General features: G+C 62.2%; 52 protein-coding genes and 1 pseudogene (1 of these 53 cut by a window edge). 24 read left to right on the top strand and 29 right to left on the bottom strand.

Going from position 1 to position 57,502, the window contains the following annotated elements:
* The 8 genes from NKH02_RS25060 to lpxB form a co-directional block, all read left to right on the top strand.
* Window positions 1-412 carry the 3' portion of a phosphatidate cytidylyltransferase gene (locus tag NKH02_RS25060; RefSeq protein WP_352882348.1) on the top strand. The gene continues 404 nt to the left of window position 1, outside the view, so the window shows 412 of its 816 coding nt (coding positions 405-816); its start codon lies off the left edge, out of view; its stop codon occupies window positions 410-412.
* A gap of 103 nt (window positions 413-515) precedes the next feature.
* Window positions 516-1,658, top strand: a complete 1,143-nt coding sequence (rseP, locus tag NKH02_RS25055) for an RIP metalloprotease RseP (RefSeq protein ID WP_352882346.1) — start codon at window positions 516-518, stop codon at window positions 1,656-1,658.
* Window positions 1,659-1,875: 217 nt separating this feature from the next.
* Entirely contained in the window at window positions 1,876-4,251 is a 2,376-nt protein-coding gene (gene bamA / locus NKH02_RS25050) for an outer membrane protein assembly factor BamA (protein WP_352871143.1), read from the top strand.
* A gap of 74 nt (window positions 4,252-4,325) precedes the next feature.
* Window positions 4,326-5,384, top strand: coding sequence for a UDP-3-O-(3-hydroxymyristoyl)glucosamine N-acyltransferase (lpxD, locus tag NKH02_RS25045; RefSeq protein WP_352882344.1), 1,059 nt, complete (start codon window positions 4,326-4,328; stop codon window positions 5,382-5,384).
* A complete protein-coding gene (gene fabZ / locus NKH02_RS25040; protein ID WP_127327354.1) occupies window positions 5,377-5,844 on the top strand; it encodes a 3-hydroxyacyl-ACP dehydratase FabZ in 468 nt (155 codons plus the stop codon). The genes lpxD and fabZ overlap by 8 nt, the downstream gene beginning before the upstream one ends.
* A 13-nt stretch (window positions 5,845-5,857) precedes the next feature.
* A complete protein-coding gene (lpxA, locus tag NKH02_RS25035; RefSeq protein WP_352882343.1) occupies window positions 5,858-6,691 on the top strand; it encodes an acyl-ACP--UDP-N-acetylglucosamine O-acyltransferase in 834 nt (277 codons plus the stop codon).
* Window positions 6,663-7,580, top strand: coding sequence for an LpxI family protein (locus tag NKH02_RS25030; protein WP_352882341.1), 918 nt, complete (start codon window positions 6,663-6,665; stop codon window positions 7,578-7,580). The genes lpxA and NKH02_RS25030 overlap by 29 nt, the downstream gene beginning before the upstream one ends.
* A complete protein-coding gene (gene lpxB, locus NKH02_RS25025) occupies window positions 7,573-8,751 on the top strand; it encodes a lipid-A-disaccharide synthase (protein ID WP_352882340.1) in 1,179 nt (392 codons plus the stop codon). The genes NKH02_RS25030 and lpxB overlap by 8 nt, the downstream gene beginning before the upstream one ends.
* Before the next feature lie 75 nt (window positions 8,752-8,826).
* On the opposite strand, the gene gltA is transcribed toward lpxB, so the two are convergent.
* Together gltA and gltX are read right to left on the bottom strand one after the other, a co-directional pair.
* Entirely contained in the window at window positions 8,827-10,155 is a 1,329-nt protein-coding gene (gltA, locus tag NKH02_RS25020) for a citrate synthase (RefSeq protein ID WP_352871153.1), read from the bottom strand.
* Between the two features lie 184 nt (window positions 10,156-10,339).
* The gene (gene gltX, locus NKH02_RS25015) at window positions 10,340-11,764 is read right to left on the bottom strand and encodes a glutamate--tRNA ligase (RefSeq protein WP_352882338.1); all 1,425 of its coding nucleotides are present in this window, start codon (window positions 11,762-11,764) and stop codon (window positions 10,340-10,342) included.
* Between the two features lie 102 nt (window positions 11,765-11,866).
* On the opposite strand from gltX, the gene NKH02_RS25010 reads away from it, so the two are divergent.
* Window positions 11,867-14,335, top strand: coding sequence for a ComEC/Rec2 family competence protein (locus NKH02_RS25010; protein WP_352882336.1), 2,469 nt, complete (start codon window positions 11,867-11,869; stop codon window positions 14,333-14,335).
* Here NKH02_RS25010 and lexA read toward each other — a convergent pair.
* The 4 genes from lexA to NKH02_RS24990 all read right to left on the bottom strand — a co-directional run bounded on the left by lexA (window position 14,329) and on the right by NKH02_RS24990 (window position 19,315).
* A complete protein-coding gene (gene lexA / locus NKH02_RS25005; protein WP_352871159.1) occupies window positions 14,329-15,081 on the bottom strand; it encodes a transcriptional repressor LexA in 753 nt (250 codons plus the stop codon). The two genes, NKH02_RS25010 and lexA, sit on opposite strands and share 7 nt — an antisense overlap.
* Window positions 15,082-15,526: 445 nt before the next feature.
* Window positions 15,527-16,774 (bottom strand): kynureninase, encoded by a 1,248-nt coding sequence (gene kynU, locus NKH02_RS25000; protein WP_352882335.1) that lies wholly within the window; start codon window positions 16,772-16,774, stop codon window positions 15,527-15,529.
* 82 nt (window positions 16,775-16,856) lie between these two features.
* Window positions 16,857-17,693: a tryptophan 2,3-dioxygenase gene (gene kynA / locus NKH02_RS24995; RefSeq protein ID WP_013531744.1), complete on the bottom strand. Its 837-nt coding sequence runs from the start codon at window positions 17,691-17,693 to the stop codon at window positions 16,857-16,859.
* Window positions 17,690-19,315: an AMP-binding protein gene (locus tag NKH02_RS24990; protein ID WP_352882332.1), complete on the bottom strand. Its 1,626-nt coding sequence runs from the start codon at window positions 19,313-19,315 to the stop codon at window positions 17,690-17,692. Before NKH02_RS24990 ends, kynA begins: the two co-directional genes overlap by 4 nt.
* 316 nt (window positions 19,316-19,631) lie before the next feature.
* Between NKH02_RS24990 and NKH02_RS24985 the strand changes: the two genes are divergently transcribed.
* Window positions 19,632-20,462 (top strand): hormone-sensitive lipase, encoded by an 831-nt coding sequence (locus tag NKH02_RS24985; protein WP_352882330.1) that lies wholly within the window; start codon window positions 19,632-19,634, stop codon window positions 20,460-20,462.
* A gap of 49 nt (window positions 20,463-20,511) precedes the next feature.
* On the opposite strand, the gene NKH02_RS24980 is transcribed toward NKH02_RS24985, so the two are convergent.
* From NKH02_RS24980 to NKH02_RS24960, 5 genes are read right to left on the bottom strand one after another with little or no spacing between them, the layout of a single operon-like run.
* Window positions 20,512-21,717 (bottom strand): molybdopterin molybdotransferase MoeA, encoded by a 1,206-nt coding sequence (locus NKH02_RS24980; protein WP_352882328.1) that lies wholly within the window; start codon window positions 21,715-21,717, stop codon window positions 20,512-20,514.
* Complete coding sequence (gene moaC / locus NKH02_RS24975) at window positions 21,717-22,199, bottom strand: cyclic pyranopterin monophosphate synthase MoaC (protein ID WP_352871169.1); 483 nt, start codon at window positions 22,197-22,199, stop codon at window positions 21,717-21,719. Before moaC ends, NKH02_RS24980 begins: the two co-directional genes overlap by 1 nt.
* Window positions 22,200-22,201: 2 nt before the next feature.
* Window positions 22,202-23,014: an indole-3-glycerol phosphate synthase TrpC gene (gene trpC, locus NKH02_RS24970; protein WP_352882326.1), complete on the bottom strand. Its 813-nt coding sequence runs from the start codon at window positions 23,012-23,014 to the stop codon at window positions 22,202-22,204.
* A gap of 3 nt (window positions 23,015-23,017) precedes the next feature.
* Window positions 23,018-24,028: an anthranilate phosphoribosyltransferase gene (gene trpD, locus NKH02_RS24965; protein ID WP_352871173.1), complete on the bottom strand. Its 1,011-nt coding sequence runs from the start codon at window positions 24,026-24,028 to the stop codon at window positions 23,018-23,020.
* Complete coding sequence (locus NKH02_RS24960) at window positions 24,025-25,917, bottom strand: SurA N-terminal domain-containing protein (RefSeq protein ID WP_352882324.1); 1,893 nt, start codon at window positions 25,915-25,917, stop codon at window positions 24,025-24,027. The genes trpD and NKH02_RS24960 overlap by 4 nt, the downstream gene beginning before the upstream one ends.
* A 143-nt stretch (window positions 25,918-26,060) precedes the next feature.
* Between NKH02_RS24960 and tpiA the strand changes: the two genes are divergently transcribed.
* From tpiA to NKH02_RS24935, 5 genes are all read left to right on the top strand, one after another.
* Window positions 26,061-26,828: a triose-phosphate isomerase gene (gene tpiA, locus NKH02_RS24955; protein ID WP_352871177.1), complete on the top strand. Its 768-nt coding sequence runs from the start codon at window positions 26,061-26,063 to the stop codon at window positions 26,826-26,828.
* 170 nt (window positions 26,829-26,998) lie between these two features.
* Window positions 26,999-27,463 (top strand): preprotein translocase subunit SecG, encoded by a 465-nt coding sequence (gene secG / locus NKH02_RS24950; protein WP_352882322.1) that lies wholly within the window; start codon window positions 26,999-27,001, stop codon window positions 27,461-27,463.
* Window positions 27,464-27,674: 211 nt separating this feature from the next.
* On the top strand, window positions 27,675-28,793 hold the full coding sequence (locus NKH02_RS24945; RefSeq protein ID WP_352882320.1) for a L,D-transpeptidase: 1,119 nt from the start codon (window positions 27,675-27,677) through the stop codon (window positions 28,791-28,793).
* A gap of 136 nt (window positions 28,794-28,929) precedes the next feature.
* A complete protein-coding gene (gene pyrG, locus NKH02_RS24940; protein ID WP_352871181.1) occupies window positions 28,930-30,567 on the top strand; it encodes a CTP synthase in 1,638 nt (545 codons plus the stop codon).
* A gap of 21 nt (window positions 30,568-30,588) precedes the next feature.
* Window positions 30,589-31,128 carry a DUF1697 domain-containing protein gene (locus NKH02_RS24935; protein WP_352871183.1) on the top strand — a complete coding sequence of 180 codons (540 nt, stop codon included), beginning with the start codon at window positions 30,589-30,591 and terminating at the stop codon, window positions 31,126-31,128.
* 59 nt (window positions 31,129-31,187) lie between these two features.
* On the opposite strand, the gene NKH02_RS24930 is transcribed toward NKH02_RS24935, so the two are convergent.
* Window positions 31,188-32,645 (bottom strand): NCS1 family nucleobase:cation symporter-1, encoded by a 1,458-nt coding sequence (locus tag NKH02_RS24930; protein WP_352882317.1) that lies wholly within the window; start codon window positions 32,643-32,645, stop codon window positions 31,188-31,190.
* 334 nt (window positions 32,646-32,979) lie between these two features.
* Between NKH02_RS24930 and NKH02_RS24925 the strand changes: the two genes are divergently transcribed.
* The gene (locus NKH02_RS24925) at window positions 32,980-33,282 is read left to right on the top strand and encodes a DUF982 domain-containing protein (protein ID WP_352871185.1); all 303 of its coding nucleotides are present in this window, start codon (window positions 32,980-32,982) and stop codon (window positions 33,280-33,282) included.
* 114 nt (window positions 33,283-33,396) lie between these two features.
* Here the strand turns inward: NKH02_RS24925 and NKH02_RS24920 are convergent, their stop codons facing one another.
* The 7 genes from NKH02_RS24920 to NKH02_RS24890 form a co-directional block, all read right to left on the bottom strand.
* Entirely contained in the window at window positions 33,397-33,750 is a 354-nt protein-coding gene (locus NKH02_RS24920) for a YybH family protein (RefSeq protein WP_352882315.1), read from the bottom strand.
* A 69-nt stretch (window positions 33,751-33,819) separates the two neighbouring features.
* Window positions 33,820-34,563 (bottom strand): ribonuclease activity regulator RraA, encoded by a 744-nt coding sequence (locus tag NKH02_RS24915; RefSeq protein WP_352882312.1) that lies wholly within the window; start codon window positions 34,561-34,563, stop codon window positions 33,820-33,822.
* Between the two features lie 21 nt (window positions 34,564-34,584).
* Entirely contained in the window at window positions 34,585-35,748 is a 1,164-nt protein-coding gene (locus NKH02_RS24910) for a mandelate racemase/muconate lactonizing enzyme family protein (RefSeq protein WP_352882309.1), read from the bottom strand.
* 33 nt (window positions 35,749-35,781) lie between these two features.
* Window positions 35,782-36,879: an ABC transporter ATP-binding protein gene (locus NKH02_RS24905; protein WP_352882306.1), complete on the bottom strand. Its 1,098-nt coding sequence runs from the start codon at window positions 36,877-36,879 to the stop codon at window positions 35,782-35,784.
* Between the two features lie 10 nt (window positions 36,880-36,889).
* On the bottom strand, window positions 36,890-37,780 hold the full coding sequence (locus NKH02_RS24900) for a carbohydrate ABC transporter permease (RefSeq protein ID WP_352882304.1): 891 nt from the start codon (window positions 37,778-37,780) through the stop codon (window positions 36,890-36,892).
* Window positions 37,777-38,736: a carbohydrate ABC transporter permease gene (locus NKH02_RS24895; RefSeq protein WP_352882301.1), complete on the bottom strand. Its 960-nt coding sequence runs from the start codon at window positions 38,734-38,736 to the stop codon at window positions 37,777-37,779. Before NKH02_RS24895 ends, NKH02_RS24900 begins: the two co-directional genes overlap by 4 nt.
* A gap of 77 nt (window positions 38,737-38,813) precedes the next feature.
* Window positions 38,814-40,292, bottom strand: a complete 1,479-nt coding sequence (locus NKH02_RS24890) for an ABC transporter substrate-binding protein (RefSeq protein ID WP_352882299.1) — start codon at window positions 40,290-40,292, stop codon at window positions 38,814-38,816.
* Window positions 40,293-40,506: 214 nt separating this feature from the next.
* Between NKH02_RS24890 and NKH02_RS24885 the strand changes: the two genes are divergently transcribed.
* The 7 genes from NKH02_RS24885 to NKH02_RS24855 all read left to right on the top strand — a co-directional run bounded on the left by NKH02_RS24885 (window position 40,507) and on the right by NKH02_RS24855 (window position 48,200).
* Window positions 40,507-41,217 carry a GntR family transcriptional regulator gene (locus NKH02_RS24885; protein ID WP_352871200.1) on the top strand — a complete coding sequence of 237 codons (711 nt, stop codon included), beginning with the start codon at window positions 40,507-40,509 and terminating at the stop codon, window positions 41,215-41,217.
* Between the two features lie 52 nt (window positions 41,218-41,269).
* A complete protein-coding gene (locus NKH02_RS24880; protein ID WP_352882297.1) occupies window positions 41,270-42,436 on the top strand; it encodes a mandelate racemase/muconate lactonizing enzyme family protein in 1,167 nt (388 codons plus the stop codon).
* Between the two features lie 57 nt (window positions 42,437-42,493).
* A complete protein-coding gene (locus NKH02_RS24875; protein WP_352882296.1) occupies window positions 42,494-43,849 on the top strand; it encodes a mandelate racemase/muconate lactonizing enzyme family protein in 1,356 nt (451 codons plus the stop codon).
* Between the two features lie 57 nt (window positions 43,850-43,906).
* A complete protein-coding gene (locus tag NKH02_RS24870; RefSeq protein WP_352882294.1) occupies window positions 43,907-45,103 on the top strand; it encodes a mandelate racemase/muconate lactonizing enzyme family protein in 1,197 nt (398 codons plus the stop codon).
* 342 nt (window positions 45,104-45,445) lie between these two features.
* Window positions 45,446-46,186: a metallophosphoesterase family protein gene (locus NKH02_RS24865; RefSeq protein ID WP_352882293.1), complete on the top strand. Its 741-nt coding sequence runs from the start codon at window positions 45,446-45,448 to the stop codon at window positions 46,184-46,186.
* A 20-nt stretch (window positions 46,187-46,206) separates the two neighbouring features.
* Window positions 46,207-47,616, top strand: a complete 1,410-nt coding sequence (locus NKH02_RS24860; protein ID WP_352882290.1) for a protein kinase domain-containing protein — start codon at window positions 46,207-46,209, stop codon at window positions 47,614-47,616.
* A gap of 77 nt (window positions 47,617-47,693) precedes the next feature.
* Entirely contained in the window at window positions 47,694-48,200 is a 507-nt protein-coding gene (locus tag NKH02_RS24855; RefSeq protein WP_352882287.1) for a hydrolase, read from the top strand.
* Here NKH02_RS24855 and arcC read toward each other — a convergent pair.
* From arcC to trxC, 8 genes are all read right to left on the bottom strand, one after another.
* The gene (arcC, locus tag NKH02_RS24850) at window positions 48,197-49,138 is read right to left on the bottom strand and encodes a carbamate kinase (protein ID WP_352882285.1); all 942 of its coding nucleotides are present in this window, start codon (window positions 49,136-49,138) and stop codon (window positions 48,197-48,199) included. The two genes, NKH02_RS24855 and arcC, sit on opposite strands and share 4 nt — an antisense overlap.
* Before the next feature lies 1 nt (window position 49,139).
* Window positions 49,140-50,141 carry an ornithine carbamoyltransferase gene (gene argF / locus NKH02_RS24845; protein WP_352882282.1) on the bottom strand — a complete coding sequence of 334 codons (1,002 nt, stop codon included), beginning with the start codon at window positions 50,139-50,141 and terminating at the stop codon, window positions 49,140-49,142.
* A gap of 17 nt (window positions 50,142-50,158) precedes the next feature.
* The gene (locus tag NKH02_RS24840; protein WP_352882279.1) at window positions 50,159-51,373 is read right to left on the bottom strand and encodes an arginine deiminase; all 1,215 of its coding nucleotides are present in this window, start codon (window positions 51,371-51,373) and stop codon (window positions 50,159-50,161) included.
* A 13-nt stretch (window positions 51,374-51,386) separates the two neighbouring features.
* Window positions 51,387-52,853: an arginine-ornithine antiporter gene (gene arcD, locus NKH02_RS24835; RefSeq protein WP_352882276.1), complete on the bottom strand. Its 1,467-nt coding sequence runs from the start codon at window positions 52,851-52,853 to the stop codon at window positions 51,387-51,389.
* A 137-nt stretch (window positions 52,854-52,990) separates the two neighbouring features.
* Window positions 52,991-53,581 carry an NAD(P)H-dependent oxidoreductase gene (locus NKH02_RS24830; RefSeq protein WP_352882273.1) on the bottom strand — a complete coding sequence of 197 codons (591 nt, stop codon included), beginning with the start codon at window positions 53,579-53,581 and terminating at the stop codon, window positions 52,991-52,993.
* A 32-nt stretch (window positions 53,582-53,613) separates the two neighbouring features.
* The gene (locus tag NKH02_RS24825; protein ID WP_352871218.1) at window positions 53,614-54,000 is read right to left on the bottom strand and encodes a hypothetical protein; all 387 of its coding nucleotides are present in this window, start codon (window positions 53,998-54,000) and stop codon (window positions 53,614-53,616) included.
* 89 nt (window positions 54,001-54,089) lie between these two features.
* On the bottom strand, window positions 54,090-54,335 hold the full coding sequence (locus tag NKH02_RS24820) for a hypothetical protein (RefSeq protein ID WP_352871219.1): 246 nt from the start codon (window positions 54,333-54,335) through the stop codon (window positions 54,090-54,092).
* 48 nt (window positions 54,336-54,383) lie between these two features.
* Window positions 54,384-54,833: a thioredoxin TrxC gene (gene trxC / locus NKH02_RS24815; protein WP_352882270.1), complete on the bottom strand. Its 450-nt coding sequence runs from the start codon at window positions 54,831-54,833 to the stop codon at window positions 54,384-54,386.
* Window positions 54,834-54,959: 126 nt separating this feature from the next.
* Here trxC and NKH02_RS24810 point away from each other — a divergent pair.
* Window positions 54,960-55,043 (top strand): annotated as a pseudogene (locus NKH02_RS24810) (hypothetical protein); the annotation flags it as partial.
* 36 nt (window positions 55,044-55,079) lie between these two features.
* On the opposite strand, the gene NKH02_RS24805 reads toward NKH02_RS24810, so the two are convergent.
* Together NKH02_RS24805 and NKH02_RS24800 are read right to left on the bottom strand one after the other, a co-directional pair.
* Window positions 55,080-56,633 carry a bifunctional aminoglycoside phosphotransferase/ATP-binding protein gene (locus tag NKH02_RS24805; protein ID WP_352882268.1) on the bottom strand — a complete coding sequence of 518 codons (1,554 nt, stop codon included), beginning with the start codon at window positions 56,631-56,633 and terminating at the stop codon, window positions 55,080-55,082.
* A gap of 50 nt (window positions 56,634-56,683) precedes the next feature.
* Complete coding sequence (locus NKH02_RS24800) at window positions 56,684-57,082, bottom strand: c-type cytochrome (RefSeq protein WP_352882266.1); 399 nt, start codon at window positions 57,080-57,082, stop codon at window positions 56,684-56,686.
* Window positions 57,083-57,502: the final 420 nt, after the last annotated feature.

The raw sequence follows: 57,502 nt of genomic DNA, 5'->3' as shown, positions 1-57,502 counted from the left end.
GTTCGCGGTCGTCTGGGCCACCGATATCTTTGCCTATTTCGTTGGCCGTGCGGTTGGAGGCCCGAAGCTGGCGCCGGCGATCTCGCCTGGCAAGACGCGCAGCGGCGCGCTCGGTGGCGCTGTTGGCGGCGTCGTCGCGGGGCTGATCCTCGCCGCCGCTGCCGGTGTCGGCAATCTGCCATTGCTCAGCCTGGTGGCGCTGGTGCTTTCGATCGTCTCACAGGGCGGCGACCTGTTTGAATCCTGGGTCAAACGCCGCCACGGCCGCAAGGATTCGGGTGCGCTGATCCCGGGCCATGGCGGCGTCATGGATCGTGTCGACGGGCTTGTCGCGGCGGCTTTCGCCCTATACGTCATTGGCTGGATTTCGGCGACCGCCGATCATCCGGCGCAGGGTTTGTTTCCCGTTTAAGCGGTGTCATTTCAGGCCCAATGCGCGGCGCGCCTTGGATTCGCCCGGATTGGTGTCACAGTCACGGCGCAATCCGCGCCGTGGCAGAATTTGAGGGTTTGTCTTGAACGAGATTCTTCACGCGCTTCTCAGCACAGAAGGCTTTGTCCTCGGCACGCTGGTGCCGTTCCTCTTCGTGCTGACCGTGGTCGTATTCGTCCATGAAATGGGCCATTACCTTGTCGGGCGCTGGTGCGGCATCGGCGTCAAGGCCTTCTCGATCGGCTTCGGTCCCGAACTCTTCGGCTTCAACGACAGCCACGGCACGCGCTGGAAACTGTGCGCGATCCCGCTTGGCGGCTATGTCAAATTCGTCGGCGACATGAACGCTACCTCGAGCCAGCCCGCGTCGGAAGAACTCGGAACGCTGACGGAGGAGGAGCGCAAGGTCGCCTTTCACACGCAGCCGATCTGGAAGCGCGCGGCAACCGTGGTGGCCGGACCGCTGTTCAATTTCCTGCTGACGATCGTCGTCTTTGCCGTGCTGTTCACCGCCTATGGCCGTTATGTCGCGGAGCCCATGGTGGCCGAGGTGACGGCCGACAGCCCGGCGGCGAAGGCCGGCATCCTGCCCGGCGATCGATTCGTCAGCGTCGACGGCAACAAGGTCGAAACCTTTGGCGACGTCCAGCGCCTGGTCTCGGGCCGCGCCGACGACATCATCACCTTTGTCATGCTGCGCGACGGCAAGGAGGTCACGGTGACCGCGGCGCCGCGGCTGATGGAACAGGAAGACGCGCTCGGCAACAAGGTCAAGGTCGCCGTGATCGGTGTCGTCAACAACAAGGAACTCGGCCAGCCGCGTCTCATAACGTACACGCCGGTCGGGGCGGTTGCGGCGGCGGTCGAGGAAACCGGACACGTCATCCAGCGCACCGGCCAGTTCCTGCAGCGCTTTGTCGTCGGGCGCGAGGACAAATGTCAGCTGGGTGGCCCGGTGAAGATCGCCGACATGGCCGGCAAGGCGGCGAAACTGGGATTCGAATGGCTCGTGCAACTGGTTGCACTGCTGTCGGTTGGCATCGGGTTTCTCAACCTTTTGCCGATTCCCCCCCTCGACGGCGGCCATCTGTTGTTCTACGGGGTGGAGGCCGTCATTCGCCGTCCCGTGTCGGAACGGATGATGGAAATGGCCTATCGGGCCGGGTTGCTTCTGGTGCTGTGCTTCATGGGTTTCGTTTTCTGGAACGATCTGTTTGGATGCTGAAATCATGAAGAAATTCGGCCTCCGCATGGACGATGTTGAGACGCCGTTTACCATGCACGGGGATATGAGTGACGCGAAAGCCACGCCGCAGGGTTAAGTAAATACAAATTAACCAGAAGCCTTGCGTGTAGGGAAAATCCGGTTAATACGGTAGGGGAAATTACCGCACGTCCGGTTTTCTCGCCGTGGGGACTACGAGAAAAGGTTATTAAGCCCGATGAAGGCAGCATCCAAGTTTCTGAGCGCCGCTTCCGCGGTGACCCTGTCCGCGGCTCTTGTCGTGCCAGGCGCGCTCGCAGTGCAGTTCGTTGCCACATCGGCGGCCGAAGCCGCTGTCGTCAGTAGAGTCGAAGTCAGCGGCAACCAGCGTATCGACGCCGAGACCATCCGCAATTACATCACCATCAAGCCGGGCAAGGCCTTCTCCAGTTCCGATATCGACAGTGCGGTCAAGGCGCTGTTCGGCACCGGCCTGTTCTCGGATGTGCAGATCAACCAGGTCGGCTCGACGCTGGTGGTCAAGGTTGCCGAGTACCAGGTCGTCAACCAGGTGCTGTTCCAGAACAACAAGAAGCTCAAGGACAATGCGCTTGCTGCGGCGGTGCAGCTGAAGCCGCGCGGGACTTTCTCGCAGGCAACGCTCGATGCCGATGTCGAATCGATCAAGGCTGCCTACAAACGCATTGGTCGCGACGATGTGACCGTGACCACGCAGGTCATGCAGCTTGGCGACAACCGCGTGAACGTGGTCTTCAACATTACCGAAGGCGACCGTACGCAGATCGCGGCGATTAATTTCGTCGGCAACAGCGCCTATTCGAGCCGCCGCCTGTCGGATGTCATCAACACCAAGCGTTCATCCTGGCTTTCCTTCGTCCTGCGCGACGACGTCTATGACGACGACAAGCTGCGCGCCGACCAGGAGCTGCTGCGCCGCTTCTATTACAATCATGGTTACGCCGATTTCCAGGTCGTATCCGCTGTCGGCGAACTCGACAGTGCGACGAACAAGTACACGGTCACCATCACCGTCCAGGAAGGCGACCGCTACACATTCGGTGACGTCAGCGTCGAAAGCACGATCCCTGAAGTCGACAGCAAATCGCTGGAATCGGTGGTCGAGACCCGCAAGGGCGACGTCTACAACGCCAAGGACGTCGAGGATTCCATCATCGCGCTGACCGAGAAGGTGGCCGGCTCCGGCTACGCCTTCGCGCAGGTGACGCCGCGCGGCGACCGCAATTTCGAGAACCACACCATCTCGGTGGTCTACACGATCGACCAGGGCACCAAGGCCTATATCGAGCGCATCGAGATCCGCGGCAACGACCGCACGCGTGACTATGTCATTCGTCGCGAGTTCGATGTCAGCGAAGGTGACGCCTTCAACCAAGTGCTCATCCAGCGCGCGAAGAAGCGCCTGGAAGCTCTCAATTACTTTGAAAAAGTCGACATCTCGACAGTGCCGGGCTCGCAGCCCGACCAGGTCGTGCTGGTGGTCGACGTCGTCGAAAAGTCGACCGGTGAATTCTCGGTCGGCGCCGGTTATTCGACCGGCGGGGACACGGCCGGCCCGTCCGTCGAAGGATCGATCACCGAGCGCAACTTCCTCGGCCGTGGCCAGTTCATCAAGCTCTCGGCCGGCGGCGGCAAGAATTCGCGCGACTACAGCCTGTCCTTCACCGAACCCTATTTCCTCGGACGGCGCATTGCCGCTGGCTTCGACATCTTCAAACAGACCAGGGAATATAGTAACAACTACGACAGCGACACCACGGGCGCTACGATACGGTTCGGCTTGCCGATCACCGATAGCATTTCGACCCAGCTGGCGTACAATATTTCGCAAGAGAAATATAAGTTGGACGACGATTGCGGTCCCACCAGTGATGCAGAGCCTGATGGCACCTGCGATATTTCCAAGGCGATCCTCCAGGGTATCGATGAAAGCCCCTGGATCAAATCGTCGATCAGCCTGGGGCTGGTCTACAACACCATCGACGATATGAAGAACCCGCATGAAGGTATCTACGCCACCACGACGGCCGAATTTGCCGGCGTCGGCGGCGATGCCAAGTATGTGAAGGTTACTGGTCGCGGCAGCATCTATCAGACGCTCTCGGAGCAATTCGATCTGGTTGGTCTCGTCTCGGCTGGCGCAGGTCATGTCGAGGGGTACGGCGGCGATGGTGGTTTGCGCATCTTCGACCAATTCCAGAGCACCGACCGCATGATCCGCGGTTTTGAGTACGGTGGTATTGGCCCGGCGGATAGTCTTACGGGTGACCATCTCGGCGGCACGACGTATTTCAATGCCTCGGCGGAAGCCCAGTTCCCGATGCCGGTCATTCCGGAAAGCTTTGGTTTGCGCGGCGCTGTGTTCGCTGATGCCGCAACGCTCTACGGCAGCAAGATCAGCGAGAGCATCGCTACTCAGACCTCGACTGACATGAAACTGCGTGCTTCGGTCGGTGTCGGCCTGATGTGGGCATCGCCGTTCGGTCCGATCCGTATCGACTATGCGATCCCGGTCAAGAAGGAAGCGTCCGACGACGTGCAGGAATTCAACTTCGGCATATCGACCCGCTTCTGATCGGCGGCCAACGATGCTCCCGGGTCTTTCAGGTCCGGGAGAAATGTCCGACCTAGCTGGATATAGCTTCTGGAATGACCGATCCGGTGTTCTTCGCGCCATCACGCCGGTATACGGCGGGCGAAGTCGCGAATCTGACCGGCTCGGTGCTTGTCGATTCCGGCCACTCCGATATTTCGATCGAGGCGCTCGCGCCGGCCAGCGAGGGCGGCGAGAATGCGCTCGTCTTTGTCGACGGCAAGCGCAATTCCGCGCTGATGCCGTCGCTGCGGGCGGCCGCGGTCCTGTGCCCGGCGGAATTTGCCGGCAAGGCGCCGGCGGGCGTCGCCGTTCTGGTTCATCCGCGCCCGCAACAGGCCTTCGCCTTTGTCGGACGCCTGTTGTTTCCGAGGGCGGCGACGCCAGGGCCGATGACCAGTGAAACCGGTGTCTCGCCGCATGCTCATGTCGATGCGACCGCGCATGTCGAAGCCGGTGCCGTCATCGAGGCCGGCGCGGTCATCGGGCCGGGTGCTTCGATCGGCAGCGGTACCGTCATCGCGCCCAATGCGGTCATCGGACAATCCTGCCAGATCGGACGCGACGGCTATGTCGGTCCGGGCGCCAGCATCCAGTATGCCTTGATCGGCAACCGCGTCATCATCCATGGCGGTGCCAGGATCGGCCAGGATGGTTTTGGCTTCGTCGGCGGCGCCAAGGGCCCCGAACGCGTGCCGCAGATCGGCCGCGTCGTCATTCAGGACGATGTCGAGATCGGCTCCAACACCACCGTCGATCGCGGCGCCATGTCCGACACGATCATCGGCCAGGGCACCAAGATCGACAATCTCGTGCAGATCGCCCATAACGTCCGCATCGGCCGCAATTGCATAATAGCCGGGCTTTCGGGTATTTCTGGGTCCGTGGTCGTGGGTGACAATGTCACCATGGGCGGCGGTGTCGGGCTTGCGGATCACCTGACCATCGGGTCTGGGGCCAAGCTTGCCGCCAGAAGTGGATTTATGAGCAATGTCCCTGCAGGCGAGATCTGGGGCGGTTATCCGGCACAGCCGATGGCGGAAGCCATGCGGGAGATAGCCATGCTGCGCAAGCTCGCCAGGACCCGCAAACAGGGCGAGGGAGGCAATGGCTGACATGATCGCGTCGACGACGCTGGAAGCGGTCGACATCATGGGGCTGATGAAGCTCCTGCCGCACCGCTATCCGTTCCTGATGATCGATCGTATCGTCGACATCGACGGTGACGAGTCCGCCATCGGCATCAAGAACGTGACCATAAACGAGCCGCATTTTCAGGGCCATTTCCCCGAGCAGCCGGTCATGCCGGGTGTGCTCATCGTCGAGGCGATGGCGCAGACGGCCGGCGCCATCTGCATCCGTAGCCTGGGCACTGAAAAGCCGTCGCTGGTCTATTTCCTGACCATCGACAACGCCAAATTCCGCAAACCGGTCGTCCCCGGCGACCAGTTGAAGATCCATGTCAAGAAAATCAAGAAACGCGGCAACCTGCTCAAATTCGCTTGTGAGGCCATGGTCGACGGCGCCAAGGCGGCCGAGGCCGAGATTTCAGCCATGATGGTCACCAGCGACTGACGATCGAATGCTTATGAAAATCAAGACATCCATCCATGCTTCCTCCGTTGTGGAGGAAGGCGCCCAAATCGGCCAAGGTGTACGCATCGGACCGTTCTGCCACGTCGGCGCCGATGTGGTGATCGGCGATGGCGTCGAACTGGTCAGTCATGTCTCGGTGATGGGCGCGACGTCAATCGGCGCCTCGACCAAGGTCTATCCAATGGCGACATTGGGCGCGCCGCCGCAGAACACCAAGCACAAGGGCGGCCGCACCACCCTGGTCATCGGCAAGAACTGCACGATCCGCGAAGGCGTGACCATGCATCTCGGCACCGATTCCAGCCGTGGCGAGACGACGGTAGGCGACAATGGCAATTTCCTTGCCTACGCCCATATCGCCCATGATTGCGTCGTCGGCAACAACGCGACGTTCGCCAACGGCGCGACGCTGGGCGGCCATTGCGAGGTCGGCAACAACGTCTATATCGGTGGCCTGACCGCCGTGCATCAGTTTGTCCGCATCGGCGACAACGCCTTTCTGGGCGGCTGCTCGGCGGTCGTCGGCGACGTCATTCCCTTTGCCATCGCGGTCGGCAACCGCGCCAGCCTGCGCGGACTCAACATCATCGGCCTGAAGCGCTCCGGCCTGCCGAGATCCGAAATCCATGTGCTGCGCAAGGCCTACAGGATGATCTTCGATCGTTCTCGCACCGTCGGCGAGAACATCGAATTCGCCAAGGCGGAGTTCGCGTCGTCGCCGACCGCCATGAAAATCATCGATTTCATCACCAGTCGCGGCAAGCGGCACTACGCTGTGCCGTCGCTCAAGGGCGGCGATGGCGACGATGTCGATGACGAAGACTGAGACAGCGGCAGCGCGTCTTGATCTCCCGCCAGGCTCCAGGGTCGGCATCATCGCCGGCGGCGGCAGCCTGCCGGTCGAGGTCGCGGCCGGCTCGGCTGAACAAGGTTATCCGCCCTTCGTCATCCTGATGGAAGGCGAGGTCGACCGCATCGCGGAGCTCTCCCATTACGAGCATGAAAGCCTCGCCCTGGAAGGTATCGGCTCGCTGATACCATTGCTGCGGCGGCACCGTATCACCCATCTGGTGCTTGCAGGCGAGATCAAGCGCAGGCCAAGACTGACACGGCTGCGTCCAAGTCTCAGCCTGCTCGCGGTGATACCGGTTGTTGTCGCGGCGCTGGCGCGTGGCGACGATGGCCTGCTGAAGGTCCTGGCGCGGGGCCTCGAAGCGCGTGGAATAAAGGTTGTCGGCGCCCACGAAATCGTGCCGAACCTTGTCGCCGCCGAAGGCGTCCTGACGAAAGCCGCGCCAAGGAAATCCGACTGGCACGACATCCAGGCCGGCCTTGCCGCGGCAAAGGCCATAGGGGCGCTGGATATTGGCCAGGCGGCCATCGCGGTCGGCGGCCGTACCATCGCACTGGAAGGCATCGAGGGAACAGCGGGACTGCTCGACCGTGCGAAGCTGCTGCGTGGCCACGGCCGTATTGCCGGCAAGACCCGCGGTGTGCTGGTCAAGTGCGCCAAGCCCGGTCAGGAACTGCGCGCGGATCTTCCGTCCATCGGCCCACGCACGGTCGACGCCGCGCATGCGGCCGGGCTTGCCGGCATTGCCGTGGAGGCGGGACGTTCGCTGGTTCTCGAAGACCCGGAAACCATCGCACGCGCCAACGCACTCGGCCTGTTCATCATTGGCCTGCCTGCCGCGACGGAGCCACACGATGGCTGACAGGGCATTAAAGATCGCGATCGTGGCCGGCGAGGAGTCCGGCGATCTGCTCGGCGCCGACATCGTGCGCTCGCTCAAGCAGGCTACCGGGCGCGAGGTACAACTCGTCGGCCTCGGCGGTCGCCATTTGCAGGCGCTGGGGCTGGCATCGCCATTCGATGCCGGCGAGATCGCCCTGATGGGTTTCAGCGCCATCCTGCGCGACCTGCCGCGCCTGATGCGGCGGATCAGCCAACTGGTCAAGACCGTTGCGGACGAAAAGCCGGACTGCCTCGTCACCATCGACAGCCCGGACTTTTCGTTGCGCGTCGCTAAGAAGGTGCGGGCGGCCAATCCATCGATCCCGATCATCCACTATGTCTGCCCGAGCGTCTGGGCGTGGCGGCCGGGCAGGGCGGCGGCGATGAAGCCCTATGTCGACCATATCCTCTGCATCCTGCCGTTCGAGGTGAAGGAGCTCGAGCGGCTGGGCGGCCCGCCGGGCACCTATGTCGGGCATCGCTTGACGCATGATGCGGGCGTGCTCGCCGCGGCCAAGGCGCAGGACCTGCCGCGCGATCTTGCCGCGGACCGCGTGAAGACGCTGCTTGTCCTGCCCGGTTCGCGGCGTGGTGAGGTGCGGCGCCTGCTCGACCCGTTCGGCGAGACGGTATCGATGCTGCGCGCGCGCGGGCATCGCCTGCGCCTGCTGCTGCCGACGGTTCCGCATGTCGCCGACCTGGTCAAATCCTCAGTCAACCGTTGGGATGAAAAGCCCGAGATCATCGTCGATCCGCAGCGCAAATGGCAGGCCTTCGGCAAGGCCGATGCCGCGCTCATCGCATCCGGGACGGTATCGCTGGAACTGGCGCTGGCGGGTGTGCCTATGATTTCTTGCTACCGGCTCGACCCGGTCGCGCGCGTCGTAGCGCCGTATCTGGTTTCTGTCTGGTCGGCACTGCTGCCCAATCTGATCTCGGATCGAGCGTTGATCCCGGAATTCTACAATGAGTACGTCAAGCCGAACAATCTGGCCCGCCAATTGGAAGCCTTGTTCGCCGACAGCGGCATGCGCGCCTGGCAGAAGCAAGGCTTTGCCGAGATCACGCGGCGCATGGCGACCGAAAAGCCCTCCGGCGAGATCGCCGCACAGGTGGTGATGCGGTATATCAAGAGAGCCAATAGCGAATAGGAAGAAGGCGGTTCTCACCGCCTCGGCCTATATAAAACTCCCTATTCGCTACTGGCTATTCCCTACTCGCTCTCATCACCGCTTGGCGATCGGCACGTAGTCGCGCTCGGGCGCACCGGTATAGAGCTGCCGCGGGCGGCCGATCTTCTGGCGTGGGTCCTCGATCATCTCTTTCCACTGCGCGATCCAGCCGACGGTGCGGGCGACCGCGAACAGAACGGTGAACATGGTGGTGGGGAAGCCCAGCGCCTTCAGCGTGATGCCGGAATAGAAATCGACGTTCGGGTAGAGCTTCTTCTCGATGAAATAGGGATCGGTCAGCGCGATCTTTTCCAGTTCCATGGCGATGTCGAGCAGCGGATCGTCCTTGATGCCGAGCTCACCCAGAACCTCGTGCGCCGTCTTCTGCATGATCTTGGCGCGCGGATCGTAGTTCTTGTAGACGCGGTGGCCGAAGCCCATCAGCCGGAACGGGTCGTTCTTGTCCTTGGCGCGGGCGATGAACTCCGGGATGTGGTCGACATGGCCGATCTCGCCCAGCATGTTGAGCGCCGCTTCATTGGCGCCGCCATGTGCCGGCCCCCACAGGCAAGCGATGCCGGCGGCGATGCAGGCGAACGGGTTGGCACCCGAAGAGCCGGCGAGACGAACGGTCGAGGTCGAGGCGTTCTGCTCGTGATCGGCGTGCAGGATGAAGATGCGCTCCATGGCGCGCGCCAGCACCGGATTGATCTTGTACTCCTCGCACGGCACGGCAAAGCACATGTGCAGGAAGTTGGCGGCGAAATTCAGCTCATTCTTCGGGTAAATAAAGGGCTGGCCGATGTGGTATTTGTAGGCCATCGCCGCGATCGTCGGCATCTTGGCAATCAGCCGCATCGACGCCACCATGCGCTGGTACGGGTCGGAGATGTCGGTGGAATCGTGATAGAAGGCCGACAGCGCGCCGACCACGCCGCACATCACCGCCATCGGGTGCGCGTCGCGGCGGAAGCCGGTGAAGAAGCGCGACATCTGTTCGTGCACCATGGTGTGGCGCGTCACGCGGTAGTCGAAATCGTCCTTCTGCGCCTTGGTCGGCAATTCACCGTAGAGCAGGAGGTAGCAGACCTCGAGGAAATCGCCGTGTTCGGCCAACTGGTCGATCGGATAGCCGCGGTGCAAGAGGATGCCGGCGTCGCCGTCGATGAAGGTGATTTCGGATTCGCAGCTTGCGGTCGAGGTGAAGCCGGGATCGTAGGTGAAGGCCCCGGTGGTGGTGTAGAGCGAAGCGATGTCGATGACATCAGGCCCGACAGAACCGCTTCGCACCTTGAATTCATGGGTCTTGCCGGCGAATGCAAGGGTTGCCGTGGCCTCCTGGCTCTTGCCGCCCAAGTCCAGCTTTTTCGCAGCGTCGGTCATTGCAAACTCCTTCTTGTTTCCTCATGCCGGCAAAGGCAAAATTCTGCAGTGCGACACGTTGAGATCACCGCAATGCGCGTATTCGCCACCGCATTTCAGGAGGTGCGTGCCAGATTGGGCCAAGGCCTAATGTTGCACTGCGAAACCCGCCTTTCAATGCCAATCTTCTTGGGCCAGTTTGCTCCTAATCGATTTGATCTGCTATGCGCGCCAGGCTTTCCTCGCGGCCGAGCACGGCAAGCACATCGAACACGCCCGGCGAGGTGCTCTTGCCGGTCAAAGCGGCGCGCAAGGGCTGGGCCACGGCGCCGAGTTTGTGGCCGCCGGCCACTGCTACCTCGCGGATCGCGGCCTCCGCCGAGGCGGCCGTCCAGTCACTTGTAAGCCCGTTCAAAGCTTCGTGAGCGCCGCGCAGGATCTTGCGGGCATCGTCATTGAGCAAAAGGGCCGCCTTGTCGTCGACCGGCAGCGGCCGCGTGGCAAACAGGAAGGCCGCGCCATCGACGAGTTCGACCAGCGTCTTGGCGCGCTCCTTCAGGCCCGGCAACGCGGCCAGCAGCTGCGCCTTGTTGCTGTCGTTCAGGCGCGCGGCCATCGCCGGGCCGCCTTCGAGATAGGGCAGGGTGGCGATGAAGATATCGAACAGTTCGGCGTCGCTCATGCGGCGCATATGCGCGCCGTTGATCGCCTCCAGCTTGGCGAAGTCGAAGCGAGCCGCGCCCTTGTTGACATCGCCGATGTCGAACCAGGAAATCATGTCCTTGATCGACATGATCTCGTCGTCGCCATGGCTCCAACCGAGGCGCGCCAAGTAGTTCAGCAACGCCTCGGGCAGATAACCCATGGCACGATAGGCCTCGACGCCGAGCGCGCCGTGCCGCTTCGACAGCTTGGCGCCATCGGCGCCGTGGATCAACGGGATATGCGACATCGAGGGCACAGCCCAGCCCATGGCGTTGTAGATCACGGTCTGACGGGCGGCATTGGTCAGATGATCGTCGCCGCGGATGATATGGGTGACGCCCATGTCATGGTCGTCGACGACGACGGCATGCATGTAGGTCGGATTGCCGTCCGAACGCAGGATGATGAAATCGTCGAGATCCTTGTTGGGAAAGCGCACCTCGCCCTGGACACGGTCATGCACCACCGTCTCGCCCTCGGTCGGCGCCTTGATGCGGATAGCACCCTTGGCGCCCGCAGGCGCCTCTGAGGGGGCACGGTCGCGCCAGCGGCCGTCATAACGGGGCGGCAGGCCCTTGGCTCTGGCGGCCTCGCGCATCGCCTCCAGTTCGGCCGGCGTGGCATAGCAATAATAGGCCTTGCCCATGCGCACGAGTTCCTCGGCCACCTCACGGTGGCGCGGCGCACGCTCGAACTGCGACACCGGCTCGCCGTCCCAGCTGAGGCCAAGCCAGGAAAGCCCGTCGAGAATGGCAGCGGTCGCGGCATCGTTGGAGCGCTCGCGATCGGTGTCCTCGATGCGCAGCAGCATCGTGCCGCCGGTGTGCCTTGCATACAGCCAGTTGAACAGCGCCGTGCGCGCGCCGCCTATATGCAGGTAGCCGGTGGGCGAGGGGGCAAAGCGGGTGACGACCTTGTCGGACATGGAACTCTCGGAAACCATCTGAAGCGGGGTGCGGCTGCGCGGACTTTCGCGCGCCCGGCGTTCATGTAGCATAGGGTGTCGAGGGCGCAAGGGGCAGACCCGATGGCTGGACGAGGCTGGGGCTCGGATCAGGGCGAGGACGCTGTCACTGGCGTCAGCGAGCGGTCCCTGTTTGCAGCGCCGTTGCCGGCTTCATTGCCGCCGCCATCGCCCCTCGTGCCGGATCCCGGCAAGGCGCCGTTGCAAGCGGATGCCTCCGCCCCGGTTCCAGTTGCCGAAGTCGGCAGGATCGTGCGCGTACGCCGGCAAATCGGCCGGATTTCGCTGCCGCGCCTGCGCCATGGCGTGGCCATGGCAGCGGGCCTGGAACTCGACCGAGGCGTGGCCTTCCTGCTGGTGCCGGTCTGCCTGGCGAGCGGAGCGATCGGCTATTTTTCGCTGGCGGCGGAACCTGACTTCGCAAAGCCTGTCGCAGTTGTCATCTTGGCGGGGCTCTGTGCGCTGGTCTCGCGTTCCTGGCCGAAAACCCATCTGTGCTTCATGGCGGCACTTTTGTGCGCGCTCGGCCTGCTCGCCGCAAAGGTCGAGACATGGCGGGCGGGAACGCAGATGCTGGGCTCGGAAATCTCGACGCAAGTGACCGGCCGCGTCGTTTCGCTCGACCGGATGGAGAGCGGTCGTATCCGGCTGACCATCGACGTCACATCGACTGCAAGGCCGAAACTGCGCTATGCGCCGGAGCGGGTGCGACTTTCGGCGCGAAAGATCCCGGCGGACATGATCGCCGGCTCCCTGATCACTGGATATGCCAAGCTGTTGCCGCCGACCGGGCCGGTGCGGCCGGGCAGCTACGACTTCTCCTTCGACAGCTATTTCGCCGGCATCGGCGGCAGCGGGTTCTTTCTCGGCAATCCAAAACTTATCGTCACCGATGACGGCGGCATGCCGATATCGGCCCGCCTTTCCTCGGGGATAGAAAAAGCCCGTGAAGCGATTGCCGACCACATCAGGGGCAGCGTCGGTGGCGCCGAGGGCGAGATCGCCGCGGCGCTGATCGTCGGCGTGCGCGCCGGCATTCCCGATGACATCAACGAAGCTATGCGGCGTACCGGCATCTACCACATCATCTCCATTTCCGGACTGCATATGGCGCTCGTCGCCGGCACCATCATGGGGTTGCTGCGCGGCGCCTTCGCCTTGTTTCCGGACTTTTCCGCGCGTCGTCCGGTCAAGAAATACGCCGCCGTCGCGGCACTGTTCTCGATCGCCGCCTATCTCATCATCTCAGGCGTCGTCGTCGCCGCCGAGCGCAGCTTCATCATGCTGGCGGTGATGCTGATTGCCGTGCTGTTCGATCGGGCGGCACTCACCATGCGCAATCTAGCAGTTTCGGCGATCGCCGTCATCGTGGTGTCGCCGCATGAAGTGGTCGGCCCGAGTTTCCAGATGTCCTTCGCCGCAACCGCGGCGCTGGTCGGCGCCTATGCCGGCTGGTCGGAGCATCGTGCGGGAAAGACGAGACCACCGCCGCCAAAGCGGTCGCTGCCTGGTTTCCTGACGCGAAAATTCCTGCTGGCGGCAGGCGGCCTTTCCATGACTTCCATCATCGCCGGCGGCGCCACGGCGCTGTTTGCCATCTGGCATTTTCAGCGTGTGTCGCCGCTCAGCCTGTTCGCCAATCTGGCGATCATGCCGATCGTATCACTGGTCGTCATGCCTTTCGCAGTCCTCAGCGCACTGGCGATGCCATTCGGCGCCGACGGCCCCTTTCTTTATGTAATGGGCAAAGGCCTGACGGCGATGATCGCAATGTCCGGATGGATTTCCGAGCGTTCGCCAGTCGACGCAATCGGCTTGATTTCGCAGCAGTCTGTTCTTCTGGTGGCGATTGCCCTTGTCATCGCGACGATGGCGACGACATGGCTGCGGCTGGCAGCTCTTCCTTTCGCGCTTGCCGGCCTGCTGACGGTCTCGGACACGCGCGCACCCGACGTGCTGATCTCGGAGGACGCACGGCTGGTTGCGTTGCCGATCGGCGGCGGCGAACTCGCGGTCAGCCGGGCCAGGCCGAACGAATTCACCGTCGACAACTGGAAGCGTGCGCTGACATCCGAAAGCATCATCGTGCCGGAGGTGTTCGACGAAGGCGACGGTCAATTCGACGTCGCGGATGCGGCTGAAATGCCGCCCGGAGCGCCGTTCTATTGCACATCAGGCGTTTGTCTCGCCAGGCATCCGTCTGGCGCGTTCATTGCCTATATCGAGGACCGAAAAGACACCTGGAAAGCCTGTGGTTTCGCCGACCTGATCGTCATCAATGACGCGACGGCCTATGACGCCTGTCACAACCCGCTGGTTCTGGTCATCACCAAACGGCAACTGGCCCGCAAAGGCAGTGCTGCCGTCTTCTTCGATCGCCAATCGGCGACCACGCCGGCGACAATCAGCTTCGCCGTGGACAGGCCATATCGACCCTGGCACGCGCAACGCAAGTTTTCGCGCGAGGCGAGAGGCCTGCCGCCCTTCAAGAGACCCGAGAAGCCAGTCGTTAAACCGCAGCTGCCTCAGTAGCGGCGGATCAGGCCAACGAGCTTGCCCTGCACCTTGACCCTGTCTGGCCCGAAAATACGGGTTTCATAGGCCGGATTGGCGGCTTCGAGAGCAATCGAGGCGCCCTTGCGGCGGAACCGCTTCAGCGTCGCTTCCTCTTCATCCACCAGCGCCACGATGATCTCGCCAGGGCTCGCCGTATCGGCATTGCGGATGATGACGGTGTCGCCGTCGAAGATGCCGGCCTCGATCATCGAGTCGCCCTTGACCTCCAGCGCATAGTGCTCGCCGCCCATGATCATGTCTGGCGGCACCGAGATCGAATGCGTCTGGTGCTGGATGGCATCGATCGGCACACCGGCGGCGATGCGCCCCATCACGGGGATCGACACGGCGGCGACCACGTCGTCGTCATTGCCTGCTGAAGACATCCGCGAAGACGCTGGCCTGATCTGCCGGCCAAGGCCGCCCTGGCCGAGACTGGCCTGACCAAGACTGCCCTGGATGACGCTTGGAGAGAACTTCTTTGCCGCGTTGAGGCCGGGTGCGATCGAGTCCGGCAGCCGCAGCACTTCCAGCGCGCGTGCCCGGTTGGGCAGCCGGCGAATGAAGCCGCGCTCTTCCAGTGCCGTGATCAAACGATGAATCCCGGATTTGGAGGCAAGGTCGAGCGCCTCCTTCATCTCGTCGAAGGATGGCGGAATGCCGCTTTCCTTCAGGCGTTCATGGATGAACATCAGCAGTTCGTGTTGCTTGCGCGTCAGCATGGCGGCCCCCAGGGTACCTGAAACCAGAATCGGAAAAACAAACCCAGAACAAACACTATCTGTTCCAGTTGTGTTCCGCAACTGTTTAAAGTTTAATGAATTTATTAGGGGGGTCGAAATTATTGGCGCTCGCCAGCGGGCCTCGTCGACGACTGTATGCCGTCACAATGCGCTTGCCGGCATTGAAATTGTTATGGTTAATGGGCTGTGGCCCACCCTTGGCTCAAGCCTGGCATGAGCTGCCCATGGATCCGCGACGGGCGCATTTCCAGCTTTCCGGGCGTTCGTTTGCCGTGAACGAAACGAAGCCAAAATGCCAACCTTGGTTAATCTATTGCAGCCTGCGCCGGCCACCAGCGGCGAACGCATTCGCGAGTTGAAAAATTCGTCCTCCGTCATCCGACCTGGGGGCAAGACGCGACAACAGATCGTCGGGACGGCCGCGTCAGGTCACGGCCTCCTTGACGGCGAAACGCTGGTCCTTCCATGCACTCGTGCGCAGAATGTCTTCCAGCACCTCGACCGCCAGCCACACGTCCTTGTAGCCGACATAGAGCGGCGTAAATCCGAAACGGATGGTTGACGGCGCGCGGAAGTCACCGATCACTCCGCGCTCGATCAGCGCCCGCATGATTTGATAGCCATGATCGTGAAGGAACGACACATGGCTGCCGCGCCTGGTCGCGTCGCGAGTGCTCTCCAGCGTGAGACCATAGGCGCCGCACTTCGCTTCGACGAGCTGGATGAACAGTTCGGTCAGCGCGACACTTTTCTTTCGCAATGCCGCCATGTCGACGTCGTTCCAGATGGCAAGCGCGCCTTTGAGCGCCCGCATCGACAGGACCGGCTGCGTGCCGCACAGAAAGCGGCGGATACCGGTGCCGGCAACATAACCCCGTTCGAAGGCAAAGGGCCGTGCATGCCCCCACCAGCCGCTGAGTGGCTGGCTGATCTCGCCGTGGTGGCGCTGGGCGGCATAGATGAAGGCTGGCGCGCCCGGACCGCCGTTGAGGTACTTGTAGGTGCAGCCGACAGCGAAATCAGCATTTGCATGATCGAGCTCGACCGGCAGAGCGCCCGCGGTGTGGCAGAGATCCCAGACGATCAGCGCTCCGGCCGCATGAGCCTTGCGCGTCAGCGCCGTCATGTCGCGCAGTTCACCGGATTTGTAATTGACGTGGTTGACCAGCACCACCGCGACGCTTTCGTCGATCAGCTCTTCGATGGTTGGCGCGTCGACGCCCGCGAGGCGCAGCAAGGCGCCATCCCGGGTCGAGGCCACGCCTTCGGCGATGTACAGGTCGGTGGGAAAACTGTCACCCTCGGCGACGATGGCCAACCGGCCGGGCCGCATCTCCATCGCCGCATGCAGCACCTTGTAGATGTTGGTCGACGTCGTGTCGCAGACGACGGTCTGGCCGGCCGCGGCTCCGATCAGGCGTCCAAGCTGATCGCCGAGTTCGATCGGCATCTCGAACCATCCGGCTGTATTCCAGGCCCGGATGAGATCCTGGGCCCATTCCTGGGTCGCCGCCTGCTGCAGCTCGCCGAAAACGGCATGAGACGCTGCTCCAAGCGAATTGCCGTCAAGATAGATCACCCCCTCCGGCAAAATGTAACGATCGCGCATGGCACGCAGCGGATCCGTGGCATCCATCGCTTCGATCGCAGCGAGATCAGGAATTCCACTCATGGTCGTTCAGTCCTCGGTTGTTCGCGAAGGGTTCCCGCTGCAAGCGCGTCCCCTCGGTGTGCCTGTTCTCATTTCGATGATGTCAGAGCCGGGTGCGGACCGTCCACAGCTCCGGGAACAGCACGACCTCGAGCATCTTCTTCAGGTACGAAGCACCCGACGTGCCGCCGGTGCCGCGTTTCAGGCCGATGATGCGCTCGACCGTGGTGACATGATTGAAGCGCCAACGGCGGAAATAGTCCTCGAAGTCGACCAGCTTCTCGGCCAGTTCGTAGAACATCCAGTAGCGCTGCGGGTCGCGGTAGATGGTCTGCCAGGCGACCAGGACCTCTTCATTCTCGGTTCGCGTCTCACGCCAGTCCGTGCGCCTGGCATCAGCGCCGATATCGAATCCGTTGCGCGCCAAGAGCAGCAGCGCTTCGTCGTAGAGCGACGGCTCCGCCAGGATCGCCTCCAGCTTTCCGCTGAGGTCTGGCCGGTGCTTGTGCGGCCCGAGCATGGCGAGGTTGCGGTTGCCGGCCATGAACTCGATGGCGCGATACTGCCAGGACTGGAAACCCGAGGACTGGCCGAGCGCGTCGCGGAACTCGGTGTATTCGCTGGGCGTCATCGTCCGCAGCACGTCCCAGGCGTTGTTCAACTGCTCGAAGATGCGGGCGACGCGCGACAGCATCTTGAAGCTCGGCTCGAGGCGATCGGCGCGGATCGAGCGGATCGCGGCACCGATCTCGTGCAAAGCGAGCTTCATCCACAGTTCCGAGGTCTGGTGCTGGATGATGAACAGCATCTCGTCATGCGCCGACGACAGCGGCGTCTGCGCCTCCAGCACCTTTTCCAGATGCAGATAGTCGCTGTAGGACATGCGCTCGTTGAACGACATCTGTGCGCCTTCGGACGCCGGATCGTATGGTTCGCTCAATTGATTTTCTCCGTGCGCAGCCGGAAGCGTTGGATCTTGCCGGTCTGGGTCTTGGGCAGAGCGGCGATGAATTTCACCGACCGCGGGTATTTATAGGGCGCGATCGTTGCCTTGACGTGATCCTGCAGGCGCTTGGTGGTCAACGCGTCAGGGGCCACGCCCTGCACCAGCACGACATGCGCCTCGACGATCTGGCCGCGTTCGGCATCGTCCGCGCCGATCACCGCGCATTCGGCGACGTCAGGATGCGACAGGAGTGCTGCCTCGACTTCGGGCCCGGCAATGTTGTAGCCGGCGCTGACGATCATGTCGTCGGAGCGTGCGGCGAAATGGAAGAAGCCGTCTTCGTCTTGGGTGAAGGTGTCCCCGGTGAGGTTCCAGCCGTCGCGCACGTATTCTTTCTGCCTGTCATCGGCCATGTAGCGGCAGCCGGTCGGGCCTCGCACCGCCAGCCTGCCGGCTGTGCCGCGCGGCACCTCGCGCATCTCGTCGTCGACGATGCGCGCCTCGTAGCCTCCCACCGGCTTGCCGGTCGACGCGGGCTTCATGTCAATGAAGCGGTTGGAGATGAAGATGTGCAGCATTTCGGTGGCGCCGATGCCGTCGAGAATCGGCTTGCCGGTCTTTTGCGTCCACTCCTCGAAAACCGGCGCGGGCAAGGTTTCGCCTGCCGAAACGGCGACGCGCAGCGACGACAAGTCGGCCCCTTCATCCATGGCCTTCAGCATGGCGCGATACGCGGTCGGCGCGGTGAAGGAGATCGTCGCTTTGTAGGTCTCGATGATGTGGATCATGTTGGGTGGAGTCGCCTGTTCCAGCAGCGTCGCCGCCGCACCGAAACGCAGCGGGAAGATGGCGAGCCCGCCAAGGCCGAAGGTGAAGGCGAGCGGCGGCGAACCGACAAAGATATCGTCCGGCGTCACCTGGAGGATTTCGCGGGCATAGGCGTCGGCGATGATCAGGAGGTCGCGGTGGAAATGCATCGTCGCTTTCGGCACGCCTGTCGTGCCCGAGGTGAAGCCGAGCAGCGCGACATCGTCGCGGCCGGTGTCGACGGCGGTGAAGGTAACCGGCTTGTCGAGAGCGGCGCGGTCGAGTTCGGCATCATGGTTGGCGGTGCCGTCGAAGCCGATGACCTGTTTGAGGAAGGCGCTGTCCTTGGCGCAGGCGGTCATCTCGTCCATCAGCCTGGTGTCACACAAGGCGATGGTGATTTCCGCCTTGTCGACGATCTTGGCAAGCTCGCCGGCGCGCAGCATCGGCATGGTGTTGACGACCACGGCGCCGACCTTGGTGGCGGCCAGCCAGCAGGCGACCATGGCGGGGTTGTTGGCCGAACGGATCAGCACCCGGTTGCCTGGCCTGACGCCATAATTCTCGACCAGCGCATGGGCCAGCCTGTTCGTCCAGTCGGACAGTTCCTTGTAGGTGCGGCGGCGGCCATTGCCGATCAGCGCGGTGTGGTCACCGAGGCCCTTCTCGACCAGCCTGTCGGTCAGTTCGACGCCGGCGTTGAGGCGTTCGGGATAGTCGAAACCTTCGAGCAGGAAGTCCGGCCATTGCTCCGGCGGCGGCAAGTGATCGCGCGTGAACGTGTCGATATGCGCTGAAGGCCCAAGCATGTCGCCGCTATCCCGTCTGCTGCCTGGCCGGTGCGCGAGGCGCCTGGCCGGTGTGGTGGATTTGAAGTTCCTGTCTTTCGCGGGAGGCTTCGCGCCACCAATCGTGCCTGCTCGACGATGCCACCGAAAAAGGATGAGCATCCGGCAGGTCAGGGCAGCACAGCAGACCTCCCATTTTGTCGGCTGTTCGTCATGGCAGGATCGCACCAGTCGAAATTTGTTTCAAGCCTAAAATGTTTTGTTCCGGAGCATTGACGCATGGCGTGGCGGTGGTCATTGCTAGGTCACAAGCGATGCCGTTCTGGGGAGGGCACAGATGTTCGAACGTCACATTGTCGATTGGGACGATGCCTATGCCAATGGCGCGAACATCGCCGGCAGCGACCGCTGGCCGGCCGCGTGGGCGGAGCCAGCGCAAGCATTTCGTGATGCGCTCTCGGTGGAGGGCCGGGCACGGCTCGACATCGCCTATGGCGACGGGCGGCGCAATCGGCTCGATCTTTTCCTTCCCAATGCCGCGCCCAAGGGGCTGGTGGTGGTCATCCATGGCGGTTATTGGCTGGAGACCGACAAGAGTTTGTGGTCGCACCTCGCCAATGGCGCGGTCAGCAGCGGCTTTGCCGTGGCGATGCCGTCCTACACGCTATGCCCTGACATACGCATTGCCGGCATAGTCCAGGAGATCGGGGCGGCTGTCGGCAAGGCCGCGGCGATGGTCGACGGGCCGCTGATGCTGACCGGACATTCGGCCGGCGGCCATCTCGCCACCCGCATGATAACGACAACCACGCCTCTGGCGGCCGATGTGGCGCGGCGCATACGCCACGTCGTTTCGATTTCAGGCCTCCACGACCTGCGTCCGATCATGCGCACCGGGATGAACAAGGCACTGGCAATCGACGAAGAGGAGGCATTGGCTGAAAGTCCGGCGCTGCTGCGGCCAATGGATGGTGCGCGCATCACTTGCTGGGTGGGTGGTGGCGAGCGCGCCGAATTCCTGCGCCAGAACGCGCTGCTCGCCAACATCTGGACAGGTCTTGGCGCCACCACCAGCACCGTGGTCGAACCCGACCGGCATCATTACAGCATTGTCGACGGCCTTGCCGATCCAGCGCATCCGCTGACACTGACCTTGATCGCGGAATAGCACCGAGATCGTTTTCCATATTACTATTAATGGCTTGTCCGGCGGTTCTTCAGCGTAGCATCAGCACGCTGCAGGCCTCGCCCGCGGCGGCTGCGGCGGCAAACGGCGCCCGCACGATCAGCCCGTTGGCGTCGGCCAGCATTTTCAGCATCGAGGAGTCCTGGATGCCGAACGGGGTCGCCACCAGCGCGCCGTCATCTTCCCTGACCACCGCCCGCACATAGTCCTGGCGCAGATCATTGGCCGGCATAGCGACGCCCAATCGTGCCGGGCGTATATCCTGGCGATGGTCGCGGCCACCGAGCCGTGCCAGCAACGGCTTCAGGAAGAGCTGCGAGCAGACCAGGCTCGCGACCGGGTTGCCGGGCAGGCCGATGCACCTGATATCGCCGAGGCGGCCGAACATCAGCGGCTTGCCGGGGCGCATGGCGATCTTCCAGAAGCCGAGCTTCATGCCTTCGCCGGTCAGCACGTCATGGATCAGGTCGTGATCACCGACCGAGGCGCCACCAAGCGTGACGATGACGTCCGCGCCGGCAGTGACCGCCTTTTTCACCAAGGCTGCAATCGCATCTTTGCGGTCGGCGGCTATGCCGAGATCGAGCGCGCGGGCGCCGACCGATTGTGCTGTCGCGGCAACGCCATAGGCATTGGATGAGATGATCTGGTCCGGTCCGAGTTCGCTGCCGGGCGGCAACAATTCGTCGCCGGTGGCGATGATGGCGACCAACGGCCGTTTCACCACGCTGACCCGTGGATGATTTGCCGATGCCGCCAGCGACAGCGCCGCCGGGTCGAGCACGCGGCCTTTTTCCAGCAGCACGTCGCCTTTTGAAAAGTCGAGGCCGAGGCGGCGGATATTGCGCCCTTCGGCGGTGGGTTCGATCACTTCGATGTCGCCGCCGCCGAGATCCCGGACATTTTCCTGGATGACGATGGTGTCGGCGCCTTCAGGCAGTGGTGCGCCGGTGAAGATGCGCACGGCCTGAGCGTGGCTGACCGTGCCATCAAAGCCGCGCCCGGCCGGCGCCATGCCGATCACCGAAAGTCGCGACGGCACCGACGCCACATCGACAGCGCGCACTGCGTAGCCATCCATGGCGGAGGCGTTGAAGGGCGGCTGGGTACGCAGCGCAACAACCGGTGCCGCCAGCACGCGATCCGCCGCCTCGAACAGGGGAACGCTTTCGCCGGCCAAAGGCCCTGCACCCTCGAGCAGGCGCTCGAGCGCGTCGGCGATTGGTACAAGCGCCATCAGGCGCCTGCCTTGTACGAGCCCGACTTGCCGCCGGTCTTTTCGACCAGCCGGATGCCGGAGATGACCATGGCGCGGTCCACCGCCTTGGCCATATCATATATGGTCAGGCAGGCCACCGAAGCGGCGGTCAGCGCTTCCATCTCGACGCCCGTCTTGCCGGTGACGCGCGCCAGTGCGGTGACCTTCAGGCCGGGCAGAGCATGGTCCGGCTCGATGTCGACGGAGACCTTGGTCAGAAGCAGCGGATGGCAGAGCGGGATCAGCTCATGCGTCTTCTTCGCCGCCATGATGCCGGCGATGCGCGCGGTGCCGAGCACGTCGCCTTTCTTGGCGTTGCCGGCGAGAATCGTCTTCAGCGTCTCGGGTCGCATCGCGACAAAGCCCTCGGCGATCGCCGTGCGTGTCGTCTCCGCCTTGTCTCCGACATCGACCATATTGGCCTCGCCCTGGGCGTCGATATGGGTGAGGGCGGCCGTCATCGTCAGACCACCTCGGCCGCTGCCTTGCCCGTCAGCAGCAGGCGCGTGGCCGCGGTGACATCCTGTTGCCGCATCAGGCTCTCGCCGACGAGGAAGGTATCGATGCCAGTCTTCTGCATTCTGAGGCAGTCGTCATGGGTGAAAATACCACTCTCGCTGACCAGCAGGCGGCCGCCCGGCACCATCGGCGCCAGCCGCTCCGAGGTTTTAAGGCTGGTTTCGAATGTTCTCAGATTGCGGTTGTTGATGCCGATCAACTGCGATGACAGTTTTACCGCGCGCAACGTCTCGGCCTCGTCATGCACCTCGATCAGCGCATCCATGCCGAGTTCGAATGCCGTTGCTTCAAGCTCGCTCGCCAGGGCGTCATCAACGCTCGCCATGATGATCAGAATGGCATCAGCGCCCCACGCGCGCGCCTCATAGACCTGGTAGGGGTCGAACAGAAAATCCTTGCGTAGCGCCGGCAAGGCTACGGCTGCTCTTGCGCTGGTGAGAAATTCCGGCGCGCCTTGGAACGATGGCGCATCGGTCAGCACCGAAAGGCAGGCAGCGCCGCCCTTCGCATAAGCCCGCGCCAATGCGGGCGGATCGAAATCGGCGCGGATCAGGCCCTTGGATGGGCTCGCCTTCTTGATCTCGGCGATCAGCGCGAAGCTGCCCGATCTCTGCTTCGCCTCGAGCGCTGCAAGAAAGCCGCGGGGCGCGTCCGCGTCCTTCGCGCGCGCCTTGATTTCGGCGAGCGGCACACGCGCCTTTGCCGCTGCGATCTCGTCGCGCTTGTAGGCCTCGATCTTGCGAAGAATGTCAGACACGCTCTATCCGTTCGAAATCTCGACCAGCCTGTCGAGCACTTGCAGCGCCCGGCCGCTGTCGATGGCTTGCGCCGCCGTCACGATGCCGTCGCCAAGCGTCGTCACCTTGCCCGCCACGACCAGTCCGGCGCCGGCATTCATCAGCACGGTGTCGCGATAGGCGCCGGCAGCGCCACCCAGCATATCGCGCAATGCCTTGGCGTTGTAGTCCGCGTCGCCGCCGCGCAACTCATCCTTGGTGTGGCGCGCCAACCCAACCGCTTCAGGGGTCAAGGTGAAGCTGCGTATCTCGCCGCCGATCAGTTCGGCGACCTGTGTCTCGCCGGTGGTGGTGATCTCGTCATAGCCGTCGCCATGGGCAACCCAGGCATGCTCGGCGCCCAGCGCCTTCAGTGTCTCGGCCACCGGCAGGATCCATTCCGGCAGGAACACGCCGACCATCTGCCGCTTGACGCCGGCCGGATTGGAGAGGGGCCCAAGCAGGTTGAATATGGTGCGGGTGCCGAGCTCGACGCGGGTCGGGCCTACATGCTTCATCGCCGGATGGTGCGCAGGCGCGAACATGAAGCCGACGCCGGCCTCGTGGATGCAGCGGCCGATGAATTCGGGCGAGATGTCGATCTTGACGCCGAGTGCAACCAGCACGTCGGCGGCTCCTGTCAGCGACGACAGGCCGCGATTGCCGTGCTTGGCAACCGGCACACCGCTGCCGGCAATCACAAAAGCCGATGCCGTCGAAATGTTGACGCTGTGGGAATTGTCGCCGCCGGTGCCGACGATATCGATGGCGCCGTCAGGCGCGTCGACGCGCAACATCTTGGCCCGCATGGTGGCGACGGCGCCGGAAATCTCGCTCACCGTTTCGCCGCGCACGCGCAGCGCCATCAGAAAGCCGCCGATCTGGCCGGGGGTGGCGTCGCCCGACATGATGATGTCGAAGGCCTCGCGCGCTTCCTCGAAGGAGAGCGCGCTTCCGGTCGCGACCTTGGCGATATGGGTTTTCAGCGCGCTCATCTTGTCGAGGCTTGGGCGACTGCGGCCTGGTCGACGCGAACGTCGTACTGCGTCTGCAGCTGCGCCACCAGTTGGTCGAGCAGATCGTCAGACATGCCGGAAGTGAAGGATTTCCGCGCATCGTCCGGCACCGAGCTGGCATCGGCTCCTGCGGGCTCGAACACTTCGGCGACCTTGTACAGGATCTGCCCGTCGCCGGTGGGCGAGGGGATCAAGCCGGTGCCGCCTTCGCCGACGCCGAACATCGCTGCCGCGCCTTCCTTGCCGAAATCGACATCGTCGGCCTCGCGCTTGACGCCGCGCTTGGTCTGTTTTTCCAGCTTCAGTTCGCCGGCGATGACGTCGAGCGTGGCGCCGGCCTTGAGCCGCTTTTCGAGCTCGTCAGCCTTGGCGGCCAACCGCTTGGTGGTCTCCGCCGCCGTCCAGTCCGCGACGACTTTCTGACGAACCTCGTCCAGCGTCCGGTCACGAGCTGGCGTAATGGAGGCCACCTCATAGAAAACGAAGCCGTTATCCGCCGTGGTCAAGGCATCGTTTTCGGTGTTGGGTTCCGCGTCGAAGACAGCCTTGATCAATTCCGGTGATTGCGGCAGGTCCTTGACGATGCTTGCGTCGGGCCTCAGGCCGCTGCGCTCGATGGCGTCGATGGTGACGATCTTCAGCTTCAGCTTGGTAGCAGCATCGGCCAGCGAACCGCCGGCTGCGCGGGCGTCTTCGTAATTGTCACGCACGTCCAGAAGGATGCGGCTTGCCTCGCCCAGCGCCAGGTCCTTGCGGATCTGGTCGGACACTTCGGCGAGCGGCTTCACCACCTCGGGCTTGATCTCGGTAACGCGCAGCAACACCGGACCGAAGGCACCTTGCACAACCTGGCTGACTTCATTGGTATTGAGCGCGAAGGCCGCGTCGGCGACCGCCTTGTCGGCGATCTTGTCCTTGGCCAGTGTGCCGAGCAGCGTGTCGGCCGGGGTTTTGCCTTCCGCCGTGACGAGCTTGTCGAATGTTGCACCGGTCTTAAGCGAATCGAGCGCGGCCTTGGCCGCATCCGGCGTCTTGAACACAAGCTGCTCGATGGTTCGCATCTCCGGCGTGGTGTAGCGCGCCTTGTTCTTGTTGTAGTCGTCGCTGACCTGTTGGTCGGTGACGGCGGTGGTATCCATGATGTCGACCGGTTCGAGGCGGACATAGGAGAATTTGCGGTATTCGGGTGCGGCGTATGTCTTCTTGTTGGCTCCGAAATAGGCGGAAAGCACGCTGTCGGATGGTGCCTCGATCGGCTCGACCAGTGCCTTGGGTAGCGTCAGATAGTCGATGGTGCGGTCTTCGCCGCGATAGAGCGCGACAGCCTTGAAGAAGGTGTCCGGAGCTTTCAGACCATCAGAGACCGCCTCGACGATCTGCTGGCGGACCGCCACCTGGGCACGGTTCTTCAGATAATCCTCCGGCCGCATGCCGATCTGCCGCAGCATGTATTCGAACGTTCTGCGGTCGAACTGGCCGCCCGGGCCCTTGAACGCCGGGTCTTCGCGCGTCAGCTCGGCCAACCGGTCCCTGGAGAGGCCGAGACCAAGCTTGCGGGCCTGTTCGTCGAGGACCGCGCCCGAGACGAGCTGCGCCAGAACCTGGTTGTCGACGCCGAGCGCCTTTGCCTGTTCGTGGCTGAGACGCTGGCCGAACTGTTGCGACATAACGGCGAGCTGCCGATCATAGGCGAGACGGTATTCGTTGATCGACACCTTGGTGCCGCCAGCGGTTATGACCGAATCATGGCCAGCGAAACCGCCCATCAGCCGCCCGGAAATGCCCCAGGCGGCGAAACTGACCACCAGCAGCGAAAGCAGCGTCTTCGCGACCCAGGTACCCGCCGCGCTTCTCAATACACCAAGCATCGTTACTTCCGATTTATGCGCAATTTCGCATGCGCCGAGTCTGAAACAAGCGCAATAGCGCCCTTCCGGTCCACTGTCGATTGCTTTGTGGGCTGATTTTGGTAGTGAGGGCCAGAGCCCGATATCGCCCGGAGAAGCAAACCATGACGCCAGGAATTCGCCCGCTTGTCGCCGGCAACTGGAAAATGAACGGCACCAGTGCCTCGCTCAACGAGCTCAGGATGATCGGCAACGGTTTCATGAGTGGGCTCGATGCCGAGACCGAAGCGCTGGTCTGCGTTCCGGCAACCCTGCTTGCCCACGCCGCTGAGATCCTGTCGCGCACACCGGTGCATGCCGGCGGTGAGGATTGCCACACCAGGGAGAGCGGCGCCTACACCGGCTGCATCTCGGCGGAAATGCTTAGGGATGCCGGCGCCAGCCACGTCATCGTCGGCCATTCCGAGTGCCGTGAGCAGCGCGGCGAGGATGACGCGACGGTCCAGGCCAAGGCCTCCGCCGCCTGGCGTGCCGGACTCGTGGCGATCATTTGCATTGGCGAGACCCAGCAGCAGCGTGAAGCGGGCGCCACGCTCGACGTGCTGTCGCGGCAGGTCGACGGATCGGTGCCGCCAAGCGCCACCCCGTCCAACACCATCATTGCCTATGAGCCGGTATGGGCGATCGGCACCGGCCTGACGCCAACCGCGGCCGATGTGGCCGAAGCACACGCACATATCCGCGAAAAGCTGTCGGAAAAGCTCGGCAGCGTCGCGGCGAAGGTGCGCATCCTCTATGGCGGCTCGGTCAAGCCTTCCAACGCGGTCGAACTGCTCGGGGTCAGGAATGTCGACGGCGCGCTGGTCGGCGGCGCCAGCCTGAAGGCGGCGGATTTTCTTGCCATCGCCGAGGCTTATCGCAATATCGGTTGAAGATATTCGCCACGCCGGATGGGGCTCCCGGCGCTGGAAATCGTTGCAAAGAAGGCGTTGCTTCCCATATTCCGGCCACGGGCTTGGAAATGCCATCAAAGCATTGTATTGAGCCGCCTCCAATTCACCGGTCGTGTCCGCGGCCGGGCAAGGCCTTGCCAGGATAAACTATGGAAACCGTACTGATCGTCATCCATCTCATGGTCGTGCTCGCCCTTGTCGGCGTGGTGCTGCTGCAGCGTTCCGAAGGCGGCGGCCTTGGCATCGGTGGCGGATCCGGCTTCATGACCGCGCGAGGTGCCGCCAATGCGCTGACGCGTGCGACGGCGATACTGGCGGCTGCTTTCTTCGCCACGTCACTGACACTGTCGATAGTCGCCCGCTATGGCGAGAAGCCGATCGACATCCTCGACCGCGTGCCGGCGACATCGGACGGTGCAGGCAAGGGTGTGCTCAACCAATTGCCCGGCACGACCACCCCGGCGCCCGCAGGCACCGCCACGCCGCCATCCGGCAACGACGCCGCGGCTCCGGCGACTGCCCCGGCCAAGGCGCCTGCCGCCGGTTCGACGCCGCCGGCAACCAATGGCGCCGCTCCCGCCGCGCCGGCGACCCCGCAGGTTCCGAACCAGTAGTCCTCGGCGCCTGAAGCCGCGATCTGTGGTCGTTTGAACACAGTCGCGGCAAATGCAGCAAGATCACGAAGATTCGATGGGATGAGGCGCGGCCTCGCGCTTGAGGCCCCCGCGCTTATTCGACTATAGATTGCGCGCGGCATTTCCGGCGCCCTTGGGGGGCGCTGGGCGACGCCGTGGGCAACAAGCATAGAACGATCGGATCTTCGCCATGCAGCTTCGCAGCTTCATTTTCCTTGGACTTTGCGCCGTACTCGGCGTGAGTTCCCCCGCTTTCGCTGGCGTTCTGGCCAATATGGCCGCACAGCCTTCGGTTGAAACAACCTCCGCCATCAACGTCGCCGTCAAAAGTGATGCGACGCAATTGAAGCTTCTCAAGAAGAAGAAAAACCCGACACCGGACGATCTAGCCCAGATCAAGAAGATCGAGGCCAAGATCGTTGCCGACAAGGAAGCCGCCAAAGCCAAGGCGCTCGAAGCCAGGAAACTGGCGATGCGCGAGGCGGCCAAGGCCAAGGCCGACGCTGAACGTCAGGCGTTCCTGGCCAAGAAGGGCAAGAGCGTGCCGGCAACCGAGGTGACCGATGCCAAGCTGGCCAAGAAGCAGGCTGCCAAGATCATCGAGCCAATCGAACCGATCCAATCGGCCGAGCCGCTTCCGGCGGAGGCGATGAACGTTGCCTTGACCGGCAACAATGGCGAGCTGCGCAGTGAGGTTATCGGCCAGAAGCAGCCGAGCAGCGGCGGTCTGTTCGCCGGCCTCTTCGGCGGCACCTCGTCCTCTTCGTCGATTTCATATCTCCCCGAGACGCGGGCTCTTGACCAGGCTCTCGCCAAGAGGGAAGCCAAGAAGCTGTTCAAGGTGAAGCCGGAATTCGTGCCGCAGGACGTGGAATTCAGCGGCTACGCCGCGGGCACCATCGTCATCGACACCAGCGCGCGCCGCCTGTACCTCGTCGAATCGTCGTCCACCGCGCGCCGCTACGCCATCGCGGTCGGCCGCGAAGGCCTGCAGTTCAAGGGCACGGTCGCGGTCGGCGACAAGCAGGAATGGCCGCGCTGGATCCCGACGCTGGACATGCAGAAGCGCGAGCCGAAGCATTACGGCCAGTACAAGGACGGCATGCCTGGCGGTGGCCAGAATCCGCTCGGCGCGCGCGCCATCTATCTCTATGACGGCAAGAAGGACACGCATCTGCGCATCCACGGCACCATCGCGCCGCAGTCGATCGGAACCAGCGCCTCGAATGGCTGCTTCCGGATGATCAATGAGCACGTCATGGACCTCTACAGCCGCGTCAGGGTGGGCACCAAGGTCGTCATCATCTGACGTTTTCGTCATCCTGCCGAAAGGGCCGGCTCAGCCGGCCCTTTTGTTTTGCTTGTTCACGACCCAAGCGCCTTCTTGGGAAAAAACCTTCGCGGTGGTTTTTTCTCTGGCGGAATCAATCCGGCCGCGTTAAGCGATGACTCCCATGGCGCGATATGTATTCATCACAGGCGGCGTGGTTTCCTCACTTGGAAAAGGCATAGCCGCAGCGGCCCTTGGGGCTCTCCTGCAGGCGCGAGGCTATCGCGCACGCATAAAAAAACTCGATCCCTATCTCAATGTCGATCCGGGCACGATGTCGCCGTACCAGCATGGCGAGGTTTTCGTCACCGACGATGGTGCGGAAACCGATCTTGATCTTGGCCATTACGAGCGCTTCACAGGCCGCTCCGCCAATCAGCAGGACAACATCACCACCGGCCGGATCTACAAGAACATCATCGAGCGCGAGCGGCGGGGCGATTATCTCGGCGCCACCGTGCAGGTCATTCCGCACGTCACCGACGAGATCAAGAACTTCGTCCTCAACGGCAATGACGACTATGATTTCGTGCTGTGCGAGATCGGCGGCACGGTCGGCGACATCGAGGCGATGCCGTTCCTGGAAGCGATCCGCCAACTCGGCAACGACCTGCCGCGCAACAACGCCGTCTACGTCCATCTGACGCTAATGCCCTACATCCCGACGGCCGGCGAGCTGAAGACCAAGCCGACCCAGCATTCGGTCAAGGAACTGCGCGGCATCGGCATCGCGCCCGACATATTGCTGGTCCGCGCCGATCGCGCCGTCCCCAAGGAAGAGCGCAGAAAACTGTCGCTGTTCTGCAATGTGCGCGAAAGTGCCGTGATCCAGGCGCTCGACGTGCCGCATATCTACGATGTGCCGATGGCCTACCACAAGGAAGGACTCGATTCGGAGGTGTTGGCCGCCTTCGGCATCGATCCGGCGCCGAAGCCGCGCATGGAGCCCTGGCAGGCGGTGTCCAACCGCATCCACAATCCGGAGGGCGAGGTCACCATCGCCGTTGTCGGCAAATATACCGGCCTCAAGGATGCCTACAAATCGCTGATCGAGGCGCTCTCGCATGGCGGCCTGGCCAATCACGTCAAGGTCAAGCTCGACTGGATCGAATCAGAAATCTTCGAAAAGGAGGATCCGACGCCCTGGCTGGAAAAGGTGCATGGCATCCTGGTTCCCGGCGGCTTTGGCGAGCGCGGCTCGGAAGGCAAGATCCTGGCGGCGAAGTTCGCGCGTGAGCGAAAAGTGCCGTATTTTGGCATCTGCTTCGGCATGCAGATGGCCTGCATCGAGGCGGCCCGGTCGCTCGCCGGCGTCGAGCATGCGTCATCGACCGAGTTCGGTCCGACCGAGGAACCGGTCGTCGGCCTGATGACCGAATGGCTGAAAGGCAACATGCTGGAGAAACGCCGCGAGACCGGCGACCTCGGCGGTACGATGCGGCTCGGTGCCTATCAGGCCGAACTCGCCAAGGGCTCGAAGATTGCCGAGATCTACGGCGACACGCAGATTTCCGAGCGTCATCGCCACCGCTACGAGGTCAATGTCGACTACAAGGAACGGCTAGAGGATTGCGGCCTGGTGTTCGCCGGCATGTCGCCCGACGGCGTGCTGCCGGAAACGGTCGAGTATCCCGATCACCCCTGGTTCATAGGCGTGCAGTATCACCCGGAACTGAAAAGCCGGCCGCTCGACCCGCATCCGCTGTTCGCCAGCTTCATCGAGGCGGCGGTGGAGCAGAGCCGGTTGGTGTAGCTCCCATAGCCCAGTCGGACCATGCAGACCTATGTCGCGCTGCTTTACAGCATCATCCTGGGCGAGGGGCGACGGGTCGTCATGGCCGACCTCAAGGCGATGGCCGAAGAACTCGGGCTGAAGAACCCGCGCACGCTGGTGGCGACCGGCAATCTGGTCTTCGAGAGTGAAAAGACCTCGATCGCCACGCTCGAAAAGCGGCTTGAGGCAGCGTTTGAAAAAGCCTTTGGCAAGCATGTCGACATCATCGTGCGCACCGCAAACGATTGGCTGAAGCTTGCCGCCGGCAATCCGTTTCCGGACGAATCGAATGCGACCGCGGATCAGGTGGCGGTGCGGGTGATGCGCCAGCCCGTGCCCGACGAAGCCATCGCGGCGCTCAAATCCTATGTCGGCAAGGACGAAAAGATGCAGGCCGTCGGCGGCGATATCTGGATTGTCTTCTCGCGCGCCAGTTCACGGCTTCTGACGGCAACCAGCCACAAGCGTCTGGGCATCGGTACATCGCGCAACTGGAACACGGTGCGCAAACTGGCCGAGATGGTGGACGGTAGGCAGTAGGCAGTAGGCAGTAGGCAGTAGGAAGCGGTTCTCTGCTCCCTAGCACCTACTGCCTCATTTCAAACCTTTGCCGTCTTCGCTCCGGCGCTCAAAGCGGCGGTGCGCAGGACGTAGTAGATGATGCCGGCGATCGCCACGCCGAAGAACCAGCCATAGACGCCCCACCAGGACGGCAGCCAGTTGGTGAAGTTCGGCAGGATCGACGAGAAGATGGCGCCGATGCCGGCGGCGATGAAGGCGTTGACGTGCCAGCCGCCCTGGAAGCGGAACTCGCCGTCCTCGCGATAGAGCGCCTCGACGTCGACCTCACCCTTCCGGATCAGGTAGTAGTCGACCATCATCACGCCGAAGATCGGCCCCATCGTCGCGCCGATGACGTTGACAAAGGAAGCGGCACTGCCTTCCCATGGCGCGAAGGGATAGAGCACCAGGGCGATCACGGCCGCGATATAGCCGCCCTTCTTGAAGTCGATCTGCCTGGGAAAGACGTTGGAGAAGTCGAAGGCCGGCGAGACGAAGTTCGCCACCACGTTGATGCCGAGGGTTGCAACCGCAAAGGTCAAGGCTGCGAGCGCCGCCAGGAACCAGCTGTCGAATTTCGCCGAGATCTGGTCGGGATGCAGCAGCACTTCGCCATAGACGTCAAAGGCGGCAATGGTGGTGACGCCGGCGACCAGCGAGAACAGGATCAGGTTGATCGGCAAGCCCCAGATGTTGCCCTTGCGCAGCGATGCCTTGTCCGGCGCGTAACGGGCGAAATCGCAGAAATTGAGATAAAGCGCCGAGAAATAGGTGACCCAGATCGCCGCCACCGCAAACAGCGACGTCCACGATCCCGGCGTGCCGGGCACGCCCGCATCCTTGGTCTTGTCCAGCAGCACGTCCATGGGGATGTCGCTGGTGAAGGCAAATCTCCCGGATTTGACGCAGAGATAGATCGCCAGGATCAGCATCATCACCCAGACTGCCGGTCCTGCCCAATCCTGGAAGCGGCGCACCGTTTCCATGCCGTTCTGGATGATCAGCAGTTGCAGCGCCCAGATGACCACGAAGCAGATCACCTCCAGGCCGGTATGGCCGAGGAAATGGGTGTTGGCGTTGAAATCGGCAAACCATTGCGAGCGGACCAGCAGCGCCACGATCGCGCCGGAGGCGGCGGCGGTCTGCGCGCCATACCAGAAGCAGGCGACCACCGCGCGCACCAGTGCCGGTATGTTGGCGCCCCAGATGCCGAAAGAGGCGCGGGCAAGCACGGGGTAGGGCACGCCGGTCTTTACGCCGGCATAGCCGACCATGTTCATCAGCGCGTAGATGATCAGCGAGCCGATGCCGATGGCGATGAGGAAATTGACGAAGCCGCCACAGAACAGAAACAGGCTGGCGGCCAGATAGTAGCCCCAGAGGCTGTGAACGTCCGACGTCCAGACGTTGAAGATCGAGAATGGTCCCCAGTTTCGAATTTTGGCTGGCGCCAGATCCTCGTTGTACAGATCAGGTGAAGCACCTTGTATTGTCATTGCAATGTCCCCCTTTTGCAGCACGCGCCCTCACGCGTTGGCGCATGCAGGGTAAGCCTGACGCAGGGGAACCGACAAGCAACCTATTTGCCGGCTTTGGCCTTAAAGATATTCAATAAGAACCGCGCTTATCGGCAGGAGTAAGCTGCAGCCGGGATACCTCCACGGCGATTCGAATTTCGCCGATTTTGTCGCGAGAAACGCGGGCCGAAGTCTGCCCGTTTCTCGCCACCAAGCTTTTTTATGCGGGATCATCTTTTTTCTGGAACCAAATGCCTATTCGGGAGTTTAATGGGGTTCGATCGAGCGGAGGCGATCGGCCGGGAGGAAACTTATGGATCGCTTGCATTTCTTCACGCCCGTGCGCCTTGCGCCCGGGCTGGGATACCCAGTTCAGGAAATCGACAGCGTTGCCGAAGCGATGGTGTTCTTGCGCAAGTGGCCAACAGGGCGGCGCGGACCGGTTTACCAATGCGCCTTGAATTGCTGCTCCGCTGCTCTGTCCGGCAACATGTCGGCCGAGGAAGCGAGGAAAGCTTTTGCCGGATTTGCCCGCATCACCCGTCTGCTGGACGACGACATGGCGCTGCCGATCGGTGGCGAAAACACGGAAAACGTCCAGGCGTTGAGGCGGTAGGCGCCGGATCTGTTGACCTCGAAGCTGCGCCCCGTGATGGCCGTGGCAGGGTCTCTTATGCGCCTCCGGCGAGGAGGCAAGCCAAACGAGCTGGCCCATAGTCAATGCCTTATCTCAAGTCACGGAATAGCGATCGATCACCCAAAGCCAACTGCCATCGCCTTGCCGCCGGGCTACCTCGCTGGTCACGTCACCGTCGGGAAGTCGGGTCGATGTAAGCGCGAGATCGCCGCAAATGAGCGCCGGCCGCTGCTCGCCTACGGCAAACTTTCGTCCTGACGCGACGATCTCGACATAGTAGCCGCGAATGGCCTGCCTGCCGCGCAGCAACCGTCCGCCACCGCGGTCGATCACCGCATCGGGTTCGAACAGAGCGATCATGCCGTCGACGTCGCCCGCGTGCTGCCGCGAAATCAGCAAGGGCTCCAGTTGCTGGGGGTCGTAGACAGGCTTTCTCTCCGCGTTCATGCTGACCTCCGCTAATCCGCGAACGAAAATCCTGCCGCAAACTGGCGCCCGTGCCCTGGTGATTCCACGTCAATCCATCAGGCGATTGGTTTTGCGCCACTCCTCATATTCGCCGCGGGCATCGTCATGCAGCGGATAGTAGCGTTGCAGCGGACCGCCCTCCAATAGCTTCACTCGTGAGAACTCCTCCCAGTCGTGATGCTTCTGTGATTCTTCGATTACCCGCGGGGCCATTGCGACGGGAAGCACCACCACGCCGTCGTCGTCGGCGACGATGATGTCGCCGGGGATCACCGTGACACCGCCGCAGGCAATCGGAACATTGACGGCATTGGGATAGATGCTGGTCTGCACATGATAATTTGGCGTCCAGCCGCGCAGCCATAGGGGCAGATCGAGCTTTTCGACATTGGGGCGGTCGCGCATGCATCCATCGATGACGATGCCCGCGCCGCCTCTGCCCTTGAAATATGTCGACATCATATCGCCGAAGACACCCGAGCTCATGTCGCCGCGCGCGTCGACCACGACCACATCGCCCTCTTGCGCGTGGTAGAGCACGTGCCGGTGCAGTTGCGTCTCCGGATCTGCATATTCACCCTCGGTGAACAGGTCCGGCCGCTGCGGCATGAACTGCAGTGTCAGCGCCGGCCCGACGATCGATTTCCCGTGGTTCTGCGCCATCGGACCGACCATGTGCGGGTTGCGGAAGCCCATGTGGCCAAGTGTGCCGGCAACGGTCGCGGCGCCGATCTCCTTGAGCGCGTCGATCAGATCCTTGGGCGGCCGCGTGATGTCGAGGGAATGCGTCATTGTGGACTCCGTTGAAGCAAACTACCAGTTCGTGACAGAACCGTCGCGGCGCCTAAGGTGAGGCGCTTCCCAGAAACGCGAACTCTCCGCCTTGACCGCTTCTTCATTGACCTCGACGCCGAGCCCCGGCATCTCGCTGACCGGATAATCGGTCCCGTCGAGCCGGGGCTGCACGGGGAAGAAGTCGGAATTGTCGAAGCCCAGCTTTATTTCGGGCGCCCTCGTCTCGAGCCACGCGAAGTTGGGTACCGCGGCGGCGAGATGCACGCTCGCGGCCGTGCAAACTGGACCAAGGGGATTGTGCGGCATCAGGTCCACATAGTGGGCCTCGCTCCAGCCAGCGACTTTCATCGCCTCGGTAAGCCCGCCGACATTGCAAACATCGAGCCGGTTGAACTGGTGGATGCCGCGCTCGATGTAGGGCAGGAACTGCCACTTGCTGGCAAATTCCTCGCCGATGGCAAAGGGGATGTCGGTCATCGTGCGCAGGGATTCGTAGGCCTCCGGCGTCTCGTCCCGTATCGGCTCCTCGAGGAAATCAAGCACGCCGCGGCCGAGCTTGTTGCAGAAGCTCACCGCCTCTGCCACCGACAGCCGATGATGATAGTCGAGGCCGAGGACGACCTCGTCGCCCAGCGCCTCGCGCGCCTTGTTTAGCATCTTCGCGGTAGCGCCGATCGACTCGCGGGGCTCGAAGATGTCCCTGCTGTTCTGCCCGACGGGGAAGAAGCGGACCGCCTGCCACCCCTGTGCGCGCAGTTCGCGGGCTCGTTCGATGGCGATATCGCCCTCGGCCTCGTCGCCGGTCGAGGCGAAGGTGGGGATGCGGTCGCGCTGTTTGCCGCCTAGCAGCTCGTAGACCGGCACTTCCAGCGCCTTGCCCTTGATGTCATGCAGGGCGATGTCGATGGCGGAAATCGCCGCCTGCAGGACCCGCCCGCCCTCGAAGTATTGGCTGCGATAGGCTTCCTGCCAGATCCGCCCGATCCGCATGGGATCGCGACCGATGAGGAACTCGCGATAATGCTCGACCGCGCCGGCCACGGCCTTCTCGCGACCGCTCAACCCGCTCTCTCCCCAGCCGAAGATGCCTTGATCGGTCTCGACCTTGACCAGCATCTGGTTGCGCGTTCCTACCCACACTGGATAGGGCTTGATCGCGGTGATCTTAAGCTTCGTAGTCATCCACGCCCACGTTCCACACGCATCCGCCCTGTCTCAGTCGGCCCTGAGGGCCATTTCGGTTTCGCCGTCGAACAGATGCATCCGCTCCTGGTCGAACTCGAGCCAGATCTGCTCGTCAGGTGCGACGGCGATATTGGGGGACACGCTGATGTTGACGATGGCGCCGGAGAGGAACGCCTGTACGAAGGTCACGTCCCCTGTTGGTTCCACCGTATAGGCCTTGGCCGGAATGGCACCGGGGACTGTGCTCTTGTGCAGCTTGATCGTCGAGTGTCGCGCTCCGAGTACGATTTTCTTGCTGGTCGCGCCCTGGACCTTGCGCGCGTTCAGTTGAGACAGCTCGAGGCTCCAACCCTCCGCGCCGATCAACACAGTGTTGCCGTTTGCCGTCGACGCCTCCAGCGGAATAAGGCTCATCGCCGGACTGCCGATGAAGCTGGCGACGAACATGTTCACCGGATGGGCAAAGACCTGCGCCGGTGAATCGTATTGTAGCAGGTAGCCGCCGTTCATCACCGCCATCTTATCGGCCATGGTCACGGCTTCGAGCTGGTCGTGCGTCACATAAATGATCGTCGCCTTGAGATCCTGGTGGAAGCGCTTGATCTCCGACCGCATCTGCACGCGCAGTTTGGCATCGAGGTTGGAGAGCGGCTCATCCATGAGGAACACCGCCGGGTCGCGGACGAGGGCGCGGCCGAGCGCCACACGCTGCTGCTGCCCACCCGAAAGTTCGCGCGGCTTGCGCTCGAGCAGGTGCGTCATGTCGAGCACTCGCGCCGCTTCCTTGACCTTCCTGTCGATCTCGTCCCGGGGCAGTTTGCGCATCTGCAGCGGGAACGCCAGGTTCTTGTAGACCGACTTTTGCGGATAGAGCGCGTAGTTCTGGAACACCATTGCGATGTCCCGGTCCTTAGGGTCGAGATCGTTGACCAACCGTTCCCCGATGACGATGTCGCCCGATGTGATCGGGATCAGCCCGGCGACGAGATTGAGCGTGGTTGTCTTGCCGCAGCCTGAAGGGCCGACAAGCGCAACGAACTCGCCGTCATTGACGGTCAGCGAAACGTCGTTGACAGCTTTGAAGCCGCCATAGGTCTTGACGAGATCTTTGAGGACCACGTGGGCCATCGGCAACTCCCTAGTGCTTGACCGCGCCTTCTGTAAGGGCGCGTACGAAGTATCGTTGCAGGATGAGGAACAGCACCACGACGGGCACGCTCATCATGAAGCTGGCCGCCATCAGGCCTGGAAAGTCCGTCGTATTTTCCGAGAAGAAACGCTGGATGCCGACCGGCAGGGTCAATTGGTCGTTCTTGGAGAGGAAGGTGTAGGCGTAGATGTACTCGTTCCACGCGCCGATGAAGGAATAGATCGCGGTGGCGATGATGCCGGGCGTCGAGAGAGGCATCACGATCAGGATGAAGGCCTGGAAGCGCGTTGCGCCATCGATGCGCGCCGCCTGCTCGAGCTGGACCGGGATGTTGTCGTAGAAGCCCTTGAGCAGCCAGATTGCCAGCGGCAGGCCGAAGGTGAGGTAGGTGAGGATAAGCGAGCCATGTGTGTTCACCAGCCCAAGCATGCGCATCAGGATGAAGAGCGGCACGAGAAAGATCACCGCCGGGAACATGTTGCGCAGCAGCACGGCGAAGAACAGGAAGTTCCGGCCGGGGAAACGGAAGCGCGAAAACGCGTAAGCTGCAGGAACAGCCACGATCACCGAAAGGACTGTCGTGACGGTCGATACGAACAGGCTGTTCCAGAAGAAGCGGAGAAAGTCCTGGCCGACGCTGCTCTGCGGATCGAGCAGCTTCTGGTAGCTGGCGAGGGTAGGCTCGTCCGGCCACCATTGAGGCGGAAATTGGGTCGCCGCGAATCCGGACTTGATCGAGGTGATCAGCATCCAGATCATCGGCGCCGCAGTGTAAAGCAGCATGAACACGAGGAACATGCGCCCGGCCCATCGCCATCCGTCGACGCGCATGCGGCGACGGGTCTGGCCTCGAGGAGCTGACTCGGCGGTCGCGCTCATGAGTTCCCCTCTTTTTCTTCGTTGCCGCTCAACGCGCGGACATAGAAATAGCCAAGCGCCATCAGGATGAGGAACAAGAGCACCGAATAGGCCGAAGCGACGCCCCAGCGCTGGCGGCCGAAGGCGAGCTCATAAATGTGCGTGATCCAGATATGCGACGCGTTCGATGGCCCGCCTCCCGTCATGATCCAAGGAATGATGAAGGAATTGAAGTTGGCGACTGCAAGCAGCAGGATCGTCACCGTCGAGACGTTGCGCAAGTGCGGGAAGGTGACGTGCCAGAAGCGCTGCCATGCATTGGCCCCGTCGACTTCCGCTGCGCGCAGCAACTGCTCGGGGACTGTCTGCAGACCGGCCATCATCATGATCATGGCGAACGGAAACTCGCGCCAGATATTGACGACGATCAGCGAGGGCAGCACCGTGTTGACGTTGTCGATGAAGTTCGGCGGCCGGTCCGCCAATCCGAGGCCGACCAGCACCGCGCCGATGATTCCGAAGTCCGAATGATAGATCCACTTCCAGATATAGGAGGCGGCAACCGCGCTGATGACCCACGGAATGATCAGGATGGCGCGCAGGACACCACGGCCGATAAAGTCGCGGTGAAGCGCCAGCGCGGCGCCAAACCCCAGTGCAAAGGAAATGAATGTGGATCCCAGTGTCCAGATCAGCGTGTTCCAGGTGACCTTCCAGAACACCTCGCTGGTGAGGATGGCCGTGTAGTTATCGAAGCCGACGAAGCTCTTGTCGCGGAGCTGCAGGCCAGGCGGCGTCTTGAAGAAGGACAGCTCGATCGTGTAGTAGATCGGATAGGCAATGACGATGAGCATTACGGCGATTGCAGGGAGCACATACGCGTAGTCAGCGCGATGCTCCCATATCTTCCGCGGCACGCCGGCCCTAACGGGTTGCAATCTTCGGCGAGCCTCGGCCTTGCCGGTCACGATCGTCACTGTGGCGTGCCCTTATTCTTCGGAACGAACCGGCTGCACGATCGGCGCAGCCGGTCAGGTCGCAGGTCAGGCTCGGACTAGAGTCCGCCCATCAAGTCCTTTACCTTTTTGGCCGCGTCCTCCGCAGCCTGGTCGACGGTCATCGCTCCGGTCAGGGCATTCTGCAGCATATCCGGGATTATGATGTTCATGATCTCGGGGGACTGCGGCAGCGCGGGGAACGGGATGCCGTATGGCAGCATCGACGTCGTGACATCGAGGAACTTGATCTTGTCCAGACGCTCCTTCATCCATTTGGTCTTGAAGCCGTTGAGGTTGCCGGGGTTCGAGCCGGCGTAAGCCATCTTCAACGACCACTCCGGGCTGGTCCACATGCAGATGATAGCCTTCGCGGCCGGCTCGTCCACCTTGCCGCCCTCGACATATTCGGGCTTCAGGATATGAATGTTCGAGCCGCCGAACACGACGGCGCGCTTGCCGTCGGGGCCAGTCGGAATGAGGCCGTAGCGCATGTTGTCGATGACGGTCTGGGCCTTGTCCTTGTCGGTGCCCGTCGCCTTCTTTTGCAGGTCCAGCATCACATTGTAGTCGGACGGGTGCGAGATCATCATGCCGAGCTGGCCGGCGACGAACAGTGGCTGGTTATCGGCCTGCTGGTTCGTGAGCGCCGAGACCGGAACCGACTTGTCGCGAACATACATGTCGTACGAGGCTTGCAGCGCCGCCTTGCTCTGCGGGCTATCGAGCTCGACCTTATCATAAGTCGGGTTCACCGCCGCTTCATCGAAAACACCGCCGCCATAGGCCCACAGCTGTGGCATGAAGCGATACGGCGTGTTGCCTGCGTTCTTGCGAGCCACGAGGCCGTAGCCGGCAATGCCGAGCTTGTCATGGATCTGCTTGGAATACTTGACGACGTCGTCCCAAGTTGCCGGAGCCTTGTCCGGATCGAGCCCCGCACGCTTGAAGATGTCGGCGTTCCAGATGAACGCCATCGTCTCGTTGTTGGTCGGGATGCCGTAGGTCACGCCCTCCCAGGTCACGGCCTTCATGGCGCCGGGCCAGAAATCCTCGGCCGAGTACCCCACATCCTCGGGCTTGAGCGGCTCCAAGTAACCCTTTGAGGCGAACTCGGTACCACCCAGGATTTGCAGGCGCACCGCCATCGGCGCGGCGTTGCCCAGGAGCGCCGTGCGGAACTTGTCGAGAAGGTCGTTATAGGTGAGGGCTTGATCCTCGAGCTGGATGTTCGGATAGGTCTTGCGGAAGGTCTCAAAGAAGTCCTTGTAGTATTGGCGCAGGAGGTCGGGGTCGCCCTCGAACACGCCCTGATACCAGAAAGTCAGTCGCCCCTTGTAGTCGAGCGGGGTGACCTTGGCGCAATCGGCCGCCGTGTCGAAATCCTGTGTGCCCGCGATGGAGCGCACATATTCGGGCGACCACTTGCTCAGGTCGACCGGTGGCGCGCCCAGCGCCGATGTGGACATCAGCGATGCTACCAGCACAGGGACGACAGTGCCGCGCAGGACCGCACTGCCGAGTGTAATCCTCGTCATAGGTATCCTCCTGGTTCTCCCATGCCGCTCTTGGGCCGAGGCAAAGCGGTCGTTGCTTGTCGACCGCGGGGAGTCGTCTCGGCTCTATGTACCCCATCGATCACTTAGTACGTTTTCAGATCATAGATTGCCTGTCAACGCACCGGATCGTACATTGTTTGCAAAAGCCGTGTGTGATATCGGGCAAGATGTGTATTAATTTGGAGAGCCGGCCTTGGCCGAAACAAGCGATTTCAAAGCCATGCCGCCTGCGGGGATTGATCCCATCGGGGCCTCCAGCGAGGGCGCCTCGCTTTATGAACGGATCAGGGAAGACATCATCGAGGGACGACTTGCCGCCAACGAACGGCTTGTGGTCACCGATCTCGCCCGGCGTCACGGCACCTCGACCAACCCCGTGCGCGAGGCGCTGCAGCTGTTGCGTGGGGAGGGCTTTGTCACCTTTGTCGCCAACCGCGGGGCGCGCGTCCGCCCCATAGATCAGGATTTTGTCCGGGATATCTACGAGATCGGTGTCCTGATCGAGCCAGCCCTGACGCGATGGTTTGTCAATATGGCTACCGGCGAGGACATTGCCGAACTCGAACGTCTCCAAGGCCTGATTGAAGAAAACAACTTCGCCGACACATTCCGGCACAGTGAGCTGGATACCGCCTTCCACACCGTGATGTACCAGCGTCACTATAACCGCCATGCCGCCGAGCTCTGGTGGAAGCATCGCGAAGTGCTGCGAGCCGTGAGCCGGCGTTTCAATTTCACGCTCGCGCGGCGGGCCGCCATCATGCGTGAACACCGCGAACTCATCGCGCTCGTAAAGGCGGGAGAAGCCGACAAGGCGGCCGAACTCGTTTCCCGCCACGTCGAGGGTTCCGGCCGGCACGTTCTCGAACAGATGCGTGCGCGCAACGCCGCTCGGGCTGGATAGATCCCCAGTCCAGAACATCGTGGCCTGACTATTTCAATCGAGGCAAATTGAGATGAAAATCACGAGCGTTCGGCCGTGGCTGATCAAGTCAGATGCATCCTATTGGGGAGAGTTCCTGTTCGTCGAGGTGACGACCGACGAAGGGGTGAGTGGCTGGGGAGAGATCACCACCACCACAAGGCTCGCCAACCGCGCCCTTTGCACGATCCTGCGGCAGATCGGCGTCGCCGTGACAGGCGAGGATCCAGCCCGTATCGAGCATCTCTGGCACAAGATTTTCCGCAGCTTCACCTACATGGGCAGCCGCGGCGCCGCCGTCGAATGCGTGAGCGCCATCGACATCGCCCTCTGGGACATCCGGGGCAAAGTCCTCGGCAAGCCGATATACGAGTTGCTGGGCGGACCGGTGCGCGATGAAATCGCGCTCTACACCCATCCCAACCAGGCCAAATTTACCAGCAAGGAAGCCGTGGTCCGCGAGATTCTGGATATCGTCGAGTCCGGACACACCGCGCTCAAGTTCGATCCATTCCCCCACCAGGGCCGCAGCGCCGACGGCCTATCGCGCGAACAGCGGGACGGCTACCTCGATGGCGGCATGACCCGCAAGGACGAACGCGAAGCCGCCGAACTCACGGCTTTGATCCGCGAAACGGCGGGCCCCGATGTCGACATTCTTGTCGACGCGCATGGCCGCTTCGACGTTCCCACCGCCATTCGCCTCTGTCGGAGCCTCGATGAAGCCGGGCAGATCGACTGGTTTGAAGAGCCCTGTCCGCCCGAGAGCCTTAACGCCCTCAAGCAGGTGCGCGAGAAGGTCAGTACAGCCATCTCGTGGGGGGAGCGCGGCCACACGAAGTGGGATTTCGTCCCGGTACTCGAGAACAGGCTCGCTGACTACATCATGCCGGACGTTACCTGGACCGGCGGCATTACCGAACTCAAGAAGATTTCCGCCCTGTGCGAAGCCTACTACATCCCGGTCTCGCCACATGACGCCGCAGGGCCGATCAACGTGGTCGCGGGAGCGCAGGTGATGATGACCGTTCCCAATTTCTACAAGCTCGAAACGTCAGAGTGGAACCTGGGCAAATACGATCATCTCATCGACAAACCACTCGACGTGTCGAACGGCAGCCTCAAGCTGTCGTCGAAGCCTGGTCTCGGTATCGAGATGGACCGCGACTACCTGCAGGCCCATGAGATTGAATTGGGCTAGCAACGACCTGTGCGGGCATGCGGCTAACAAGCCCGCCGACCAGAACGAGGATAAGCCATGCCAAATACAGGCAGCGCCGACGAAACGCTCAATCGGGTGAACACCAACTCCAAGCCGTCCGACCTTCGCATCACCGACATGCGGGTAGCCGAAATCGCCGGCGCGCCGTTCACCTCGGCGCTGCTCAAGATCTACACCAACCAGGGCATAGTCGGCCTGGGCGAAGTGCGCGACGGCGCCAGCGCGACCTATGCGCTGATGCTCAAGAGCCGGTTGCTGGGCGAGAATCCCTGTGACATTGACCGACTGTTCCGCCGCATCAAGCAATTTGGGGGCCATGGGCGGCAGGGTGGTGGTGTCTCGGCAGTCGAGATCGCGCTGTGGGATCTCGCGGGCAAGGCCTATGGCGTGCCGATATACCAGATGCTTGGCGGCAAGTTTCGCGATCACGTGCGCGTCTATTGCGATACCGATGCCGAGAAACCGAGCGGCACTGAAACCGGAAAGCGCCTCAAGGAGCGCATGAACCGCGGTTTCACCTTCCTCAAGATGGACCTTGGCTTGATGCAGATCGCCCATGTCCCGGGCGCCGTGGCCGCTCCCGCCGGCGTGCTCGAAGGGTTTTACGCTAACCCGCGCGGCCGTGGCGCATCCCTCGAAGAGCGCAAGGCTCGCAATCTCGCCTATGACGCGCAGAACGTGCCGCATCCCTTCACGGGCCTCCACTTCACCGAAAAGGGCATCGACCTGCTCGATCAGTATATCCACGAGGTCCGCGAGGTGATCGGCTACGAGATTCCGCTCGCCATCGACCATGTCGGCCACGTCTCGCTGCAGGACGGCATCCGTCTCGCCCGGCGGATCGAGAAATACGCACCGGCCTGGCTCGAGGACGTGATCCCCTGGCAGTACGCCGAGCAGTATCGGCGGTTGCAGGAGGCAACGTCCGTGCCGATCTGCACGGGTGAGGACATCTACCTCAAGGAAGGCTTCGAGCCGCTGCTCAACTCAGGCATCTCGGTCATCCACCCGGACTTGCTTACGTCAGGCGGCATACTCGAGACCAAGAAGATCGGCGACGCGGCGCAGGACCATGGCGTTGCCATGGCCATTCACATGGCGGAAAGTCCGATCGCCGCGATGGCCGCCGCGCATGTCGCGGTGGCCACGGAAAACTTCATGGCGCTCGAATATCACAGCGTGGAAGTGGACTGGTGGGACGATATCGTCACGGGCTTGCCCAAGCCGCTGGTCACGGACGGGTTCATCACCGTGCCCGACAAGCCGGGCCTGGGCATCGACGACGTGGTTGATGAAGTCATCAGCCAACACCTGCAGGAAGGGATCAAAGGCATCTGGCAGCCGACCGATCACTGGGACGACGAATATTCCTGGGACCGGACCTGGAGCTGACCGCCTCACCTCTCGAGGGAAGGCCCACCTTTTGAGGGAAGGCAAGAAAGGGGAAGCATGAAGATCACCGATCTCCGGTGCGCCGTCATCGGCAAACATCCCATCGTCCGCATCGTCACCGACGAAGGCCTTCATGGCCTCGGCGAGGTTGAATACACCAAGCCATATCTCAAGCCCTGGGTCCTGCATTTCCGTGAGGCGTTGATCGGCGAGGACCCAACCGACGTCGAACGCTGCATGCTGAAGATCCGCCAGCGGGGCTCGTTCAAGCCCTACGGTGCCGCCGTCAGCGCCATCGAGCACGCTCTCTGGGACATCGCCGGCAAGACGGCCGGGGTTCCGGTCTACAAGCTGCTCGGCGGCAAGGTGCGCGACAAGGTTCGGGTCTATAACGGCTCCATCCGAAAAAAGAGGACCGGCGACAGGCCCGAGGACTACGCGGCAGACGTCAAATGGATGATGGAGCGGCCCGAAAACTTCTTCATGGTCAAGCAGGGCATCAGCTTCCACTCCAACATGAAGACGAGCGTGCCCGACTTCCACTATGGCGTCCGTCAGCCGCCGACCTATCATGGGGCGATGGACCAAGGGCAGATCAGCGAGCGCGGCATGGCGCATATGATCGAATGCGTCATCGCCATGAAAGAGGTGCTCGGCGACCAGGTCTCTCTAGCCCTGGATTGTGGCCCTGGCTGGTTCCTTCCGGACGCGATCCGCTTCGCGCGGGCAGTCGAGAAATACAATCTGATGTGGCTGGAGGACATGCTGACGGGCGACTACGTGCCCTGGGTCAATCCGCAGGCCTACCGCGAACTCACGACATCCACGTCCACCCCCATCCACACGGGAGAGCAGATCTACCTGCGTCATAACTTCAAGGAACTGATCGAGACGCAGGCGGTCCGCATCATTGGTCCGGACCCCGCCGACATAGGCGGCATCGCCGAGCTCAAATGGGTGGCCGAGCATGCCTACATGCACTCGATCATGATGGCGCCGCACGGCACGGCGAATGGCCTCCTTGGCCTCGGCGCGCTGATCAATGTCTGCGCCACACTGCCCGCCAACTACATCGCCTTCGAATATCCCAGCGCCTCCGACCCTTGGTGGGAGGATATCGTTGTCGGCCTGCCGACGCGGATCGTGAGGGATTCGATGATCGACTTGCTCGAAGCTCCAGGATTGGGCCTCGACATCGATGCCGCGGGCGCGAAGAAGTATCTTAGGGAAGAGGACGCCGATTTCTTCGACTGAATAAACGATCGCGCACCGTTGCGATCGATGTTGATGGCAACCTGCGTGGCGAACAAGTAGTAAAGGCCCGAAACTCAGGGATCGATGTGCTTATCATCCCTGCGGATGAAGAAAGCCGTGGCCAGGGAGATGCTCGTCTTCTGATCCGCGGCGCCCTGCCTTACTGGGATCATATTCCGGCACAGATTATATGGCGCCAGTACCCGATGTCCGCACAGTCGAAGATCACATTCCACTATGTCGGAGACCCTCCCGGTGATCGCGCGCGGGCTTTGAGCAGGATCAAATCACTCGCTGTATTCGCCGTACTATGTTTCGCCGGTGCTTGGGATGGGACATTGAATGCGCATTGCAATACTGTCTGACATCCATGCCAATCGCGAGGCATTCGACGCGGTCCTGGAGGTTGTTCACGAACGTGGTTCAGACGAGTTGGTATTGCTCGGCGATCTGGTCGGCTACGGTCCCGACCCCATCTACGTGGTCGAGAGGGCTGCCGATCTGACGGCGCAAGGCGCGCTCTGCATCATGGGCAACCACGATGAGGCGGTGGCGCGGAACCTACGCGACATGACCGAGAATGCGCGGTTTGCTGTCCAGTGGACCCGCAAATGCCTTGCTCCGGCGCATTTCGATTTCCTGGCGCGGTTGCCGCTTTCGCTGCAATCTGAAGACCGGCTCTATGTGCACGCCAGCGCGGAACGGCCAGGAAAATGGCCCTATATACGTGACGTGGATGCGGCGGAACGCTGCCTGGCTTCAACCGATGCTCGTTTCATTTTCTGCGGCCATACGCACATTCCGGCCATCTACTACACGCTGCCCGTGCGCCGGCCGATGCATTTCCAGCCGCTCGACAATGTGGCGGCGCCATTGTCCGAACTGAGGCGGCACCTTGTGATTGCCGGGGCGGTCGGTCAACCGCGCGACGGCAACCCGGCGGCATGCTTTGTTCTCATCGACACGGAGCGGCGCGAGGTCACGATGGTGCGTGTTCCCTATGATCACGAAGAGACAGGCCGCAAGATCCAGGCCGCCGGCCTGCCTGGATGGCTTGGCATGCGCCTGAGGATCGGCCGCTAGGCTTCGAGGAGACATATTTGATGCAACGATTTGAGGCGGGGACAGTCATCGATGGGTTCGAGCTGGTCGAAAAGTTGCCATCCGGCGGAATGGCATCGCTGTGGCGGGTGACCAATCCGCGCTATGACTTCCCGCTTGTGCTGAAGATACCCTTTCTCGACCCGGGCGGGGATGTTTCGGTCATCCTCGGTTTCGAGGCGGAGGAACTGATCCTGAAACGGCTGTCGGGACCGCATGTGCCGCGTTTCGCGGCATCCGGCAGCCTGGCGCGGGTTCCCTACATAGCCATGGAGTTCGTGGCCGGTTCGGGCATGGCGGGTATCGTCGGCAACGCACCGCTGCCTGTGGACGAGGTGGCAACGATCGGCACCGAGATCGCCAGGGCACTCGCCGCCCTGCACCGGCAGAAGGTCGTTCACCTCGATCTCAAACCCGAGAACATCATTCTCGCCAAGCGCGGCGCGGTGCTTCTCGACTTCGGGCTCGCCTGGCATGCAGAGCTTCCCGATCTTCTCGGCGCGGAAAGCTCGGTGCCGATGGGCACCGCCGCCTATATTGCGCCGGAACAGGTGCTTGGCGAACGATCCGATCCCGCGAGCGACTTGTTCGCACTGGGTTGCATCCTTTATCAGCTGGCTACGGGCGAGGAGCCGTTCGGGCGACCGGCGACTTTCGCGGGAATGAAGCGCAGGCTCTATCATGCGCCCAAGCCGCCGCGAGACATCAACGAAACCGTTCCGCGGTGGCTGGAGGCCATCATCCTGCGATGCATGGAGGTCGACAGGTCTCAACGATATGCCGAGGCGGCGCATGTTTTGTCCGATCTGAAGAACCCGGATCAGGTGGTGATTGCCAAGCGCAAGCCCCGGGACGAGGGGCTGTGGGCCGCCATCGCCAAGCTGTTTCGCAAGACCGATGACAGATCGCTTGTCGGTAGGTCGACCTCGTCGAGGACACACGCCGGCCCTTCAATTGTCCTTGCCGCGGTCGATCTGGCCAATGGCGGCGATGCGCTGGCAGGCGAGGTTCTCAACGAAACCGCCCGCGTGCTTGCCTCGCGAGAGGATTCCTGGTTGGCCTGCGTGACGGTCCTGAAAACCGAAATCATCGGCGGGACGCCGGCAGCGGATGAGACCGGGCGCTCGGTTTACCTGAAGCGGCTCGTCGCGATGAAGGATTGGGCTCGTCCACTGCATCTGCCGGAAGACCGCATCAGCTATCACGTGCTTGAGGCGGTCAGTCCCGCCGATGCGATTCTCAACTACGCCGAGCACAATGACGTCGGACACATCGTCGTTGGAGCCCGAGCGTCGTCGGTAATCCGCCGTCACCTCGGCAGCGTCTCGACCAAAGTCGTTGCACAGGCCCTTTGCTCCGTTTCAGTCGTCCGGTTGAAAACAGTCGAGGAACAAGGGCGGCAGCCGCTTTGATGCGCATCGATGTTGACAGAGATCAATGATGGCCGGAATCATTGCCCGTCAGATGGCGGTTCAATTGAGGACAGGCCATGCGGACGAATGAAACACCTCGGTACGACGCCAGTGTCAACACGACCGGTTGCTGCCCCAGGTTCAGTCCCGACGGCTGGGACGGTCAGGATCTGCATTTCAACGACAAGCGGTTCGTCAAGGCCACGACCCACAGCGTCATGCATATCCCGATGAATATGGGCAGCGTGTTCGCGCGCGTTAACAAGCACATCGAAGACGCCGGCGCCTCGGACGAAGATCAATTCATTGTGCTGAGCAGGGACATTTCACCCTGGAGCAGCGAGCATCTGTTTGCGGTTGCGAAACCTGTCCCCGACGAAGAGATGACCACGCTGAGTGGGAACTATGTGACGAAGGTGTTCGAGGGGCCGTTCAGCCAGGCGAGGACCTGGGACGAAGAGATGCGGCAGATTGCGCGTGCTCGAAGCACCGAGCCAAGTGACGTGTACTTCTTCTACACGACATGTCCGAAATGCGCCAAAGCCTACGGCAAGAATTATGTCGTCGGTGTCGTGGCTGCCTAAAACCTCCGAGGCTCGATGGGTGAGGGCAGAGCGTCGGCTTCGAACCAGGTGCCGCGTTCGCCCGTCACAATTTCGACGGCGTCATTAAGCTTGCCGATTGCCGCAGGCTTGCCTGTCGCTTCAATGAATTCGATTGCAGCGCTGACTTTCGGTCCCATGGAGCCGGCCGGAAAATTCTTCCCGGATAGCTCCTTGGGGCTCACGCGTCGGAGCGCCCGAGCAGTCGCCGTTCCGTAGTCGACATAGACGGCGTCGACATCGGTCAGCAACAGCAGCATGTCGGCCTTCAATTGACGCGCAAGAAGCGAGCTTGCCAGATCCTTGTCGACGACGGCCTCCACGCCGCAAAGACTGCCATCTACCCGGGCTATCACTGGAACCCCGCCGCCGCCGGTGCAGATGACGATCACACCGCGTTCGACAAGGAACGAGATCACAGCAGCTTCCAGGATCTCCAGCGGCCTGGGCGAGGGCACGACACGGCGCCATTTGTCGCCATCGGGCGCAATCCGCCAGCGGCGTTCGATGGCAAGCTTGCGTGCCGTTGCCTCGTCGTAGACCGGGCCGATAGGCTTCGTCGGGTGAACGAAAGCAGGATCGTGCGGATCGACCTTCACCTGCGTCAGCAGGGTCGCGAAAAGCCTCTCTTTGAGGAGATTGCCGAGTTCCTGCTCAATGACGTAGCCGATCATGCCTGCGCTTTCGGCGCCAAGCACATCGAGTGGAAATGTGCGGCCATCTGAAGTTGCTGCGGCCTGGAGGGCCAGAAGTCCCACCTGCGGTCCGTTGCCATGCGTTATTATGATCGAGTGCCCTTCGCCGATCAGATCCGCCAATACAGCCGCAGCGCGCACGATGTTGGCACGCTGGTTCCCGGCCGTCATGGGTTCGCCACGGCGCAGCAGTGCGTTTCCGCCGAGCGCAACGACGATCCGCATCTCAGTTGCCGATCGTGGCGACGAGCAAGGCCTTGATCGTGTGCATGCGGTTTTCGGCCTGGTCGAAGACGATCGACGCACCCGACTCGAACACCTCGTCGGTGACCTCCATGCAGTCGATGCCGTGTTCCTTCGCAATGAAGGCGCCGATCTCGGTATCGGTGTCGTGGAACGCAGGCAGGCAGTGCATGAACTTGACGTGGGGATTGCCGGAGGCAGCCATAACCTCGCTGGTGACACGATAGGGCATCAGAAGGCGAATGCGCTCGGCCCAGCCCGACTTGTCCTCGCCCATCGACATCCAAACGTCGGTGTAGATGAAATCGGCATCCTGGACGCAGCCAGCCACATCCTCGTCGAGCCGGAAACGGCCACCGCCGCGGTCTGCCAGGTCCCGGACATGGGCACAGAATTCCTCGTCCGGCCAAAGCTCCCTCGGCGATGCGATGCGCATGTCGATGCCGACCTTGGCTGCTCCGAGTGCCAGCGACAGCGCGACATTGTCCCGACCTTCACCGACGAAGGTGACGGTCATATCCGACAGGTGCTTGTGCGTGAATTCACGCATGGTCATGAGGTCGGCGAGGATCTGCGTCGGATGCGCCTCGTCGGTGAGACCGTTGTAGACCGGCACGCCGGCGTGCGCGGCAAGCAGTTCGGCCTGGTGCTGGCCAAAGCCGCGATACTCGATCGCATCGTACATCCGGCCAAGCACGCGGGCGGTGTCCTTCATGGATTCCTTGTGGCCGATATGGCTGCCGGTGGGGCCAAAGTAAGTGACGTGGGCGCCCTGATCGTAGGCCGCCACCTCGAAACCCGTGCGTGTGCGCGTCGAATCCTTCTCGAAGATCAGGGCGACATTCTTTCTGACAAGCCGCGGTATCTCGTGCCCGGCGAGCTTGGCCGCTTTGAGATCGGCGGCGAGCTTGAGAAGAAACCGGATCTCGTCGGCCGTGAGGTCGTCCAGGGTCAGGACGGAGCGGCCATGAAGATTGATCGCCATGGGGATTTCCTTTCGGGTCAAATCGGGTCGCGGACAATCGGACAGGTCATGCAGTGACCGCCGCCGCGGCCGCGGCTAAGCTCGGCGCCTTCGACCGTGATCACTTCAATTCCGGCGCGGCGCAGGAGTGTGTTGGTGTAGACGTTGCGGTCGTAGCCGATGACCACGCCGGGCTCGACCGCAACGACATTGTTGCCGTCATCCCACTGCTCGCGCTCGGCTTCGTAGTGGTCGCCGCCGGTGGCGATGATCCGCAGCGACTTCAGTCCAAGGGCTTCGGCAACCACAGCCGTGAACGGTTTCGTCTCATCCGTGACCTCGACCGCCGCCTTTCCGTCGCCTGGCCGCAGCGAGAAGGTGCGCAACCGGTCCACCACCGGCGGGTACATGGTGACAAGGTCACGATCACAGAAGGTGAAGACGGTATCGAGATGCATGAAACCGCGGTCCCGCGGCATCAGGGCGGCAATCACGCGTGTCGCTTCGCCGGCAGCGAACAAGCTGCGCGCAAGGTCACCCACGGCTTGCGGCGTGGTACGCTCCCCCATGCCGACGAGGACCGTCCCGCCACCGATCGGCATGACATCTCCGCCTTCCAGGCTGGTGCCAGTGCCCAGATCTGGTGAGACGAAAGGAATACCGCTGTCGCGGAAGCGGGGATGGAAGCGGTAGACGGCTTCGACATTGGCCGCTTCCGGGCGCCTGGCGGGCCAGTACATGGAATTGACGGAAACCGAGCCGTAGATCCAGCAGGAACTGTCGCGGGTGAAAAGCTGGTTCGGCAGCGGCGGCAGTACGAAATCCTGGGGGGCCAGCGTTCTTCCGGTCAGCCCTTTGGGCTCGAAAGGAAGCTCCGCCTGGGCAATGCCGCCGACAAGGTAAGACGAGAGCAACTCTGACGGCATCTCGTTGAGCCATCCGCGCATCTCGTCGACCATGTCGAGCCCGACGACGCCGGGATGCACCCGGCGGTCGAGAAGCCAGTCTCGGGCCTTGTTCAGGCTCATCGTCTCAGCCAGGAGCTGCCCGAAGGAATGCACCAGCACGCCGCGTTCACGCAACGCATCGACGAAGACATCGTGCTCCTGGCGGGCCCGCTTGACCCACAGCACATCGTCGAAAAGCAGCGCCTTGCAGTTCTCCGGTGTCAGCCTGCGCAGGCTGAGATCCGGGCGATGGACCATCACCTCGCGCAGACGGCCGACTTCGGAATGCACACCCAGGCTTGTCATCGCGCCGCTCCTCTCACAGCGGGCTGACGGCGCCGGTCCACATCTCGTAAACGGCGAGGATGGCGACAGCGATGAGGGTTGCGGCGAGGGCTGCTTCGGCAGGATGGAACACACGCTGATCGGTTTCGCGGCGCGCCCACACGTAGAAGATGATGCCGGGCGCATAGAGGATCGCGCACATGAACAGGTATGCAGGTCCCGCTGCGTACACGAGCCACAAACCATAGACCGTTGCCAGCAACCCCGCGAAAAGCGGACCGGCGCGTTGTTCATTGCTCTCGTAGCTTTCTCCGGTCAGCGCGAGCTTGGCGGCGTAGGCTCCGGAAAAGATGTAGGGCACCAGAATTGCGGCCGACGCGATGTAGAACAGCGCTTGATAAGTGCTTTGTGCGAAAAGTGTGATCAGCAGGAACGCCTGGACGAGCAGATTGGTAATCAGAAGGGAGATCGAGGGCACGCCACGCTCGCTTTCCCGGCCGAAGAATTTCGGCATTGTCCCGTCCTTGGCGGCGACATGGGGAATTTCGGCTGCAAGCAACGTCCAGCTCAGGAAGGCGCCGACCACCGACACCACAAGCGCGATGTTGATGAGGATAGCGCCCCAGGGACCGACAACCGCCTCCAATACGCCCGCCATTGATGGGTTCTTCAGCGCGGAGAGTTCAGGTTGGCTGAGGATGCCGAGCGACAGCAGCGACACCAGAGCGTAGAGCGCAAGGCAGGTGAAGAAACCGAGAATTGTCGCCATGGCAATGTCCTTGCGGCGCTCGGCCCGGCCGGAAAATACGCTGGCGCCTTCGATGCCGATGAACACCCACAGGGTCACCAGCATTGTGCTTTTCACCTGTGCGGTGATCGAGCCGAGACTGGCGTTGCCCAGACCGGTGAAGTCGAGGGACCAGACTTGCAGTTTGAAGGCGACGGCAACAACCCCGGCGAACAAGACGATCGGAGCGATCTTCGCCACCGTTACAATGAGGTTGATGATCGCCGCCTGCCGGATGCCGGCGAGAACCAGGATATGGATCAGCCACAAAAGGATCGATGCGCCGAGCACCGCCTGCCAGGTGTTTCCGTCGCCGAACGCGGGAAAGAAGTAGGACAGGGCGCTGAACACGATCACCGCGTAGGAGACGTTGCCGACCCAGGCACTGATCCAATAGCCCCACGCGCTGGTGAAACCGATGAAGGGACCGAAGCCAGCCTTGGCGTAAGCGTAAGGCCCGGCGTCGAGATCGGGCTTGCGGGTCGCAAGCGATTGATAGACGAAGACCAGCGCCAGCATGCCGACCGCGGTGATGGCCCAGCCAATCAGGATTGCGAGGGGACCAGCACCTGCCGCCATATTCTGCGGCAGGCTGAACACGCCGGAGCCGACCATCGAACCGATCACCAATGCGGTCAGGGAACCCAGTCGAAGTTTCGTTGGCGCCGCGGTCGCGACTTTGCGAACAGGGATGTTGAAATCAGCCGTAGTCATGATGCTCTCCCAAAATTGAAGGCTCTGATGGGTGGTAATGAAGCCGGGAAAAGAGCCGGCGGCCTTGACGCGGGTCAAATCGATTTTGGCAGCAAATGGTGATGTCGCGTCGCAACTCGGATATCAGGATCGCTGGCCTAAAGCGCTCGCTCGCCGAGCGTGCGCATCTGTCGGATCCACTTCGCCCGCTTTGCATCGCCGGCGCCAGCGACCATGCCGAACAAGGTCTCGCGCACCGGACTGATGCCGACAAAATGCAGGATGCTTCGCCGCATGCCGGCGATGCCGTGTCCGAGGAACCATAGGCGGTAAAGAACAGAAGGCATGCCCATCGTCACCAGGACGCGCGCGGAGCGGCCGCGAAGCAGCGTCCTGGTGAACCCGCTGCCCTTGTCTGGGTACGCAAAGGCTGTTCCTGGTCGCATTACCTGCTCCAGAAATGCCTTGAGCATGGCCGGCATGGTTCCGAGCCACAGCGGGAAGACAAAGACAATGTGCTCGGCCCAGACGATCGCTTCGGCGGCATCCCTGAGGCTCTCCGGGATTACGCCGTGTTCGAAATCCCGCATCGTGCGCAGCATCGGAAATTCGATTGCTGCCAGATCGACCCGGCGGACGGCGTGTCCTGCCTGTTCCGCGCCCTCGCCGTAGGCCTGGGCAAGACCGCGGCAGAGCCGGTCCGGGGCGGGATCGGGATGGCCGACTACAATGAGGATGCGTCGCGACATGGTTTACTTCCAGGGAGTTTGCCCCAAACGGGTCAAGGCCGTTCCACTTGTGCCACCTGGTAGGTGTGCATGGTGCCGTTGCGCGCGATCGACACATATTCGCCGGTCACGAACCGCTCATCGCCGAGATGAAAGCCGATCTCGTCGTCGCGATCGCCTTCGGCATAGTCGAAATACCATTGCCCGCCAGGCTTGCGCCTCAGCCGGCCGATCAGATCTTCCTCGCCATTGCGAAACCGGCGGACACGGCAAGAGGCCTTGTGCGATTTCCACTCTTTCGCATCGAGCCGGCCTTCGCCAGTCAATGGGGCGAGCACATCGTAGCCCTCCTCGCGATCACCTTCCGGATGGCCTTTTTCGCGGGCGAGCAGCAACCGAACGTGGCGGAAGTTGGGGGTGAGGTCCTTCAGACTTGTCATGGCAAACTCCTTTCATTGGAGTCCCATAGAACGGTAGAGGGCCTTGGCCCTTGATCCGTATCAAAGGAGGCTCGACAACCGTGCTTCTATCAAGGGCTGACCAACAACATGGCGCCGTAGCCGGCGGTCGCGGCGACCAGGGTTGCGCCGGCCAGCGGCAACCAGAACCTGATTGGACCGGCAAACGCCGCCAGCGACAGCCGGCCGATCGCATTGGCCCCCAGCGCCGGCCTGACCGATAGTGTCGACGGGGACCGACTGCTTGACCACCGCAACGCACTGAGCACCGAGATATCGACATCGAACATGCCTGCCAGCGCCGAACTTGCCAGCACGCCGCAGCCGCCGAAATGAGCTGCCAGCCCTCCATTGCGCGGCGACTTTCAAGCGGTGATCGTCGGCAAGCGGTCGCGAATCCACCTGACAATCTGGCCCGCTGTCATTGCGCCGGATGTGCGCGCGATTTCGCGCCCGCCATGAAAGAGGATCATGGTCGGGATGCTGCGAATTCCGAGCCTTGCGGCGACAGCCTGCTCATTTTCGGAATTGAGCTTGATCAGGCGAACATGCGGCTCGAGTTCAGTTGCCGCCGCTTCATAGGCCGGTGCCATCATCTTGCAGGGGCCGCACCAGGGTGCCCAGACGTCGACGACAACGGGCAGGCTGCCGTGCGCGATCTGACGATCGAAAGTCGCGGCGTCGACGTCTTCAGGGTGCCCCGAAAATAGCCTGGTCCCGCACTTTCCGCATTTCGCCTCCATTGCATTGCGGGCCGGCGGCAGGCGGTTGATCCCACCGCATTTGCCGCAAACCACCAGATTCTGCTGTGCCATGGCCATTCACCGATTTTGCTATCGTCCACTATGCGCGCCCGAGATGTCCATCGCCAAGGGCGCGCAACGCATTCAGGATAACCGCTACGTCGATCCCCTCCTGAAGCAGCGCGCCGGCAACGGGCAATTCCCAATCCGCGCAAATTCATCTCGGCCGCCCGTGCGGCGGCACGCGTCAAGCCGGTGATCGCGATCAAGTCGGGCCGGCACAACGCTCGATCTCCGTTGAGGTCGATCACCTTGCGGTCAGGAGGCTGTGCGCAGGGTTTCGAAGGTACCGCTATCGGAAAACCTTCTCAACTCCGAGACGATATCGGTAGGCCCCCGACCAGCGTCGACCTTTCGCCAGGTAGATTGAGTGGCATTTCGCTGCAATTGCCGCGAGAGGATATCGATGGTGGCGTCTGAAGGACCCCCCTTGCGCTCGCTGACCCGTTGCCAGAGAACAAGCGGATCGGCTTCCAGCCAGAATCCGGCGACAGCCACGCCCCTGTCACGTGCCGCCTTCTCGATACGGTCACGATCGGCAGGCCTGTCAAACACGGCATCAGCGACAACCGATCCACCCTCCGCGAGGATCAGGCCGGCCCGCCACGCCATTTCGCGGTAGACGCGGTCGGAGACCTCTGGTCGATAGGCTCTATCCGGCAGCCTGGTCTCGGCCGGCACTCCGTGCATGGCCTTGCGGATACGGTCGCTTTCGACAATGCGGGCGCCGGGCGGCGCGCCGACATGGGCGGCGAGCGCCTCCGCAACGGTCGTCTTGCCGGAACCGCTGAGGCCGCCGATGGCAACGAGCCGCGGCGGGGCTTCCTGGAGGAAGTTTCTGGCAAGGTCGAAATAAGATCTCGCCTCGGCAGTCAACGTGTCGGAATCGACACTACCTTCCTCGACTTGCGTCGCGGTGACATGGGCGCGCACGGCAGCCCGCACCGCCATGAAAAAAGGCAGCAGGATGAACCCGTCCTCGTCGTCAGCCTCATCGAGATAGCGATTCATCACAAGATTGGCGAACTGCGGAAAACCGCGATGCCAAAGGTCCATCAACAGGAAGGCAAGGTCGTAGAGGACGTCGACAGTTGCAATCTGGTCGTTGAATTCGATGCAATCGAAGAGGCGGGGTTCGCCGTCGAAAAGGCAGATGTTACGCAGATGCAGATCGCCATGGCACCGGCGGATCTTACCTGCTGCTTCCCGGCGGTCGAGCAATCCGGAATGCCGGGCGAGGGCGGTGCGGAAGGCCTCGGCAAAAGTCTCGATCTCCGGTTTTGTGAAAACATGGCTGGTCGCAAAGCCGGCCTCATTGATGTCCAGCACACTCGCCAGATTGGATGAGCCGCTGCCACGGTGGATTGTCGGGGCGGTACGGTGGTAGCCGACGATCATGCGCGCAACCGCAGTCATCAGCGCCGGCGACAATTCTCCGGCGGCTGTCATACGATCGAGAAGCTTCGACTGGTCGAAGCGGACCATCTCGATCGCCGCATCGACCATTTGGCCGGTGCCATCGAAAGCCAGTTTGCCGTCGGCTTCGCGCGTAATGCGACGCACCCCCAGATACAGGCCGGGTGCGGTCTTCGCGTTGAGTTCCACCTCTTTCTCGCTAGCGGCAAGCCTGAGCGCCGGTGCCGAGAAATCGACATAGGGCAGCTTGACCGCGCGTTTCATCTTGTAGGCCCGCCGGCCGATCAGAAAGATACGCGAGATATGGGTTTCGATCGCCTCGACCGGCCCCGACGTGCCATATGAAGCAGGATCGAGCAGAAACGCGACAGCGGCTTGCTGGTTCTCAACGATCATGTCTGCCTCCTTGTGCCGGTGTCGCGCGCAAGCGTTTCCAATCCGGCGTGCTATTGCTGCAATGTCTGGACATAACCAGCCAGCTCATGAATCCGTTCCGTGGTGACGATGTCTCCAGCGTTTGGGCCGTATTTCCTGGCGTCATCGGGGAGGAATTGGCGACCCCAGACCGGCATGTCCCGATCGCCATGCTCCGGCACCATGGTGCGGCCATCGATCACCGCGAAAACGCGCCAGTAGGGGAACTCGCCGCCATTGTCTTTCGAAAGACGGGTGAGGTCAGCCGGGCGCTTCACCAATTCATCGCCGAGCGGTCCATCGCCGCTGCCCTCGGGACCATGGCAGACGGCACATGAGTTCATGTATTCAGCCTCGCCATCGCCCAGTTCCTGGGCGGCGGCCGCATTCAAGGCCAAACCCGCGAGCGCCAGCGCGATCGAAAATTTCATCTGCGTTTCCCCTACTGATTGGCTGAAGCCTACAACCTTGGTTCGCGAGCACGTTGATGCGGATCAAGTGGCGCTGCACCAAAGATGTTTGATTCAGCGCAATGAACCCACCAGCCCTTCTCACTTCCGCTTGCGCAGCGATACGAGGAGTTTGCGGCGTCCGGACCGAGCCAGGGCGAGGGCGATCTGAAGCTCGCCGCTGAGCGGATTTTCGGGGGTGTCGCCAAGTCGAGGATCGATGTTCGGTCGCTGCCGGTCTTGATGGCGCGATAGCAAGTCAACGGCAGGAAGAAACGGGGCCGCGGCGTGGGCCGGGCGTGGCCATTTTTTGTTCCCATAGCTGGGACGCAGAAGAGGCCGCGGTTGGGGAGCGCACCCGAGGAATAGGTGAGCGGAAGCAAAACTTAGGGGGGGGGTGTG

It is taken from the genome of Mesorhizobium sp. M1396, from assembly GCF_040317725.1.
In the GTDB taxonomy this organism is placed as follows: domain Bacteria; phylum Pseudomonadota; class Alphaproteobacteria; order Rhizobiales; family Rhizobiaceae; genus Mesorhizobium.
This window is presented reverse-complemented; position numbering and strand designations above follow the sequence as displayed.

Coding starts and splice junctions, on each gene's coding strand:
- NKH02_RS24880 (WP_352882297.1), top strand. CDS start 41,270: ATGAAAATCACGAGCGTTCGGCCGTGGCTGATCAAGTCAGATGCATCC.
- fabZ (WP_127327354.1), top strand. CDS start 5,377: ATGGCTGACATGATCGCGTCGACGACGCTGGAAGCGGTCGACATCATG.
- NKH02_RS24805 (WP_352882268.1), bottom strand. CDS start 56,633: ATGATCGTTGAGAACCAGCAAGCCGCTGTCGCGTTTCTGCTCGATCCT.
- arcC (WP_352882285.1), bottom strand. CDS start 49,138: ATGCGGATCGTCGTTGCGCTCGGCGGAAACGCACTGCTGCGCCGTGGC.
- NKH02_RS24800 (WP_352882266.1), bottom strand. CDS start 57,082: ATGAAATTTTCGATCGCGCTGGCGCTCGCGGGTTTGGCCTTGAATGCG.
- NKH02_RS24870 (WP_352882294.1), top strand. CDS start 43,907: ATGAAGATCACCGATCTCCGGTGCGCCGTCATCGGCAAACATCCCATC.
- NKH02_RS24825 (WP_352871218.1), bottom strand. CDS start 54,000: ATGACAAGTCTGAAGGACCTCACCCCCAACTTCCGCCACGTTCGGTTG.
- gltX (WP_352882338.1), bottom strand. CDS start 11,764: ATGTCCGACAAGGTCGTCACCCGCTTTGCCCCCTCGCCCACCGGCTAC.
- NKH02_RS24925 (WP_352871185.1), top strand. CDS start 32,980: ATGGATCGCTTGCATTTCTTCACGCCCGTGCGCCTTGCGCCCGGGCTG.
- gltA (WP_352871153.1), bottom strand. CDS start 10,155: ATGACCGACGCTGCGAAAAAGCTGGACTTGGGCGGCAAGAGCCAGGAG.
- lexA (WP_352871159.1), bottom strand. CDS start 15,081: ATGCTGACGCGCAAGCAACACGAACTGCTGATGTTCATCCATGAACGC.
- lpxA (WP_352882343.1), top strand. CDS start 5,858: ATGAAAATCAAGACATCCATCCATGCTTCCTCCGTTGTGGAGGAAGGC.
- argF (WP_352882282.1), bottom strand. CDS start 50,141: ATGGCGATCAATCTTCATGGCCGCTCCGTCCTGACCCTGGACGACCTC.
- NKH02_RS24920 (WP_352882315.1), bottom strand. CDS start 33,750: ATGAACGCGGAGAGAAAGCCTGTCTACGACCCCCAGCAACTGGAGCCC.
- NKH02_RS24945 (WP_352882320.1), top strand. CDS start 27,675: ATGCAGCTTCGCAGCTTCATTTTCCTTGGACTTTGCGCCGTACTCGGC.
- NKH02_RS24905 (WP_352882306.1), bottom strand. CDS start 36,879: ATGGCCCACGTGGTCCTCAAAGATCTCGTCAAGACCTATGGCGGCTTC.
- NKH02_RS25030 (WP_352882341.1), top strand. CDS start 6,663: ATGGCGACGATGTCGATGACGAAGACTGAGACAGCGGCAGCGCGTCTT.
- kynU (WP_352882335.1), bottom strand. CDS start 16,774: ATGAGTGGAATTCCTGATCTCGCTGCGATCGAAGCGATGGATGCCACG.
- NKH02_RS24990 (WP_352882332.1), bottom strand. CDS start 19,315: ATGCTTGGGCCTTCAGCGCATATCGACACGTTCACGCGCGATCACTTG.
- NKH02_RS24900 (WP_352882304.1), bottom strand. CDS start 37,780: ATGAGCGCGACCGCCGAGTCAGCTCCTCGAGGCCAGACCCGTCGCCGC.
- trxC (WP_352882270.1), bottom strand. CDS start 54,833: ATGGCACAGCAGAATCTGGTGGTTTGCGGCAAATGCGGTGGGATCAAC.
- NKH02_RS24830 (WP_352882273.1), bottom strand. CDS start 53,581: ATGTCGCGACGCATCCTCATTGTAGTCGGCCATCCCGATCCCGCCCCG.
- tpiA (WP_352871177.1), top strand. CDS start 26,061: ATGACGCCAGGAATTCGCCCGCTTGTCGCCGGCAACTGGAAAATGAAC.
- moaC (WP_352871169.1), bottom strand. CDS start 22,199: ATGACGGCCGCCCTCACCCATATCGACGCCCAGGGCGAGGCCAATATG.
- NKH02_RS24840 (WP_352882279.1), bottom strand. CDS start 51,373: ATGACAAGCCTGGGTGTGCATTCCGAAGTCGGCCGTCTGCGCGAGGTG.
- NKH02_RS24985 (WP_352882330.1), top strand. CDS start 19,632: ATGTTCGAACGTCACATTGTCGATTGGGACGATGCCTATGCCAATGGC.
- NKH02_RS24960 (WP_352882324.1), bottom strand. CDS start 25,917: ATGCTTGGTGTATTGAGAAGCGCGGCGGGTACCTGGGTCGCGAAGACG.
- NKH02_RS24855 (WP_352882287.1), top strand. CDS start 47,694: ATGCGGACGAATGAAACACCTCGGTACGACGCCAGTGTCAACACGACC.
- secG (WP_352882322.1), top strand. CDS start 26,999: ATGGAAACCGTACTGATCGTCATCCATCTCATGGTCGTGCTCGCCCTT.
- NKH02_RS24860 (WP_352882290.1), top strand. CDS start 46,207: ATGCAACGATTTGAGGCGGGGACAGTCATCGATGGGTTCGAGCTGGTC.
- pyrG (WP_352871181.1), top strand. CDS start 28,930: ATGACTCCCATGGCGCGATATGTATTCATCACAGGCGGCGTGGTTTCC.
- NKH02_RS24930 (WP_352882317.1), bottom strand. CDS start 32,645: ATGACAATACAAGGTGCTTCACCTGATCTGTACAACGAGGATCTGGCG.
- lpxB (WP_352882340.1), top strand. CDS start 7,573: ATGGCTGACAGGGCATTAAAGATCGCGATCGTGGCCGGCGAGGAGTCC.
- NKH02_RS24865 (WP_352882293.1), top strand. CDS start 45,446: ATGCGCATTGCAATACTGTCTGACATCCATGCCAATCGCGAGGCATTC.
- lpxD (WP_352882344.1), top strand. CDS start 4,326: ATGACCGATCCGGTGTTCTTCGCGCCATCACGCCGGTATACGGCGGGC.
- arcD (WP_352882276.1), bottom strand. CDS start 52,853: ATGACTACGGCTGATTTCAACATCCCTGTTCGCAAAGTCGCGACCGCG.
- bamA (WP_352871143.1), top strand. CDS start 1,876: ATGAAGGCAGCATCCAAGTTTCTGAGCGCCGCTTCCGCGGTGACCCTG.
- NKH02_RS24890 (WP_352882299.1), bottom strand. CDS start 40,292: ATGACGAGGATTACACTCGGCAGTGCGGTCCTGCGCGGCACTGTCGTC.
- NKH02_RS24875 (WP_352882296.1), top strand. CDS start 42,494: ATGCCAAATACAGGCAGCGCCGACGAAACGCTCAATCGGGTGAACACC.
- NKH02_RS24910 (WP_352882309.1), bottom strand. CDS start 35,748: ATGACTACGAAGCTTAAGATCACCGCGATCAAGCCCTATCCAGTGTGG.
- NKH02_RS24915 (WP_352882312.1), bottom strand. CDS start 34,563: ATGACGCATTCCCTCGACATCACGCGGCCGCCCAAGGATCTGATCGAC.
- NKH02_RS25010 (WP_352882336.1), top strand. CDS start 11,867: ATGGCTGGACGAGGCTGGGGCTCGGATCAGGGCGAGGACGCTGTCACT.
- NKH02_RS24980 (WP_352882328.1), bottom strand. CDS start 21,717: ATGGCGCTTGTACCAATCGCCGACGCGCTCGAGCGCCTGCTCGAGGGT.
- trpD (WP_352871173.1), bottom strand. CDS start 24,028: ATGAGCGCGCTGAAAACCCATATCGCCAAGGTCGCGACCGGAAGCGCG.
- NKH02_RS24935 (WP_352871183.1), top strand. CDS start 30,589: ATGCAGACCTATGTCGCGCTGCTTTACAGCATCATCCTGGGCGAGGGG.